We start from the raw sequence: 57,671 nt of genomic DNA on the forward strand, positions 1-57,671 counted from the left end.
TCAGCATTTTGTTGAAGACCCGTTGTCAGCCAATTATATAGTTGTTCCTTTCTGTTCATTGTTTACATAGGTGTAGTCCTAAAATTGGCTATAACTTATATATAGGAGCTATAAACATTCCGTAATAAACCCAAAGTTGCGATATTACGGGTGTTTTACCTCTCATTAATTGCGTAAATATAGCAAACTTCATAAATCATCAAACGGGCTTTTTATATTTTGTAAACTCTTGGTGCTTACATGTGTATATATTTCGGTGGTCTTGCTGCTCTTATGTCCTAAAATTTCTTGTATATATCTCAAATCGGTTCCTTGTTCTAACAAATGTGTAGCAAAACTATGCCGTCGGTTAATTGATGGGATGTTTAATAGTTTAACCAACGGGATTTTTATAAATTTAGTTGGCGAGGTGTTTGGTTGTTCAGTTTGAGAAAGGTTTTACAGATTAAAACGGTTTTGAGTTACTTGGTGGTGGCTACTTCGAGATGGCACGCGGCCTGGATGGTAAGGGCCGAATGCAATGAGGGTTAAGTTTTTTCTTTCAGAAAAAAAACTTAACGGAACCCCTGCACAGCCAGAAATTGCCGCCCAAAAAAAAAAGGAACAAAGAGCAAGGAACAAAGAAGAAAGAGAAAAAAAATGAGAAGACCAAAGCGTTGATGAGGTCGAGGTTAAGGTTGAGGTTAAGATTAAGGCCTGCCACGAAAAACAACCAATGGCTAAACAAGCGAAAGAAGGTTGAGGCCAAGCTTGAGGTCGAGGTTGAGCAAAAGAAAGACGCCTACCTATGTTGCATTTTAAAAAATATTAATACCTTTGTTTCCTCAAGCAAATGGCAACAGACATTTCGATGAATTCTTAACCTTCCCTCGTGTTGGTTATTTCATAATTCGTGTTGCAGGTTAAGGTTTCCATTTTTTTTCAATCATAACAATCATGAAATTCGATTATAATACTACGCGCAGTCATCTGATTTTGTCAGAATATGGCCGCAATGTCCAAAATATGGTGAAGTACATTTGTGGTTTGCCAACCAGAGAAGAACGCAACAAATATGCCCAGGCGGTAATAGACCTAATGGGTTTTCTACAGCCGCATTTAAGAGACGTTGCCGATTTTAAACATAAGCTTTGGGACCACCTGCACATCATCTCTAATTATCAGATCGATGTAGACAGCCCATATCCAAAACCGCTAATAGAAAATGCCTACATTAAACCAGAACCCTTAAAATATCCGCAGCAGCGCATTACCTATAAGCATTATGGCAAAACGGTAGAAAAATTGATTGAAAAGGCCATGCGCGAAGAGGATGAAAACGTAAAAAAGGAAATGGTGCAAGGCATAGCTAATTTTATGAAGATGGCTTACGTTAGTTTTAACAAAGACAACGTATCTGATGAGACCATTTTAAAAGATTTGCATGATTTATCGGGAGGTTTGTTGCGCTTAGACGATAACGTTAACCTAGCAAAAGTAGAGGTTCGCCAGACCAACCCACGCCAAAACAACAACAACAATCGTGGTAGAAGCAATGGTGGAAAAAAACATCAAAATAATAATAATAACAACAACAACCGAGGTAGAAGTAAACCAAAATATTAATAGACTATTTAAATTTGCAACCGTAAAATCGCAAGTTGTCGTGCTGAGCCTGTCGAAGCACATTTAACAAAAGGTCTTCGATAAACTTAGACTGACAGACAAATAAGAGGGTAAAACTTATCAGTTTCTAAACAATAAAAACTTATTTAGAGCTAGGCTTTTCTTCGTAGCTATAAGATGAAAATTTAATCAACAAATTCTAAAATTATGAGTGCATTTGAAATAACCGGTGCTATAAAATTAAAAGGCGAAATAACCCCTCAGGGTGCAAAAAATGAAGCGTTGCAAATTTTGGCTGCTGTTTTACTCACTGAAGAAAAAATTACCATTAGCAACATCCCGGATATTAAAGATGTGAATAAGCTGATAGAATTGCTTAGTGATTTAGGTGTTGATGTAGAAAGGTTAAGTAAGGACACTTATACGTTCGAGGCAAAAAACATAAACCTAGATCATTTCGAATCTGCCGAATTTAAAACCAAGGGCGGTGGCCTACGTGGCTCGATAATGATTGTGGGGCCGTTGTTGGCTCGATTTGGGAAAGCGGCGATACCAAAACCTGGGGGCGATAAGATTGGCCGCCGTAGGTTAGACACCCATTTTATTGGCTTCGAAAAACTGGGTGCTAAGTTTGTGTACGATAGCAAAAAGTCTTTTTTTAATGTAGATGCCAGCAATTTGCAAGGCGCCTATATTTTATTAGATGAAGCATCGGTTACGGGAACAGCCAATATTGTAATGGCTGCAGTTTTAGCGAAGGGCATTACAACAGTTTACAACGCCGCCTGCGAACCTTATTTACAACAGCTTTGCAAAATGCTGAACAGGATGGGTGCTAAAATATCGGGCATCGGTTCTAATTTGTTAACCATAGAGGGCGTAAAAAAACTTGGCGGAACCGAGCATAGAATGCTGCCCGATATGATAGAAATCGGTTCTTTTATTGGTATGGCGGCCATGACAGAATCTGAAATTACCATTAAAAATGTATGCTATGATGAGCTTGGCGTAATCCCTGAGGTGTTTAAAAAACTCGGGATCAAATTAGAGCGTCGTGGCGATGATATTTACGTGCCTTCGCAAAAACACTACGAAATTGATACTTTTATTGATGGCTCTATCCTTACCATTGCAGATTCGCCCTGGCCGGGATTTACGCCAGATTTATTAAGCATTGTGTTGGTGGTTGCCACACAGGCAAAAGGCAACGTGCTTATCCACCAAAAAATGTTCGAAAGTCGCTTGTTCTTTGTAGATAAGTTGATAGATATGGGCGCTCAGATCATTCTCTGCGATCCGCATAGGGCTACCGTTAACGGAATTGACAAGAAGTATCAATTGCGTGGCATCAGCATGACATCACCCGACATTAGGGCTGGCGTTTCCCTGCTCATTGCGGCTTTATCTGCAGAAGGTACTTCTACCATTTACAACATAGAGCAAATTGAACGCGGCTATCAAGATATTGATACGCGACTAAGAAGTTTGGGCGCGCAGATTAAAAGGATTGAAGGAGAAGCAGCGGCACATTAAGAAGGGTTAGAAGTTAGGAGAGGATTAAGGATCAAGGAATAAACAATAAAGACTGGGCATCCCGAAGTATTGATAGAGCAAATTTCCCAATTCTAAAAATGGTCTTTCATTTTTTTGGGATTTTAAATCCCTTTTTACTAGAAGTTCGACATCGCCGTACGGAAGATGTCGAACAGCGATACATAAACAACCTGCATCCTTAAATCATCTGAATCAAGATTTTCAGGATTAATAGACGAACAAGATTATGGCGTAAAAAACCCTCTAATCCTTAAATCCTCCAAATCCTGATTCAGACAAAAAAAGATACTGAAACGAGTTCAGTATGGCGGTAAGACAGATACCATCAGTAACGATAAACGATTTACCCAAAACCTAACTCCTATTTTCTATCAGGGATCAAAACTGATTTCTGACTTCCGATTTCTGATTTCCCCCTCACCCGCTTATCGCTTCTATAATATCGTACTGCGTAATGATGTCGATTTTTCCATTGGCATTTTCTACAAGCACTGCCGAGTTTTCTTTGTTGATCATCGCCGAGATCTTATCGATAGAAGTATTCAAGTCTACAAAAGGAAAAGTAGAAGTCATAATTTCGGCAACCGATGCAGATCTTAATCCCGGATTTTCAAGCAAAGCAGAGAGAATTTCTGTTTCTGCAATCTTACCCACGATCATTCCCTGCTGGGTAACGGGAATCTGAGAAATATTTAAAGATTTTATCGTATTAATGGCCTCTAAAACCGTCTGCTTAGCATCTAAAGTAACAATCTCTACGTGATCTTTCTTCGCCAAAATGGCTTTTGCGGTTAGCTTTTCATCTTTTAAGAAACCACGCTCCCGCAACCAGTCTTCGTTGTACATTTTACCCATGTACCTGCTGCCATGATCATGAAAAATAACTACCACCACATCTTCCTGCTTCAATTTATCTTTCAACTGCAACAAACCCGCTACCGCAGCGCCAGCAGAGTTACCTATAAAGATACCTTCCTTTCGGGCAATTTCTCGGGTCATTAGGGCGGCGTCTTTATCAGTCACTTTTTCAAAAAGATCAATCACTTCAAAATCTACATTCTTTGGCAAGAAATCTTCTCCAATACCTTCGGTGATGTAGGGATAGATCTCATTTTTATCTAAAATACCCGTTTCTTTGTATTTTTTAAAAACCGATCCATAGGTATCTATTCCCCACACTTTAATATTTGGATTTTTTTCTTTAAGGAATTTGCCCGCGCCAGAAATGGTTCCACCGGTACCAACTCCAACAACCAAATGCGTAATCTTTCCTTCGGTTTGTTCCCAAATCTCTGGACCAGTCTGCTCATAATGTGCTTGGCTGTTTGCAGGGTTATCATATTGGTTTGGTTTCCACGCGTTGGGCGTTTCTCTTTCTAAACGAGAAGAAACAGAATAATAAGACCGTGGATCTTCTGGCTCTACGTTGGTTGGGCAAACAATAACTTCTGCTCCAAAAGCGCGCAACGCATCTACTTTTTCTTTAGATTGTTTATCTGTTGTGGTAAAAATACATTTGTAGCCCTTAATAATGGCAGCCATGGCCAAGCCCATACCAGTGTTGCCAGAAGTACCCTCTATAATAGTGCCACCAGGTTTTAGGCTTCCGTTCTGCTCTGCAACCTCTATCATCTTTATTGCCATTCTATCTTTTATAGAATTGCCCGGATTTGTAGTTTCTATTTTAGCCAAAACTGTAGCCTCAATTCCTTTGGTGATAGAATTTAAACGCACCAAAGGTGTATTGCCGATTGTTTCTAATATGTTATTGTACCACATGTTACAAAAATAGCTAAAACAGATTACTTAAATAGGTATTAGAGGTCTAACGAAATATTATAAGGAAAATACTCCATTAACAAAACATTATTGCTTTTAGGCTTAAGAAAAAACTATCAAACAACTAAAATTCTGTAAAAAGCACTTCGTCGCCTTTGTAAATAACCGTTAAGTTAACTTATAAATTTTTCCTGGCAACGAAACAATAATTCCTTGCATCTCTAGCGTAAGCAATACAATAGCCAACTTGCTTTGCTGCGTAGTTAGTTGTATGGCAAGCTCATCTACCGCTAATTGCCCAGATTTTAAACAATCAACCACCTTTTGCTCATTAACGGTTAAATTTAAATGTAGCGCAGTTTGAATTTGCTGTTTCTTCTTCAGCACTTCGGTATCCCAACCTAAATAATAAACCAAATCGTTAACGTCGTTTATAAGTGCTGCGCGATTGGTTTTAATTAAAAAATTACAACCTTCAGAAAACACATCTGTTGTCCTACCGGGATAAGCAAACACGTCTCTGTTGTAAGAATTTGCAATATGTGCAGTAATTAACGCGCCACCTTTTATCGATGCTTCTACCACAATAGTTGCGTCGGCTATGCCAGCAATAATTCTGTTGCGTTGAGGAAAATTTTGTCTATCGGGATTGGTGAGCGTTGGGAATTCGGTGAGCAACCCACCATTTAAAACCATTTGTTGGGCCACACTTCTATGTAATTGCGGATAAAGCCGATCTAGACCATGCCCCAAAACGCCAACTGTAGGGATTTGGTTGTTTACACATTCTTTGTGCGCCGCAACATCTATTCCATAAGCTAAGCCGCTAACCACCATTACATTATATGGGGCTAGTTGTTCTGCAAGTTGTTTACAGAGATTTTTGCCATATTCTGTAGCGTTCCTTGTACCAACTATACTAATAATGCGAGGATGATTTAAATCTGCTTTGCCTTTAAAATACAACAACAGCGGCCCGTCTGCACAGTGCTTTAACCGATGAGGAAAGTTATCATCAGAAAAAAACATCGTTTCTATGCCATGCTTTTCTACAAATTTTAACTCTTCTTCTGCCCGTTGCAAAGCCCCCGTATTTTGTACAGCTTCTATTGTTTTAGCGCCAATACCTGGAATTTGTGCCAACTGTTTTTTGCTGGCCGAAAAAACATTTTCTGCGCTTCCACAATAAGCCAACAAGCTCTTGGCCGTTGCGGGTCCTACAAGCTTTATAAACGTTAAGGCAATTTTGTGGAGCGTGCTCAAGAGAAGGTTATGGGTTATGGGTTATAGGTTATGGGTTATGGGTTATAGGTTATGGGTTATAGGTTATGGGTTATAGGTTATGGGTTATGGGTTATGGTATTTAAGTTTTAGGCTTTAGACTTTAAGCTTTGAACTTTTCGCTTTAGTCTTTAGCTTTAAGCTTTCCGCTTTGAACTTTTCGCTTTAGTCTTTAGCTTTAAGCTTTTAGCTTTGAGCTTTCCGCTTTGGTCTTTCAGCTTTGGTCTTTAAGGTTTAGTCTTTACTCTACAATCCGGTTTTTATGCCTCAATAATCTATATCTATCAAACTTGCCAGCGGAATGTGTATGTTATTTTTTAGTTGAATGTACTTTTCTGTTACAGACCAAACGGTTGTGTAAACCCGCTTAGGGCCTATGGTAGTGTTAAATGTAATGTTTGCCTTGGATTTGAACTCGTTTCCCAAGCGCTGTGCATCTTCTAATTTACTCTTAAATTCATGTAGGTTAATGTTTTTTGAGTCAATTATATTTAGGTACTTAATGTGGTCTTTCTCCACCAACTCTATCGATATCATTCTTAATTTGAAATATTTACGCAAGGGTATTACAAATTTGCCTTAAATGCAAACGTCCACCCCATTTAAGTTAAAAAAAAGCCAGATGCCATGCACCAGCTTTTATAAAAAATTTGATACTACTTTTTAAATTTCGGATGCCTATCGTCTACCATGCCTTTAAAAGAGTGATCTAACTTTCCTGTAAGATCGGCCATTTTAGATCGAGACATTGGCGAAGTGCTGCTAATGCCATTGTCATTTACGTAAGAGGTAAACCGTCCGTTTTGAGAATAGTAAAGCGCTTGTGAAAGCATTCCCTCTGTTGGATCTCCAAACTCTTTGGTTACATCGTCGTTAACTATTTTATCTGGTGTAAATCCATCAAAATAATCACCTTGATCTAACTGGTTTTTAGTCTGGAATTGCGGAATATAAAGGTCGTTTTTATCAATTTGTACAGAGAAAAAACCAACTGGTTTACCATAAGTTTGTCTACCTATTAATTTAACATCTACTACGGGTTTTAAATTATTGATTAACAATTCGCTTGCAGAGGCAGTGCCGCCGGTTACAAGGAAATATACTCTAGTAATTCCCTCTAAAGTTCCTCGCTTTGTAAAAGTTTCTTTGTTGAACGAAGTTGAATAATCGAATGAATCAAAATAATTACCTATTGAACCATCTGAATTTCGGAATTGCTGATTTTTCAATATAGTGGCCTTTTTATCTTGCATGGTTTTATTGAAAAAATAAGTAAACATCACCTTTCCGTTTTGAGAAGCAGGTGCTATCAAATTGGTAAATTGTGCTGAAGTAGACACCGCACCGCCGCCATTATACCTCAAATCTACAATCAGTTCCTTCACACCATTTGAGGCAAAAGTAGCAAAAGCGGCATCTAACTGAGGAACAGAATTATCTGTAAAACTGTTAAAAACGATGTAACCTACTTTTTTTGCACCAACTGTGTAGGTATGGGTGTACAATACTGGGTTGATGTTATACGTGGCTTTATTAACAACAACATTTTGGCTTGTTCCATCAGGTTTTTTTACGGTAAGCGTAACTTTAGCCGCACTACCAAAAATTGCATCTACTACTTTTTTAATGCTAGCATCACTGGTATTTATATCTGTAAAATCGTTAATCTGGGTAATTTGATATCCGCGTTTTAAATCTTGACCAGCGGCAGGAGATGATGCGTACACATACTTTATTCTCAAATCGTTATCGCTCGCATAAAAAACAGAAAAGCCAAAATCACCTGCAACTCCACCAATTTCTGAAGCAACAGTTCCATCATCTATAAAAGAGTATTTTGGACGTGCCTCATTAGGCACATACTCATAAGACCTTCCTGTTTGGGGATTTATCGGGATTTGAGTGAGTGCATATAATAAGGCATCGTTAGACGGATACTTTCTTGGATTAAAAGAAGCAAATGAAGGCAAACTAGAATTCCAAAGGTAAATTTGCTGGGCATACAGATAAATAGAATCTTTTGTAAGTTGGTCTCTTGTTGAAGGTTGATCAACATTATTATTTTTCTTACAAGCAGTTGAGAAGGCTACAATAACCAACAAAATTCCTAGAGCGGAATTTTGTATTATTCTTTTTTTATTGGTCATATTCGGTTATAATTTCTGTTATTGAAACATACGTTAAATTTAGCGAATTAGATCGCGAATAAACTAATTTATTTTTAGAGACCGATAACGCTTCCGAAGCCAATAAATTATTATCTTCCAATAGGTTAGCCAGCACTTTGTAAATGGGCTGTTCGAGTCCATCAGCAAAAAAAATCCTAACATTCTTCTCCAGCCCAAGCCAGTTTATTTGTTTTATTTTATTCAGTTGGGTTTCTGGATCGCCGTCGGTAACCAAAAAAATAGGTATTCCTCGCTCAACTGCAAGCGATAAAAAATCGCACATCTTTTGGTATAAAAAGAGCTTTAGCGGCAACCTCGCTGTTTTATAAAGCCGATCAAAGTTAGCTTTGTACTTTTTAACAAAATCAAACTTTTGGGCCAATCTATCAAAAATAGAATTTTCATCGTCCCAATTGTCTTGCTCTTTTATAAACTCGACTATTTCACCAGCCGAATGTTCTCCGGCCATCTCCAAAAACTGCGCAAAAAGGTAGTAAATCTGTAGATCATAATCTTTTTTCGGAAACAACACGTCGTCTAGCTCAACAATAATTGCTTTTTTGTCGGTTAATAAGGAAGTAATATCCATCATTAAACCAAAAATAGCTTTAATTTCTGCGTTTCCGCTTCCACTTCAAAAACTCCACTTAAATTATTTTGTAGTTTTTGAGCAGTATTTCCTGTTGAAGAAAATAGCCACTCTCCTTTTTTAACAACTATAAACGCCGGATTTATAAAATTTGTCTCTCGCAGATAAATCTCTAATTCATCCATGGCAGGAAGTAAAACCTCAATATTGTACTCGGCAAAAAGCTGTACTGCCTTTGCCATTTGTTCAATTTCGAAATTATAGGTTGGGATAAGCACATCAATCGATTCAGAAAGGCAAAAGTTTAACAGCACGTGCGCTATACTTTGCGTATTTTTTTTTCCCAGATTTGCAAAGCAGTAACTCGCTGTTGAGATTGCTGGCATTTCATCATAGTCGCCAAAAACCACAAAACTGTGATTAAAAGCTTTTAACAGCTTAAAAACTTTGGCATTTTTTCCTCCAGTAATGAGAATATTCAAATTAGTTTTTGTTTGTTGTGTTTGCACTGATTAATTGAGAAAGAGCTAAACAATCAAACCGTCTTTCATAGACACTACCCTATCGCTGGCGGTAGCCAAATGTTCGTTATGCGTAACAATTACAAAGGTTTGGCCAAACTCATCTCGTAAGCGCCCAAACAAACTATGTAAAGCTTCTGCATTTTCCGAATCTAAATTCCCGGAAGGTTCATCGGCCAAAATAATCGAAGGATTGTTAATAAGCGACCTTGCTACCGCCACGCGCTGCTGCTCGCCACCAGAAAGCTGATTGGGTTTGTGATGGGCTCTGGCTTCGAGGCCAAACATCGTTAGCAGTTCGGTAGCCCTTGCCTCTGCCTGTTTTTTGCTTTTCTTGGCGATAAAAGCAGGAATACAGATGTTTTCTAACGCACTAAACTCTGGCAATAAATGATGAAATTGAAATACGAAACCAATGTTTTGGTTCCTAAAACTACTCAAACTTTTACCGCTTAACTTGCTCGTTATGGTATCTTTAAGAGACACCGTTCCCAAGTCTGGTTTATCTAAAGTTCCTAAAATATGCAGCAACGTGCTTTTTCCGGCACCAGATGGACCAATGATGCTTACAATTTCGCCTTTTTTTATTTCGAGGTTCACACCTTTTAATATCTGTAGTTTTCCGTACGATTTGGTAACATCGGTGGCTTTTAGCATAACGCAAAAATAGCAAAAAAGGATTTAGAATTTGATGCAAACAGAGGGTAAAAAAAATGCTTTTTAAAGAATTTATAAAACACCTTGTTTTTTCTACGGCTACTATTCTTTTGCGTTAGGGATTGAAGGAAATACATTTATCCGCCCCAACTTTTAAAGCCCTGGGGTTAAATTTTTCTATTTTGGCGTTGTCCAAAAAGATGCAGTGGGTTGAAACCCACTACTATTAATTCGTCCGCTCCGATGGAGCTGTTTAAAGATTGATTTCTGAGCTTGCAAACCGTTTGTATAATTTAAATACTTTTTATTTACGCCATGCCGCGTTAGGGATTGAAGTAGAAATCCTTTTTTGGCTTTTTCTGCCAAAAAAGATTGAAACGGAAAGCCCGCCCGCAGGGAACGCCCAAATTAAAATTAATAATTTAGTTATCTACCAACTAAACACTAGCTACTTGATACTTATTTAAAGCCCACTCACGCCCCCACTAACCACCAATTTCATGGCATCCGCAGCGCTCATTTTTAAATCTTGTACTTTATCTTTATCAACAATGCAAAGTTGCCCTGCAAAAGAATAAGAAAGCGGAAAGTAAACCGCCACTTGATCGGGCAAATTAAATTTCTCTAAATGGCTCTGCGTTAAAAAGCCAATTTTTTTTAAGCCGCCTTCTACTTCTACCAAAACTGGGTGGTTAAATTTTTTCTCTTCACCAACAAATGCTTCGGTAAGGTCTTTTATAGAAGTGTAGATAAAATTAAATAACGGTAAACGATGTTTAAGGCGCCTAAAAAAATTATACATCGGCTCGGTAACCAAATTGGTTACAAAAAAACCAGTAAGCAACACCACAGTAAGCACAGACAATAGCCCGAGGCCCGGAATATTTCTACTTGCGCCAGTAGCCGGATTTACACCCAATATATTATTTACATTGATCCAGCTATCTACCGTAGATACAGCCCAGACCAACAACATTACGCTAACGGCAATCGGCAGTACCACTAACAGGCCTTTAATCAAATAATTAAGCAACGCTTTGCCGAGTTTGTTCATACGGTAAATTTACACAAAAAAAGACTTAAAAAATTTGTTTGAGGTTTAGTGATCCAATTGTTTTATTCGTAAAAATAAACTCGTTTTACACGTTGAGATACATTTGTAAGAACCTCGTAGGTAATGGTGTTAAGTTGATCTGCTAAATCACCAATCTTCGGGTTTTCACCAAAAACAATCACCTCATCCCCGGGTTTTACATCTAGGCCGGTTACATCAAGTATGGTCATATCCATGCAAATAGAACCCAATGTAGGCACAAGTTTGTTAGCAATCATCATGTGGCCAACGCCATTTCCAAGCCCCCGATTGTACCCATCGGCAAAACCGATTTTTACCGTGGCAACCTTTCCTCCGTTTGGCATTTTTCCAATGCGGTGGTATCCAACTGTTTCACCGGGCAGCAACTCTTTTACCTGCGTAACGGTAGTTTTTAACGTCGCTACCCTTTGGAAAGCTTCCTTACAAGCACCATCGAAACCGTATAATCCTATGCCCAGCCTAACCATATCTAATTGAGCTTCTGGAAACCTGCTAATGCCCGAGGTGTTCGCCAAATGCAATATAGGTCTGTAACCAAGTTTACTAATCAAAAATTGCGATTCTCTTGTAAATTGCTCAATCTGTTGGCGACTAAATTCATCGAATACCTCTGCATCGCTAGCCACAAAATGCGAAAAAATACTTTTTACTTTTATTTTTTTAGATGATGTTAGAATTTTGCCTAACTCCTCTATTTCATCGGCATTAAAACCTAAGCGATGCATGCCTGTGTCTAATTTAATATGGATGGGAAATTGGGTTTCAGCATCTGGCAATAGATCCATAAAACTTTTTAAAATTTCGAGGCTAAATATTTCAGGCTCCAAATTTCTCTCAATCATTGCCTCTAAAGCATATTCTTCTGGGCTCATAACCATAATAGGTAAGGAAATACCAGCATCTCTTAATGCAACGCCCTCATCTGCGTAAGCCACCGCTAAATAATCTACCCCATGAAACTGGAGCAAATTTGCAATTTCGAAACTTCCACTTCCGTAAGAAAAAGCCTTAACTACCGCCATAATTTTCACTCCTGGCCTCAACATCGCTCTGTACTGTTGTAAGTTTGCCAGCATAGCATTTAAGTTAACCTCTAAAACAGTATCATGCACTTTTCTAGTAAGCACTTTACTTATTTTTTCGAACTGGTAGGTTCTTGCCCCTTTAACCAAAATGGTTTCGTTGTTAAACGAAAGCTTACGCGATTGCGCTAAAAAAGACGCTGTGTCTGGAAAAAACAGCGAGGTTGCTGGAAATAAATAACTATTCTTGGTAATATTGGGGCCAATGCCAATTAACCTTTGCACATTTCTTTTTTGAAGCAAGTTTGAGATTACGCCGTACAATTGCTCGTTGCTGTGTCCGGTTTCGGCAAAATCAGATAAAATAGCCGTTTTTTGGGTATGTTGGTTTTGTTGATTTAAAAAATCTAGTGCAATAATAAGCGATGATATGTCGGCACTGTAAGAATCGTCTATAATGGTGCAATTATTTATGCCATCTTTTAGTGCTAAACGCATAGAAATTGGGCTCAATAAAGTCAACCTCGAAACTATATCTTGCTGCTTATATCCTAGTGATAATAATGTTGCCCAACAAATTAACCCATTTTCTATATGCGCCGTGTCTATAAATGGAAACCGACAAGTGGCTTCCTCCCCTTTATAAACAGCTTTTAGAAAACAACAATTTCCATCTATTATTTTTTCAATAACTTGGAGGTCTGCTGGCTCTTTTCCGCTCCAACTAAACTGAGTCTTGCCGGGCAGCGTTACTTCTGGAAACTTTGCAGCCAAATGTTTAGGATAAATAAACACCTCTACGTCTTTAAAGAGCTTTAGCTTTTCCTCCAGCTTATCGGTTTCGCTTGCAAAGCCTTCGGCATGCGCTTGGCCAATGTTGGTTAAAATACCTATTTGAGGCTGGATAATTTCCTCCAATTGTTGCATTTCGTTTACCGTAGAAATCCCAGCTTCGAAAATACCGAGGTTATTTTCTTCACTTATCTGCCAAACTGACAAGGGTACGCCAATTTGAGAATTGTAGCTTTTTGGACTTTTAACAATGTTAAAATCTGAAGCCAACAATTGGCAAAGCCATTCTTTTACGATGGTTTTACCATTGCTCCCAGTAATCGCGATCGTTTTTAAATCGAATTGTTTGCGGTGAAATTTGGCTAGTTTTTGTAAGCTTTTAAGCACATCATTGACTACTAAAAAATTTGCGTCTGCATATTTTATTAAATACTTTCTTTCGCTAATTAAAAAATTCCTAATTCCCTTTTTGTACGCATCCTCAATAAACAAATGGCCATCTCTGTGCCCATCCAACGCTAAAAACAACGCACTTTCGGGCTGCAGAATTAATCTGGTGTCTATTAACAGTTGCGTTATTACATAGTCTTCGTTTTTTATGCTCGCTTCCGCGGATAAAATTTCGGCAATTTTATTAATTGTGTATATTGGTTTTTCCATCAACAAAAATCTAAATAGCTTCTGCGCTTTTTATCTTACGAAGTTGGGCAAATATTTATGAAAACCGATAAAAAACCAAACATATATTTAGATAAAAAACAGGCATTGGCAAAGGCAGAAAATTTCTGTGCCTATCAAGAACGCAGTCAAAATGAAGTGCGTTACAAATTGGTAGAATGGGGAATGAGAGGTGATGAGTTGGAAGAAATTTTAACAGAATTGATTTTAAACAATTTTTTAAATGAAGAGCGCTTTGCAAAAGCATATACCTCGGGCAAACTCAGAATAAACCATTGGGGCCGACAAAAGATAAAACAAGGGTTAAAGTTAAAAGGTGTTCCAGATCGGATTTTGAACAAAGCGCTGTATAGCGTTGATGAGGAAGAATATTTAGAAATTCTTAAAAAACTACTCGCAAAAAAGGAAAAGGTTAATACCGAAAAAAATCCACAGAAAAGAAAATATAAGCTCGTCTCCTACTTGCAAGGTCGAGGTTTTGAGCGGGAGTTGATTTTGGAATGTTTGGATGAGGAATAAGTTATCACCAGGTATCGTCGACGTCAGGAGACATCTCACATGTCTGGTTTAAAGTTGTCTGAATCGAGATTTGCGAGATTTTAGGATTAAGTAGATTTAGGTATCTAAATCCATTTAATCGTCCTACTGAACTCGTTTCAGTATCTTTTTATATTGTCTGAATCAGGATTTTGAGGATTAGAGGATTTTTTACGCCATAATCTTGTTCATCTATTAATCCTGAAAATCTTGATTCAGATGATTTTAGAATTTGCAGGATGTCAGGCGGCTAAAACCGTCTTCTTATCATACTGAACTTGTTTCAGCATGGTTTTATTCCCCAAACATACGAAACCACCCCCAACCCCTCCTTGGAAATAAGGAGGGGAGCTTAAGCGCCATAACCTTACCGTCAAGCTTTTGCTCCTCATTCCTTGTTCTCCTCCTACCCCAATAATCCCTTTCTCAGCCCAAGTTCCAATCCGCGCAATTCTGCCAAGCCCTTCATCCTACCCGTTACAGAATATCCTGGATAAGCATGTTGGTTTACATCGGCCAAAATTTTATGCCCGTGATCTGGACGCACAGGTATCGCTACATCATCTCTACCCTGTTCTTGTCTCGATTGTTGTTCGCGGATAACAGCTTCCATAATATTAGCCATATCATTATCGCCGTTTAGGTGATCGGCTTCATAAAAACTACCGTTTGCCTCTTTGGTAACATTTCTTAAATGTAAAAAATGAATATGCGGACCAAAACGTTTAAGCATTTCTGGTAGATTATTTGCAGGATTTGCACCTAATGAACCCGTACAAAATGTAATTCCATTGGCTGGGGATGGCGCTGAAGAAACAATATACTCTAAATCATCTGCATTGCAAACAACCCTTGGCAAACCTAAAATTGGAAAAGGTGGATCATCTGGATGAATACACATTTTAATGCCCATTTTCTCGGCATCTGGAACAATGGCTCTTAAAAAATAAGCTAAATTTTCGCGCAGCACGCTTGCATCTACCTGTTCATATTTCTTTAAATGCCTTTTAAACTCCTCAGGAGTAAACACCTCATCTGTACCGGGCAACCCTGCCATAATTGTATTTTGCAAGGTTTCCTTTTCTTCTTTAGAAAGGCCGTCAAAATAAGCCTTTGCGTCAACAATGCGTTCTGTAGAAAAATCTTTTTCAGCGCCTTCTCTTTCCAAAATAAAAAGGTCAAAAGCGGCAAGCGCTACAGCATCGTATTTTAAAGCACTTGCCCTATTTGGCAAAATAAAATCGAGGTTGGTTCTAGTCCAGTCTAACACAGGCATAAAGTTGTAGCAAACAATGCTTAAACCCATTTCTGAAACATGTTTTAAGGACTGAATATATTTCTCAATCCATTCATCCCGGTCTGCCGAACCAATCTTAATAGATTCATGTATGTTTATGCTTTCTATCACAGACCAAGTTAAACCTGCATTTTCTATCTCGTCCTTGCGTTTGGCCACTTCTTCAATCGACCAAACATGGCCACAGGGAATATGATGCAAAGCGGTAACCACGCCCGTGGCACCAGTTTGTCTAATATCTGCCAATGTTACTTCATCATTCGGACCAAACCAACGAAAGGTTTGCTCCAATTTTTTTATCTCAGTCATTGTATTTTCTCAAATTCATTGCGCGCACGCAGCATAATCGCAGACACAAAACTACTATTTTTATGTTTCGATATGTTGGTAAAGTTTAAAAGCGATGCCCATGTTAAAAAAATGTTGTTCAGGTCATATAATTCTATGAAAATAAAACAGGCGGGGTATGGGCGCATACCCGAATTTGAAGAATGAGATTTCTATTTACGCTAGTGTCTATGGCACTAAAATCTCTGGCCGAGGCAGAAGTGCAAGTTTTCCAATCGCCTTCAACATCCGCCAAAGGCGATAAAGAACTAGCCGTTTTCACCTTAAACAACCTAATGTTATCATTATCGGCATTTAAAATAATCTGGTTGGCGTTTAAAATGGGTGATGAATTACCGCGCATGGCCATCTCCATGTTAGATTGCCCGGAACAAATCCATACCTCGCCAATCAAAACATCGTGTAATGTTATTGCGTTTCCATCACTTATTTTAATATCGAAAGGACCACCAGCAGAAGGCGTTTGCACATTTAATTGCCATTGGCCATTCTTTTCTGCTTTGGTTTGGTAAGGTTTTTTATCCCAGGAAGTGGTAACCGTAACAGTCGAATTTGGATTAGCGCTTCCCCAAAAGTTTACTTTGGCTTGTTGTTGTAAAACCATGTGATCGCCAACCAAAGCAGGTAATTTAATCTCTGCAGATGCTTTTAACGTAAAGAGCGCAAAAACCAATAAAAAAATATTTTTCATGGATGTAGGAATTGTATTGATAATTTATCGCATAAAAAGCCTGATGAATTACAGACGCTTTATACAATCTTAATTTAACTAAACGCCGCTAAAAATAGAGAAACCGCCATCTACCGTTAAAACGGTTCCGCTTACAAATTTAGAGGCATCGCTTAACAAATAAACCAATGCGCCGCTCAGCTCATCGGGCCTACCGAAACGTTTAAACGGTGTATTTTGTACCACTAATTTTCCGCGTTCTTTAAAAGAACCATCGGGGTTGGTTAGCAGATCTCTATTCTGTTCTGTAAGGAAAAACCCTGGCGCAATGGCGTTCATCCTTATTTGATCTCCGTACCGATTGGCCAATTCTACAGAGAACCATTTGGTGTAAATTTCTATTCCGGCTTTAGCCAAACTATAGCCTAAAACCTTGGTAATAGCTTGTTGCGAAGCCATAGACGATATGTTTACAATGCTGCCGCTACCATGTTTTGCAATTTCTTCTCCAAAAATTTGGGTAGGCAAAATAGTACCGATTAAATTTAGGTCGAGTACTTGTTTTAACCCATCTATATTTAAACTAAAAACCGATTCTTTAGGGATCTAATACGCCGCCTGGCATATTGCCTCCAGCTGCATTTACCAAACCGTGGATGGCGCCATATTTATTTACGATTTCGGCTTTTGCATGCTCTAAACTTTTCGCATCCAACACATCACAAATTGCCGCATAAGCCTTGCCACCTGTGGCAATGATGGTTTTTACCCGTTCATCGGCCACTTTTTTGTTTCTGCCAAGTATAATAACTGTTGCGCCGTGATGGGCAAGTATGTTTACAAAGGATTCTCCAAGTATTCCAGTACCGCCCGTAACCACAATTACTTTCCCATTTAAAGAAAAAAGATCTTGTTTGTTATTATTTTCCATGCTATTATCTAAAATTTTTATCGTTAACGTCTATTGTTGTTATTTTTCTGTCTTCTGTAATTCCAGCATCTTTTCGGCATACCTTTGGCCTAGTTTTATGGCAGAATTTGCTTCGAAATGTGTTTTATCTCCTCGATCAACTAAGCCTTCTGTATTGACTAATGCGGTGTGGGGTACTTCGGCAGGGAGTGATAGAATCATTTTATTAAAAGCAGTATAATATTCGCTAAACTGTCCCAACTGACCCGCAACAAAAGGCAAATTTTCGTTTCCTGTTAATTTTCTAACCCTTTCTATTAAGGCTTTCAACTTGGGCATATAACTTTCTACTCCCTTTTCATTGCTATCAGATTCTCCCTGATGCCAAATAATTCCTTTTATCGTGCCGTATTTCATGGCGGCTTTTATCCTCTTCTCCGCATCATCATACGGATATTTGCCAGTACTTTTATCTTTTGCTCCCGGCACCCAAGAATTGATAGACGTACCACCCACAGCAGTTGGTACCAACCCTATTTCTACTTTCGAATTCGCATCGGCCATAGCCATACCGAAAGATAATCCTGGCCCAACACCAACTGCTTTTGGCTTATCGAAATGAAGCGGATTATGCGCCTCTTTCCAAGATAAGTCTTCTGTAAATACCTGTACTTTCGGATTACCCAATGCTTGGTTTTCGGGAGTTAAATAACCTCGCCCAGACATGTTAGACTGTCCCATTAAAATATAAATGTCTTTGTTGTTGTTTTTCATCGCGTTTCGGGTAACGTTACAAGAAAAAAGAGTTGTTGCCAATGCTAAAGATAAGCCTAAATACCTGGTCGATTTTTTATTCATGGTGATGTATAGATTAAAACATTGCGCGGCCAGAAAAATGCTTCATGAGATGGAGAATACAATTGTCGGCAACGATTACGATTTCAAATGTACAGCATCATCTTTAAAATTAACAGATAAATGTTGCAGATATAGCAGACATTTAGGTCAGTTTGATCAACAACAATTTTTTTACTCCAAATATTTCACTTCGTTCATTATTTCAGCACCTATTTAACATATCACCTGCTTATTTGAACTAATACTATGGTATTTTGGCGTAACGAAGTCTCTAAATTGCAGCTCGATCAAAACTAATCAAATGATGGTAACTATCCGGATGAAGCAACTCCTCTTCTTTAGTGTTTCTTGGCTTTTTTGTTTAAGCGTTTGGGCGCAAAATCCTAAAATAACTAAAATCGACCAAGGCTGGAAGTTTTATCCTGGTGGTTTAGAGTTTGCCGAAACACCAGCGATGAGTGATAGTTTATGGCAAAAAATATCGATTCCGCACACTTGGAATGCGACAGACCCTTTTACCGACAACCATACCTAACGTGAAGGTAAGTTTGGTATAGAATTAATAGCGTTTCGCAATTTCGATCAACACATGGTTTTAGCTTTGATGGCTCCACGACCTTTATATGTGGGCAGTGCAGAAGAGGATTTAAACGAAGATCCAAAGGGAGAATTTTTAGCACTAAAGGCAACTGAACCTGTTTATAAACTTTATCATTTTGCAGGTTTGCCAACCGATAAGATGCCCGCTGTGAACCAACCGATACATGGTGCTCAATTGGGCTATCATTTAAGAGAAGGAAAACATGGCATTACCGCCTTTGATTGGGCCAACTATTTCCACTTCATTAAACACCACCTTAAACACCACCTTGCGGAACAAAACGGCAACAGGGAGGAAATACATTAAAGTTAGATAGCAAAACACCAAATTATGTACATGATAAACAGCATTTTAAACATATCGGCTAAATTTTTATAAAAAATAACTTGCTAGGTTTATAAAACTCGCTATATTTGCATCACCAAAAACAAACGGTAAAACGTTATGCGAAAGTAGCTCAGTTGGTAGAGCACGACCTTGCCAAGGTCGGGGTCGCGAGTTCGAATCTCGTCTTTCGCTCTAAATGCCTTCCTACCAGGAGGCATTTATTTTAAAAGCTCATTGCTTTTAAGCTCGGATGGTGGAACTGGTAGACACGCAGGACTTAAAATCCTGTGCCCTCAACAGGCGTGCGGGTTCGATTCCCGCTCCGAGTACTGAACCCTCTTACTTATGTGTAAGAAGGTTTTTTATTTTAAAAATGAAAGTGGCTCAGCTGGTAGAGCCAAGTCTTTAAAACGGCTTTTGAGCAGGTTCGAGGCTTGTTTTTCATTCATAAGAGCGCGTCAAACCCCTTTTATTTCACACAGCAGAATATCATTTCCCGTTCCGACATGAGTAATTACGAAGAAAATATGTTCAGATTTTCATCAAAACTTAATGGAAATTTGGCACGTTTTCAGAAAAACGATGATGTTCTAAGCTACCGGTGATATTTCTATAATACACAATTTGGATCATAAATGACCCCGAAGTAGAGCTATCGGGTATTGGTGGCAGAGAGTCTATTTTTAGCCTTATGAAAACTCTTCTTTTTCAAACTTTCCGCTCTAACCGTAGAAGCAGAGCTTCGGGGTATTATCTGAATAAATAAATTTAGGAATGGATATTGAAAGGTGTGCCGCTCTTGCCTCAATTTTTGGCTGAATGTGTATAGCACCAGCAACCTTTGAATTTTATACTCTAGCTCTTAAAGCAACGACCTATTTTCTGCGAGCTTTTCAATATTAGATTGAATTTTCTGCTGAAATAGTTTTTTTGCTGATTCTAAATTTTTGTTGTTCAATTTGCTTATTGCGGTCCATATTAAATAAAGGGTCAGTTGTGATTTTTTATTAGCACCAATGAAAACCACTCTAATAAGTTGTATTTCCATCCACATTGTTTGTTTGGTCGTATCTGTTTAAGAATGAGAAACTCAGAAAACAAATATAGATGCGCGATTATAGATGATGATACCATTTCGGTTGGAATTTTAACTAAATATATCTCGATGATACCGAAGCTAACCTTGGTTAAAAGTTATACAAATCCTTTGCTGGCTATTGACGAGATTCAAAAACAACAAAAATTAGACTTCCTCTTTTTAGATATAAATATGGAAATTTCTGGATTGGATATCGCTTCTTTTCTTAGTGAAGAGGTAGAGTACATAATCTTCGTAACTGGCCATCCCGAACATGCATTGGCTGCCTTTGAGGTTTACGCCGATAATTTCTTGGTAAAGCCAGTTGATTTTCAAAAACTCCTCTTTTCGGTCAACAGGGCAGTTGTTACCTCTCTATCCTATCAGTAGTTTAGCAAGTTAAATGCTGTTAAGTAAAGATATTTTTTTATAATTTACAATTTCTTTACCTTATAGAAATCAGTTCTTGCATGCTATCGTTGTGCTGTGTACAATGTATAAAACACTTTCAATCTCCTAAAACGATGGCTAAAAAAGAACGTGCATTCGTAATATCCTGACAACTGACTTTACAAACTCCCTGCACTATTGGTAGAAAGTGCCTCAAATTGATTTTGCGCTGTAAGTTAACAAACAGTGATAACTCATTATACTTTGTGAAAAAATTTTTAGACCCTGGAACTCTTGCATTAAAGTGGATAGCTTCAACTAACGATTGTGACCAATGAAAATTGCTGAATGATAGCTCGACCCTCTATCATTGGCCTTTTTGTCTATTGTTGATGGATTATGAATTCGATAAAAATAAGCGAGGATTTCTCTAAAGTCTTTTTTCAGGGTCATAGGTTATTTCAATTCCTTTAACATGACAGAATTGATTTCGATAAGTTGGATTTTCTTTTCACCACCTATATATCCTACGTCCGTATCAATCATCCCAAGTAGTACCCTGAATAAATCTTATTGCTTTTCCGTCATTAAGGTCTGTTCACGCCATCTCCCATACACGAATAATTCACTTCTGAATTAACAGTTCGTAATGTTTTATTTTTGTGTCCAATCCATTAAAATATATAAAAAAAGATGTAAAATGTGTTTTATTTTCAGAGAAGTTTACGATAAATGTCGTGTTTTGCTTCTATAATTTATAAGTTGGCGAAATAAACCAAAAAACAGTAGCTTTAAACGGATGGATAGGCACATAGGTATCATCTCAAAAAATGAAAGTTATTATACAAAAACAAAATAGACATTTTAGTTTTTAAAATTAGGCAATAACGAATCGTATTCTGAAGTGATCAAATTTTTATTAATTGTGTTCACAACCAACTGAATATCAAACGGCTTTTGAATAAATCCATCTGGATGATAGTGTTGGTTTGCGGTCGTTTCCCTATGGCCTGCCGATACCATGATGACAGGCAATTTTTCGGTCAACACATTTGATTTGACCATCCTGCAAAGGTCGCGTCCATCAACATGCCCCAACATAATGTCTAACATTACCAAATCAGGATTGAACCCAGAAAGTGTTTTGTAGAACTTGGAGGCGTCTAAGATGCCGATTGCAGAAAAACCCTCCATTTCCATCAGCATTACAAGTACGTCAAGAATGTCTTGATCATCATCTACTATCAATATTCGTTTTCTGTTTTCCACTTCCTCTAATTTTCCCCCGAGCACCTTTACACAGGCCATTTCTGTAACACTAACATCGATTAAAATTAAAAGTTTCACTTATAACTGTTTGGAGTGTGTATTCTTCTATTTTTCCTCTAGCAACATTTTTTGTGGATTAAATTCGCATTTGAACATGATTTTTATAAATTTAAAGTTTGAAAAGTAACCTTGAAACTCTTTTATATCGTGAGCTGAATGATTCACAATGTGCACTTGGCCAAATTCCAACATAATTTTTAAAGAAGATGGTAGAAAATCCAGAGCGTATTGAACACAGAAGGCTCGAAGCGCTCAAGACATATCATATCCTAGACACTGCTGAGGAGAAAGACTTTGATGACCTTACCAAATTGGCTTCGCAAATTTGTGGAACTACAATAGCGTTGATAAGTTTTGTAGATAAAGATCGGCAGTGGTTTAAATCTCATAAGGGGCTTGGTGTTTCACAGACACCTAGAAGTCAGTCGTTTTGCGCTCATGCTATTAATTCTCCAGATGAGATTATGGTTGTACACGATGCCAAAGCCGACCTTCGTTTTCAAGATAATCCGCTAGTAACCGGAGACCCGAACATTTCCTTTTATGCCGGTGTTCCGCTTACCAATGAAGATGGTTTTAAGCTGGGAACACTATGTGTTATCGATCCAGAAAAAAGAACCTTGACCGAAGAGCAGGTATCTTCCCTAAAAATTATAGCTGGCCAAGTTATGGACACTTTAGAACTAAGGAGAAAAGTGCTGATGCTCGAAGAACTAAATGCCGAACTAAGATCATCAGAAGCAAAAGAACTCTTACTAAACAGCCAGTTAAAGGATGCGGCTGTAAATCAAAAGCTGCTAATTGAGCGCGAGAAAAAGGCTAATACAGAACTGCTATCAACCAACAAGGAGCTAAAAGAACTGCAGAACGGTTTGGCAAAAATTTTGGCAAACCTAGCAGAAAGTGAGGAAATTAAAGCTTTAGCCATAGAGCAAGCTGAACTCGGCACCTGGCATATTGATACGAAAACCAAAGAGTTTAGACCCTCTGAGCGGATGAAGGCTTTCTTTGGATATGGCAGAGATGAAACTATGCCGTACAGTGCGGCGATTGAGCAGATTGAACCACAATTTAGAGATTTAGTGGTCGATGCTATCAATGAGTCTATTAAGAAAGGTATTCCTTGTAATATGGAATACCCAATTATTGAGCGCTTTACCAATAAGCAAAGATGGATAAGGGCAACGGGTAAGCTTAATGTAATTAATGACCCCAAAAGACCCGAACACTTCTCTGGGACAATGATAGACATAACCGAACGAAAGCAGAACGAGCAGCGTAAGAACGATTTTATAGCCATGGTAAGCCATGAACTTAAAACACCCCTAACTTCTATGGGCGCTTTTATACAAATGTTGGAGCTGAGGGCAAAAAAACAGGAAGATGATTTTGCGATAAATGCCCTGGAAAGGGTTACGCGTCAGGTAAAAAAAATGAACGCCATGATCAGTGGCTTCCTTGACGTATCTAGACTTGAAGTTGGCAAAATCTATGTAGACAAGCAACATTTTGACCTCTCGCAACTGGTAAAGGAAGTAGAAGAAGAATCAACTGCAATGATAACCTCGCACGAAATTATCTTCGCCCCAATAGCGTATATTTTAGTGGAGGCTGATCGAGATAAAATTGGTCAGGTTATCAACAACCTGATAAGCAATGCGGTAAAATACTCTCCAAAAGGTTCTAGAATAGATGTTGCATGTGTGGCCGAAGCTAAAAACGCATTGATGAGCGTAAAAGATCAGGGCATGGGGATTACCGAGCTTGATCAAAAAAAACTTTTTGATCGTTTTTATAGAGTTGAGGGTAAAGAATCAGCAACTATTGCTGGCTTTGGAATTGGGTTATATCTTTGCTCAGAAATCATACTCAGACACGATGGAAAAATTTGGGTAAAAAGTAAGTTAGGCGCTGGATCCAATTTCCATTTCAGTTTGCCTTTGGTAGAGGCGTAATTGTTTGGAAATTGGTTTTGAAAATAATTTTTTACATGGATTGGGGAAAGATATACTAATCTGACAGGAAACGAAACCCAATTCACGTGGCCAATTTTCCGTGTACCCAGTTGGCCAGTTACTTCGAAATACACCACCTCCCCTATCTCATAATACAGTTTTTAAATGATTGTAAATACTACTACACGTCTTTTATCGTTGGGATTTTTAGCCACAGTAAACCCACCCTATTCCTTAAACAATAGTTCCGAATCAATTAAATCTAAAATCTCGGCATCAGCTTCTTCATCAAATTTTCTGGCAAATAAGTCTTCCGACAACTTTATGCTTTTAAAATCTGAACTTTGAAGTATTTTTGGGTGAGGGCTCTGGGGGCTTTCCCAAATGATGAATCGTTTTTCTGAGTTTTGCATTCTTGCTAATAAGCCCTCATCTCTAGAGTTTCCCACTATCATGTGTATAAACACTTCGTCGGCTACAAAACTATTTCTATGAAATTTTAGGTATTCTGGATTTTTTTCATGAAAGTCTAAAATATAATTTAGGGCGTACATATCTAAATTTATCCAGGCAGAGCCAGTATAGGCAGCCATTTCCTTTGGTATTCTCCTGCGTAAAAATGCCATCGGTATAGAGAGCAGGTTTAGTGTTCTAGACGCAACTCGATTACACCATTTTTCGCCAAAGTAATATTTATCTATTCTATACAGCCCTCCTCTGTCTTTGCCTGGCCACTTTTCTAAGTTTGGAATAGGGAAAAAATTGATAAAAACTGAATAAGGTGAACTCTGGAAAAATTCATTTATTTCCTTATTACTTTTTATTGGATAATCCTGCCCACTCAATAAAATTATTCTGTCGAAAGAAAACAGGCTATGTTTTATAGTTTTTAAACCAGCCAAAAGTGGCAAAGTTGTTCCGTATCTTCCCCATTGACCATCAAATCTGTCAATAAAAACCACCTTATCGCCAAAAACCTTTAGCGAATCAAACTGAGAAATATCTACTTTTTTATCAATATGAATAAAGAAATGTGACAGTCCATCATTTAGCCTATCTACAAGGCGGCAAAGTTGGCTTGGATACTTGTGAGCCATAATCAGGTACGCTTTTTTCATAAATAAGAACTAGTTACGCTTGCGTTTTAAAGAATAAAAAATTAAAGAATTATGTTTCACAGCGTGTATTATAGGTTATAAAAAAATTGTGGCCTGTATGTCTTGCTATAAACAAGCAACAAATTAAATTTTTAGGCAGAACACGTTAGGTTTAAATTGGTTTTTAAAATCGAACTCCTAAAAAATCTATCGAGGTTCGGAAGCTTACTTTTAAATTCTCCTTGCGCTTAACTAAAATAAGTTCTCAACTTTTTTAATAAAACCCTAATTCTTGGGAACATGTTGTGCGAAATAATTGGTTGTTTTTTAAGTTTTTGCAGGATATTTTCGCATAATTTATTTGCTTATCTGGCGCTGCCGAAATAAGCTTAAAACTTTTAGCTCTTTTTATCGAGGTTTACTCTAAATGGTTGTCGATGTAGCCTCAACAACGATAAAATTGATTATTATTTCAATAATTAAAAACTGTAAACTCAAAAAAATCGTATAATACTTTTACAAAAACAGTAGTCTTAGTATTATTTATTAGTAAGATTTATGAAAAACATGTTAAATCTTAAAAGAATCGGTTTAAATTATAATCTGTACCTCAAAAAATTGGATGAACTGCCCTTCGATAGCAAGATTGTAATCAATACAATCAACCAGTATTCTTATTGCATTGCGCAAAAAGATCCAGTTTTTAGAAATGCGTTGAAAAGCTGCGACATACTTTTACCAGACGGCGATGGTGTTGTATTGGCAGAGCGCCTGCTAACTGGAAAAAAGATAAATAAGATTTCTGGTACAGATTTACATCTATATTTTTTATCCTCATTAAATAAGAAAAATGGAAAATGCTTTTATTTAGGTTCTTCTGAAGAGACGCTGAACAAGATAAGGATTAAGCTTTCCAAGGAATATCCCAACTTGAAGGTTGGCACTTATGCGCCTCCCTTTAAGCCCTCATTTTCTGCAGATGATGACGAACAAATGATCAATGCCGTAAATGAATTTAAGCCAGATGCATTGTTTATCGGCTTAACGGCTCCTAAGCAAGAGAAATGGTCTCAACAGTTTAAAGATCGAGTAGACGCAAAATATATTTGTTCTATAGGTGCTGTTTTCGATTTTTATGCCGAAACCGTTAAAAGGCCGGGTAAATTCTTCCTCAAATATAAATTAGAGTGGATGGGTCGCTTGCTAAGCAATCCATCAAGAATGTGGAAAAGATACCTTTACTACGGTCCCATTTACATTTTTTACATTCTGAAAATTAGATTTTTAGCTCATTCAAGAGAAACCGCTTAGCTCTTCTTCAAACAGTCCAGTTTTATGATACAAAAATACACCAATTTTCATCGGATTTTCTTCCTCATTGTAGATTTGGTCTTACTGAATGCGCTTTATCTTATACCCTTATTATTCTTCGAGAAAACTCCGCAGTCAGATTTGCGAGATTTGATAATTCTAAACCTAAGCTCTAACATTGTCTGGCTGGTAAGTTCTTATCTATTAACTGTTTATGTTATATATAAACAGGTTAATCTTCGAATTTTGATAAGAAGAACAATTTTATCCTATCTAATTTTCGCCGCTCTGCTCTCTACTGTCATTTATTTTGCAAATTTTGAGTATACAACATACCTTATCGCGGCCATTGTTTTGGGCTTCGGCTTAGTTCTCTTAGTATCTAGACTGATTTTGATAAGCTACGTGCTCTATACAAGATCCAACAGCAAATTTTTTAGGAAAATAATTATTATCGGCTATAACGAAACAGCCGACACATTAATTAAGTCGTTTGCCTCTTCTGAAAGTAGTTTAAGGTGTCTAGGTTGCTTTGATGATATAGACCACAGTTCTGGAAGTATGAGGCTGCATTATTTGGGTACGATTGATAAAAGCTTCGATTTTGCAAGGCAAAATGAAGTTGCTGAGATTTACTGCACGCTATCGCCAGAAAAATTTCCGTACTTGTACGATTTGGCAGAGCAGGCAGAAAAAGAATTTATTAGGTTTAGGTTTGTTCCAGACCTATATCAATTTCTTAACAGGAAAGCACATTTAGATTTCATCGATGAACTACCTGTATTTTCTTTAAGATCCGAACCCATGAATTATGCAACGGCACAGTTGAAGAAGAGATTTTTCGACATTATAATTAGTTCACTTATTACTGTTTTTCTGCTCTCATGGCTGCTTCCAATACTGGCAGTAATTATAAAAATTGATTCCAAAGGGCCAGTTTTTTTCAAGCAAAAACGTGGTGGACAGAACAATAAAGACTTTTTATGCATAAAGCTGCGTACTTTAAAGCAAGCCCCTACTGCTGTCGGAACGGAAATACAGGTAAAAAAGGGCGATAACCGACTGACAAAGGTTGGAAGAGTTCTAAGAAAAACCAATTTAGATGAGCTGCCACAGTTTTTTAACGTCTTGATGGGGAATATGTCTGTAGTTGGCGCCAGGCCGCACATGCTCAAACACGACATTAGTTTTGCAACCATTGAAGAAAGGTATACCATCCGTATGTTATCAAAACCTGGGGTTACCGGTTGGGCGCAAATAAATGGTTTACGAGGAGAAATAAAAGAGAATATACAGTTAAAGAGGCGGGTAGAATTTGATATTTGGTATATTGAGAACTGGAATACTTGGCTAGATTTGAAGATTATCTGGCTAACCGTTCATAAAATGATCATCGGCGATAAGAACGCTTACTAATCGCATCAGCATAAATCTTTATGAGCTGTAGATAATTAACAGCTGGAGTGTATTTTTCTAGATACGATGCTTGGGCCTCGTATTTGAACTTGGCTTTTGTTTGACTGGAAAGGTGCTTAAAATACAATAGTTTCGCCCGCAAGTCTTCATAATTTCCAGGTTCAAAAGTCAAGCCGTTTATCTCGTTTTTTACAATGGTGCTAATATTGCCCAAGTTTGAGGCGACTACAGGTATCGATTTTGAAAACGCTTCTGTTAAAACCATCCCAAAAGTTTCGTACCATTCAGAAGGGAAAACAAGGGCCTCGGCGCTGTTTAAAAGTTCGTCTATTCTGTACGAGGGTTGTTGCTTTAAGAACTCAATATTTGAATTGCCTGCACAAACGGAGGCTACCAAATTTTCTAAAGGTCCAGAGCCAACAATTTTTAACGGAATATCCGTTCCCGATACTGCTTTAAGCAAAGTTTTTATTCCTTTCTCTTCAGTCAACCTTCCAATAAACAAAAAATAACTCTTTTCTGATGGTATACTCGCTAGTCTTTCTGGCGAAAAATTTGCTTTGACAACAATTTTTTCAACATAGCTTTTTAGATGCGATTCTGAAAACAATTTATAAGAATGGTCACCAAGAACAATAAAGGTATCTACTTTATTAAGCGTCTTTAGTTTTTGGTGCATGTAATTAGAAAAAGCCAACCAAAAGGTTAAAATTTTAGAGTTTTTATATACCCCTTTCTTAACCGCTAACCATGGAAAACCCGGCTTTAATGAATCTAGAAAAATCTTCCCTTCAAAATACAAACTGCCAGACGGGCACAAAAACCTAAAATTATGCAGGGTAATTACTATTGGAATTTCTGTAGCATCTGCAGCATAAATAATAGATGGAGAGCCAGCAAAATGCATGTTGTGAATATGTATAACATCTGGACGGAATCTTCTAATTTGTTTTTTTGTTTTTAGGTAGGAACCGATGTTAAATGGCATTGTAAGAAGTTTTGCCAAGCTAAATGGGCTATTATCAAACCGAAGCAGTTCGACCTCGTGGCCGTTCTGTTGCAGCAAGTCTATTTCATTTTGCACAACAGTATCTTCCCCCCCTGCAAGTTTGTAAAAGGTATGAATAAACAAGATTTTCATTATTCAGCTTTTTTTATGCTATTCGTTAGCTTAATGAACTCGTTTCTAAGTTTCCTGATAACAAGTGTTTTATAGGAATAGGGGGCTTTGATTTGAGCTTGTAAATTGGGTAGCACATTTGTAGATGGACTAAAGCGGAATGATCTTTTTTTACCATCATCAACCGGGGTAATCAAATAATTTACGCCCGATGTATTTGTAGATTCTTCATCAAACCCAATATTGCTAACTTTAGATAATACAGGGTAGATAACTTTTAACCGGTTTTCTGCAACATGGGTCTGCATTTGGATATCCCAAGTAGAAATTTTTCCACCAATCTGCTTTTTTAACATTCTAACCAAGTCATATCCTTCTGCGTTAAGCCGTTTTTTAAACCCTGGAGAAGTGTTCATTAACTGCTCTAGCTCTCTTTCATCCCAAATAACAGAATCGAAACGATTGCCCCAACCAGCCCATCCGTAAGAGCAAAATCTTTTGTAAACAATGGTATCATAATTATACCCTTTTGTTTCTATCGGAAAAACATAAGCCGTAACGCAGAAAACAGATTTATCATCTTTATAAAATGCAAGTGCATCCAAAAGATACTTTACATAATTCGAACTAACAATTAAATCATCTTCTACAATTATAAACTGTTCGTAGTTATCAGCTAAAAAGGTTAGGCCCGTTCTAAAATTTGGACCTGTACTGAGATTTTCTTCTCGATAGTGTTTAATTACCGACTTAAACCCTTTTAAATTGTCGATATAATTTCTAACTTCTTTTATCGGCGTATGGTCGTCCCCTTTTTTCGGTCCATCGCTAAAAAAAACTATGTCCATTTCGGCACATTCTGGATTAGTCAAAAGTGCATTGATACAACGTTTTAACTTGCTTACCCTGTTGTAACAAAAAACGCCAATTACGATTGATCTTTCCATTAATTGTTGGTTTTTTTAATTTTTTGCCATAGCACTGGAAACAGCGTTTTCGCCCATATTTTAATAAATACTATTGGTTTGTGCGATGGAAAATGGTTTGTTATAAAGCCCATGTATTCTTTATAAGCTAACCCTTTAGGACTTTTTAAATGAGCTATGCGCTGTTTTAAATTTCTTTTTATTTTAAATTCGTCGTTTAAATTATCATCTACACAACTGCCCAATACACCAGGAACAACAGTAGTTTTAAATCCTGCTTTTTTAGCTCTTAATGTATAATCAAAATCGGCAATGCTGTGCGTAAATTCAGAAGACAAGATGCCAATTTCTTTTACAACGTTCTTTGGAACCATCATAATATTTGCATTTGCCATGTCGCATTCCAAATACTCTGTTTCGCTAAAAACGCTAAAACAGGGCACTTTATCAGCGTAAAACAATTTGTGTCCGCCGTAAGATATTTTGTTTTTTTCTACATCGATGGTGCTTCCAATTGCAATTCCTCCAGCCTTATCTGTCTCGTAATATTTTAATAATTTGCTCACACAATCTGGCTTAAGTAATGTATCGTCGTTTATTAGCAAAAAGTAATCTGGTTTGCTTTTTATCGCGTTTGTCCAAGAATTTCTCATTCCGCCTGCCCAAAATAAACTGCCTGTTCCTTTCAGCACATTAACAAATGGATAACATCTCTTAACTGCTGCTTGGGTACCATCAGAAGAATTATCATCTGTAAGGAAAACGTTTAAATTAATGTGGTTATTAATGTTTTGTTTAAAAAGACTTTCTAAACACGAAAGTGTTTTCTCCTTCCTATTAAATGTTGCTAAAAGTACCGCTATTTCCATGTTTTAATTATTAAAAAAATTCTTAGTCCTTTTACTTAGCGCCCTGTAATAACTTAACATATAATATTTGGTATAACCTCTTAAATTTAAAAAGGGGACACCCAAAAGCTGCTTGAGTTTTGCCATATAAATATTATGAGGAATTTTTAATCCAAAATGTTCTTTATTAACTATCAACTCTTGGTATAATGAAGCCAGCCCATACGTTTTTTCTGCAGGAAGGTGCCATATTGCCACATTAACATCTGTATTTTCTACGTTTCTGTAGAAAACAGGATTTGTCCAAATTCTTTTCAAAAAAGTTTTGCTCTTGCTCGATTCGAAATTATTCTTATAATAAATAAAGCTCAGCGTCTGTGCTTCTTCATTAAATTTAGGCTGCTTATTTTCAAATCTTGTTAACATTTTTGGCCATAACAATTTAAAATCCGCATAAATTACACCAATGTTTTTAACGCTTGCCATAAAGAACTCGCCTAAATGATATCCTGGAATATCATCTATATTTCTACCTAATAACTCCTCGTAGAGCATCTTCATGTCTTTCCTACTTAGCCCGTGGATAACCAAATCGGTTGTACAATCATCTTCGAGTGATATAAAACCTTTTGGAGCAGCCGCGCGAAAAAGCGGCTGAACAGACTGCGTAAAAATGCAGTCTGAATCTAAGATGAGGTACTGATCTTCCAAATGTTTATTGTTATTAACTATGTACTCCAAAATTGAAAATTCGAAGAACTGATTTTGAAATAGGTTGAAATAACCTTTTGGTGTTTTGTAATTAAAATCGGTAAAAATAATTTCTACGTCCAGTTCAGCTAAGCTTTCTGCAACCCAACGTCCATTTAGCAATGGCATTGATTTGGTATTGCTAAAAAGCACATGTTTTTGGGTTTTGTTAAACCTTTTGCTGGTCGCAAAAAATAATAGGATACACCTCCAATATATATTCTGATGTTTTTGTCCAGATGATTTCTCTCCAGTTTGAGGGTAAATACTTTCCTCTCCAACGGCATCTGTGCATATCCAAGTGCATATATAATCCATACTTAATTTAGTTTTATATTTTCTTTTACGGGATTGTTAAAAATGGTAACGTGTTCTGGTTCTATAAAAACCTCATTGTCTTCATCCCAATTTTTCTCGAGGTAATAAAGGCACAATCCAACAACGCCCCAAAAAATTAACGGAAGCACATAGCTGAAAGAGAATATTAATCCTGCCAAAGAGAATGCTATCAATACGATAGATTTTTGATTTAGCTTTTTGCTAAAAGATTTAAAGGCCAGGTAAATCAAATAAAAATACTTCAATACCAAGCCAAAAAAACCATGGTAGAAAATCGTCTCCATATACGCTTCATGAAAATGTTGCCCGGTTTTTGCCGGCCACCAGTCTACCAAAGGATTTTTCATTTCAAATCCCTCAAATGTCCATCCAAAAAACGGCCGTTTTAAAGCCATGGGGAAGTAAACGTCGAATTGGTCAGCTCTAAATTTGCCAGTACCGTCTTCTCTGGTCGGATCAAGGATTTCACTAAATCTGTCTGAAAAGAATTGGAGAAAACCAGGGAATGCCTGTGAAATTACAAATGTAAGAAGCGCCAAAAAAATAATGCCACTTAAAAATGTTTTCATTACTCGAGATATAGGTAGGCTATTGTTGCGTAAACTCATAAACAGGTAAACGCCCAATGCAAAAATAGCGCTCGCCCAAACAGATCTGTGCTGATGTACTACAATTACAGTCGCACAGAAAATGAACAATAAAAGCGCAGAAATTTTACCCTTCCGCAAAAATTGGTTAAGGTACCAAAGTAGTGGAACAATCATCATAAAGATAGATCTTGCGTGTATGATCCGGCTATCGCCAGAAAATGGCCCGTAATCTACCATTTGTACGCTTGCTAAACTGAATGAAAATCCCCTGCCGTAAATTAGCATAAAAACAATATACACCCATAAATAAAACTGGGCGACTAGCTCTAAAATATCGAAATCGTAGGTTCTGCAAATAAACTTGATAAAAATAGTATAGGCAACAGAAAACAAAATGGTAAAAAGCGTTAGCTGTTGAAATATGCTTCCATAAAAAAGCATAGATTCGAAAATGAGCTTTATTACTACAAAGCCCAATAAGGCAATGTATATTTTTTCGTTTTTTTGAAGATGGTTAAATTTAAAAATGATGTAAGCAAAAATCACCAGACTCAGCAACTTCTCATACATCAATATAATTACTGAATTTGGTAAGACTAGCCAGGAAAATATATTTTCCATCAAGAAAAAAGTGAAGAACAGCAACAAAATCTCCCCTATCGAAAATTCATACTTGGAAATTTTGATGATATAATTCATTTAAAATACTCTTTTTACTCTTCTTATAACTTTTGGAACAATATGCGTAAGCTGTAAAAAATTAAGAAACTGATTGAGCATAATCGTATTTAAACTCTTTCGGTTGTCGTTAAATTTTATGGGTCGTTCTCCGTCTAGATACATGCTTTGGAAAATATCCTCTTTTTCGGGAATGATTGCTCTGTATATTTCTGCCTTTTTATCAACGAGTTCTTTACTAATGTAGCCTAAGTGTTTTAGCCTAAAGTTGGTGTTGCTTTTTAACCCCTTAATGCCCTTTACATTAGGAGAATCTATTATTAGGTTCTGAAAATAGCCAGATGGGTTTTCACGCCACATTAACCTATCATGACCTGCCGAATAATTTAAGCGATAGAGAGACCCTGCAAAATGAGTCCTATCAATAAAGTGAAATCTCCTAAAAGCAAACTTGTTTACAAATCTGCTTGCCATAAGCTTATCAAAATGAGCCCTTGTTAATTGTGGTTCAAATGTTTCATCGATATCTACCCACAAACACCAATCTGGTTTTCGCAACCTTACCCGCTCGTAAAGCATATTTTTGTCTCTTCCTTCGTTGTAACCTTCCGTTTGAATAACTTCTACAACTTTAGGATGCTTCTTTAACATTTCGAAGGTGCCATCTGTAGAACCGTTATCAAGTACCACGATCTCGTCTGCCAATTTCTCAAAACAGCGCAACCATTCCTCGGCGAAGAAAATACCATCTTTAACACGTAGCATAATAACGAATTTTGCCATATTTCTTTTTATTTAAGAGTTTCTTCGGTTTTATAGCCCTTGGAAAAAATAGATGAAAGTTTAAGGCGCAGTGTTTCTTTCAATTCTTTATCAATTGTTAGTACGGTGGTTGCAAACAAGACAGAAAAAAGTGCACCGTTTAACATTATACTAATAATTTTCATACTCGACGGAACTATCAAATTTGCGCCATACGCTATGGCCCAGCTTAGCCCGGCTGCCAGCGGAATTATAACAACCCATCTTTTAAGTATAGATGTAACGAATTTGCCATCTAGAAAACCAACTTTATGCAGTCTTAAACTAAAAAGAGTAAAATCTACCCCAATACTTATCGCTACCATCACAATAAGCAAACCGACTAAACCGTAATATTTGCTAGAGAAATAATATAACAAACCAGATATAATTCCTTTCATTATAGTAATGAAACTGTTTACTTTAATATCTCCGAGCGCATAACCCATGTTAGAAGAAAAATAGCCGATTAATGTAAAAAAGAAACTGGCAACCAAAAGGTGTACAACGGTATTGCCAGCATATTTTCCATTTCCAGTCCATAAAGTAATTAAATTCTCATAGTTATAAATGAAAACAAAAACCAAAAAGATAGCCGCATAAGAATAATATTTGAACTGAGTATAAATCAACGATTTGATCTCTGCGTAATCTCCTTTTCCTTGTGCGTGAGAGATTAACGGCATAAGCGCAACGGAATGCCGCCCAACAAGCGACTGTGTCATTTGGATTGGGCGCTTATTAATTTCAAAAATCGTTATCATTGACGGAGCGATAAACCTCGCCAGAAAAATCATATCCAAACTTGCAGAAAAACCTCCTATTATTCTCGACAGAGAAGTGAATGAAAATATTTTAATAAACTTTTTTAAATGTGCCGTACTATAAATTATTTTTAGTTTATCTCGTTGCAATTGCTTTCTTAGAGCACTATAATTATATATATTGATGTAAAAAGCACGGCAAAGGTTTGCAAAGGCGATAGCTACAACTCCAAAACCCGAAAAAAGTAAAATAATGTTAATAATTAAAAAAACAAAGTTGCCCGATAATGAACTGATTGCGACCTGTGCAGAATTTTGTAAGCCCTGATTAATTCCTGACAAGCTGAAAGAAACCAATGACATGCCTGTTGCTATTATGGAAATTAACAACGCAGTTTGCAAGCCCTTATATTGCGAAACATCTTTATTAATAATTGTTCCGATGAGGAAATAAAAAGTAACCCCTGCAATAATGGCGATAATTAAGATAAAAATTGCAGTTAAAATACCAGATCCAATGGTTAAATTAATTTCTTCTACCTCATTTTTACCTCTAAGCTGCGCTATCTTCTGTTGCAGCACGTCTCCCACTCCCGGGTCGGCCAAAGTCATCCACGCAAGAATATTCCCCGTGGCAAGCCAAAGCCCCAAAGTAGAGGCGTCTATCTTGTGAAGATAAAACGGTAAAAGAATTAGCGAATTAAAAATGTTGGTTATAACATAACCGTACTGAAAAATAAAATTCCATTTTAGAATATTTTTATCCATTAAATCAAATTTTACTCGATTAATTTTTGGTCGTACGCCCCGCCATAAACCATACCCGCTCCATAACCATAGCCATAATTATTTTTCCAAAATCCTCTTTGTGCCACGGCATTAAATATTATTGCAGGATTTGGAAGTTTGTTCAACTTTATGTTCTCATCTATTCTTTCTACAAAGACTTTGGGCGTGTAGGCATGCCTTACAACAAATAGTGTGGCATCACAAAAAGGTGCTAAAATATATGCGTCAGACACTGGGCCAACCGGTGGCACGTCTACAATGATAAAGTCAAAGCGTTCATCAAGATATTTAAAAAGTTCATTTGCCCTACCATTTAAAATCAATTCGGCAGGATAAAGCGGAAGTTTGCCCGTTAACAGTAAAGATAAGTTTTCATTGGCGTCTGACTGCTGAATAATATCAGATTCTGTAGCAGTTCCTTCAAGATATTCTGAAATGCCTACAGATTGTTTCATGTTAAACTTATGATGTAATGTTGGGTGATTCAAATCAAAATCTAGCAGAGCAACTTTTTTGCCCGTCATGGCCAAACTAACAGCCAAATTCGAAGCAACGAAACTTTTACCTTCTCCAGCAATGGCAGAAGTTACCATAACTCTTTTATCTTCTTTGCCAACACCCAAAAAATGTAATGTGGTCCGCAAGCTTCTAAACTGTTCAGCAATAAGTGTTCTTTGTTGAGAGCCTATAACAATATAATTTTTCGACGAGTGCGCACTAATCTCTGCTATTACCGGCAAAGAAGTTAGCGAATTGATTTCGCTTTGAAACATTACATTTCTTCTAACACCTTCCTTAACCGTTACGAACCCAATGCCGAGAATACCAGAAGCAAAAAGTGCTGACAGCAATATCATTTTACGATTTGGACTAACTGGGTATTCTGACGATTCTGCGTTACTTATTATCTTGTTATCAGATCCGTTGGTAATATAAGAAAGAGCTGTTTCCTCTTTTTTCTGAAGCAAAAAAGTGTAGATGCCACTTTGAATTTGTTGTTGACGATTTATATCAACCAAATTTCTTTCGGTCTCTGGAATAGATTGCAAAACAGAAGAATAATTATTTGTTGTACTTGCCAGATCATTCCGACTCGCCGAAAGACTATTTCTCTGGTTTCTTAAATTCTGAAGTATTTGAGGCTTAATTTTCTTTATTTGGTCTTCATAAGAAATTACCATCGGGTTGTTCGCTCCAGTAGTCTTGCGCAAGCTTTCTGCAGTAAGCTGAAGTTCATAAATGTCTTTTACCATCTGCGATAGGCCCGGATCGTTAATTCCGGCCGTAGATGGAACAAGACCGCCTCTTAAATCTTTAGACTGTACATATTTCTCTACTTGATCTAAAACAGACAACTTCATATTGATCTCACCAACCTTTTGGTCGTTTACACTTACGTTCTCCAAGTATAACTTGCCTTGCGTCCCAACGTCAACAGCATTTTTTTCTGATTTGTACTTTTGGAGCTTTTTCTCAATATTCAATAGATTTTTTTCGACCGAACCCAGCCTTGTATCTATAAATGCCTGTGTGTTTTCTGCCAGCAAATTGTGCTGATCTATAGTCGATTGGCTGTACAAATGTACAATATCGTTTAAAACGTCCTCAGCTCGTCGCTGATCTCTATCTAGCAAGGAAACGTTTAAAATTGTTGATAATTTATTGGCCTCCTCTACTTTGATGTTTTGGGTGATTGATGCCACCACCTTTTTAGGTGCCGTAAGTTCAAAGCTGAAATCATCCTTATCAGAAGCACGATATGAGGGATTTAACCTGAACATAACCGTTGCATAGGGCATTTTTACCCACCTATCAAAAGGATATTTTTTATTATCGATGACAACGTGCCCACCTTCAATTTTAAAATTGGTTTTTTTTACAGAAGGAACAGTCTTTGGGTTTTGCGCGATTATATTTATGGGCGCTTTTTTATATAAAAGTACGCTTGCTAGGCCTTCTTGGTTAAAAACAGAACTATAGATTCCAAGCTGCTCTACAACCTTGTACAAAATGGGATTTGATACAATAATCTCGCGCTCATTATCAACAGTTTGCTTTGTTGAAAGATTTGAGCCCATCGGGTCATCAGACTTTATCTCATTATCACCCTTTCTCTCATTAATTAAAATTCTTGCGTTGGCCTCGTAAATAGAAGGTGTAATCTTTAAATATAAAAAGCTACCGATTACGGCTACTATAAACAATCCCAAAAAAAGCGGCCAGTAAGGCAAAAGCCTAAATAAAAGATGTCCGTTTGATCCACCTGAATTTTTTTGTTCTGCTGGTTTCCTTATTATATTCATAATTATCTTACAAGACGGTCAATAATAATCGCTCCAAAAGAAAGCGCACTGAGAAGTATTGGAATTAGAGTGGCACTTCTTTTAGAACTGGCAACTTTTGCTTTGTTGGCCTCTACATAAACAATATCGTTAGATTTTAAATAATAATAGTCTGATGCAAATATATCGCTTGTGTTAAGGTTAACTCTCTTAATCTTTTTCTCACCATCTTCTTCTCTAATAATCATCACATTATCTTTTCTTCCATAAATAGTAATGTCTCCCGCCAAGCCTAATGCTTCTAACAAAGATATTTTTTCGCTTGGAACATTTACCACAGATGGACGCCCTACTTCACCCAAAACAGATACTTTAAAGTTTAACTGCCTAATAATTACAATAGGATCTACAAGTAATTTCTTATTAAGTAGCTCAGTGGTAATTTTTTCTCTCAATTGGTTGGTAGTCATTCCGGTAATTTTCATCATTCCCAGAACAGGGAATTGGATATTTCCCTCATTGCTTACCAAATAACCGGGAGATTGTAAATTCGCCCCCGTTACACTACTCGTACTAACGTAAGAACTATTTGGCTTGTTAAATATTTCTGTCGCGGCAGGATTTAAACTGGTAACTGCGATACTTAAAATATCGTTTGGTTGAATTACGTTTTTGGATGACAGGTTGCTGGCCTTAATAATTGCATCTTGCTGATTATTAAAATATACCGTATCTCTAGTACTAGCACAAGAAAAAAGCGTTACCGAGATAAAAAACGTCGCGATAATGAATAAACATTTGCGGCTTGAGATGCCTTTGTAGGTGTTAAACATAGTTGTTATTTCAGTTAATTTATAGTTAAAAATTTACGTTTTATTTTATCTTTGGCTAATTATTGGCCCCCACAAATATAATTCTTCTTCTTTAGTTAGACTATACGTTTTTTTTTACATATTAGATTTTATCCAAGGCTCAAATAATTACATTATTACCAAAAAAGAAAATAGCCCACCCTAGGCCCGAATTTGATTTTAATACAATGAATAAGCTATCTGTCATTGCATGCTCAATAATAACGCTGCTGTCTTGCACAAAATCATCGTCTGTTGTAATTTACTCCGAAAATAATTTTGAGGAAATTTCTGGTCACGCTTTTTGTGCCTATAATTTAAAAGGAGATGGGACATCTGATGATACGCAACGGTTACAAAAATTACTTAACGATTCTTCGACCATCTATCTTAGAGCTGGTGTTTATCTTATAAATCAAACCCTCAACTTTAAACCAAACACCAAGCTAATTGGCCAAAAAGGTACTATAATTAAAGCGGGTAAAAGCATGGGCGGAACATTATTAGCGCATGGAAGGTATATTTTCGCAAAACAAGCCAACAATTCGCTCATTGAAAATATAAAGTTTATCCAATCTGAAAACCCATACAGTTTCAAAGAATGGGCAAACGCCTGTATCTTCATCCTCGATACTCAAAATTTTGAAGTAAGACATTGTAATTTCGATTTCCATTTGAACTATGGGAAGGTGGGAATGGAAGCCGTTTGGGTTTCTGGCACAGATTCTAAGAAAAACATTATAAATGGCAACGAAATAAATACTTTAGGAATTAGATATGCAGAAAACGGGGCTGATTCTACTGTAGTTGATGCCAATATATTAACAAAAGCCTACTCTAACGCCCTTACTGCAACTGGCAATCACCCATCAAATTTTATTTTGGGATGTAAGGTCTTAAACAACAAAGTTCTAAACGCAGGCAGAATGGGAATAGAGGACTGGGGCAATACCGATGGCACATTGATTCGGGGCAACAGTATTGATGGAACAGGAAAAGACCCAAACCAAGCAATTGATGGCATTGCACTATCAGCAGTTGGGACAAATACATCTGTGGTTAACAATGTAATAAAACATGGCAAAGTTTATGGTGTCGAGGTGCGGGGCAACTATGGGGTAAGGGTTAGTGGAAATAAAATATATGGCGGCCCGGCATTTACGGGCATTATTCTTAATTATACATTTCCTGCGCCTGCCGATAAGTTGCCTATTTCCATTGTTGAAAAAAATACCGTCTCTGGAGCACTTATAGGTATGCATGTTTTTGGAAATTATGAATCGAATGCCATCGTTCGTTCTAATTCATTTACAAACAATTTAAGTAAGGGCGTGAGTATTGAATCTGGCGCAAAAAACTACCTTATCCAATTTAAAGACAATCATTTTAAATTTTCAGTCCCAAATACTCAAGACCGATTTGCAATCTTCAGCTACACAAAATACCCAACAGGAACGGCTAATCAACAATTGATCTTAATTGCCGATACCATCAGTTTTTTACCTTCTGCTGCAGCTGGCAAAGGTGTAGATTTTGGCGTAGTGATAAGAACTGATAATGCAAAGGTGGAAAACCTACAGGTTCGGGCAAACAATAACAAAAACGCTGCAAATGTGCCGGTAAATGCCATTACTGCTTTTGGGGCTAAGCCAGCAAACGTTATTTTTAAAAACAACCATGTTTTTGGTGGCCTGGTAGATTTAAAAGGTTTTAAAAACCTTGTGCTCAGTGGAAATAATTTTGTACAGTAAATAAAGAAAGCTACGGTTTATTCATCAACAAAAATCCATAAATAGGGGTTTGTAATCTTAAAGCTTTCGCGACGGCTTAATGGCTAAAAAAAATCGCATCTATATAATCTTTTAAAGCGGAAGAAACTGCCGACAGTAACAAAGGAGTTAAATTAAGAAATAGCAAATATCTAAAGGACGAATTGTTTAGCAAGTTTACCATTGCTTCCAAAAAGCTATTTTAAAGGAGAACCTTTGAAGATTGCCAAGCCGAGCGAGAGTTTACTTACCATGTAAAACTTCTCAGCTTGGCCTTTAATCTTAGGTATCACCCTTCTACCTTTTATCGCTCAACGTTCTTCCTTCTCTCTTTCCTAAGCCAAAATTCTACTCAAAATAATTCAAGGTGTTAAAGCCGCCTTGTTTGAGGTATTCGTCTTTTTTCATCAACTCAAAATCAGAAAGTATCATCTCCTTTACCAAAGCAGCAAGATCATACTTCGGCTCCCAACCCAATTGTGTTTTTGATTTTGTAGGATCGCCCAAAAGTAAATCTACTTCTGTTGGTCTAAAATATTTCGAATCTACCTTTACCACTGTTGTACCCAAAAAAAGCTTTTCTTTATCGATACCAAGCTCACCTAAGAGGTCATCATCCAATCCGATGATCACGCCTTTTTCATTTGCATCTTTCCCAGAAAACTCTATTTCGATGCCGAGCTCGGCAAAACTCATCCGCACAAAATCTCTAACGGTAGTGGTTACTCCAGTTGCAATAACAAAATCCTCAGGCTTCTCTTGTTGTAGAATAAGCCACATGGCTTCTATATAATCTTTTGCATGCCCCCAATCTCTCTGTGCAGATAGATTGCCCAGATACAGGCATGTCTGTAAACCGAGCGCTATTTTTGCCGCGGCTCGGGTAATCTTTCTCGTTACAAAGGTTTCTCCCCGTAATGGGCTTTCGTGATTAAATAAGATACCGTTGCAAGCAAACATGTTATAGGCCTCGCGGTAGTTAACGGTGATCCAATAAGCGTACATTTTCGCCACAGCGTATGGAGAACGTGGATAAAACGGTGTTGTTTCGCTCTGCGGCACGGCTTGCACCAAGCCGTATAATTCTGAAGTACTCGCTTGGTAAATTCTCGTTTTCTTCTCCAGACCTAAAATTCTAACGGCCTCTAGCAGTCTGAGCGTGCCTATTCCATCTGCATTTGCTGTATACTCTGGCATTTCAAAACTTACCTGCACATGGCTCATGGCTGCCAAATTGTAAATCTCGTCTGGCTGCGTTTCCTGAATAATCCTGATGAGGTTGGTAGAGTCTGTCAAATCACCATAATGAAGCTTGAAATGAACATTATTTTCGTGCGGATCTTGATACAGGTGATCGATTCGATCTGTATTGAACAGGGAAGAACGTCTTTTCAGTCCGTGCACAAAATAACCTTTTTTCAGAAGAAATTCCGCTAGATATGCACCGTCTTGCCCGGTTACGCCTGTAATTAATGCTACTTTCATAAAGATTTACGGTATTTAAGGTTGCAAAGATAGTTATTAATTTTATTGGTTATAGTGCATTTCTACTCAGATTCCAAGACGCCAAAAATGTGTTCAAGGAATTCATCATTCACAGCACAAAACCCACCTAGTCGTGTGTAGGAGAGTTTTTATCTCAAGAAAGAAAATAGCTCAGCTTGTATAAAATTTAGAAATGGATTATCGAAGTTGTGTCCTTATCATAATTTTCAATCATTAATAGCTTCCGCACCCTTACAAATTAGTATTTTACAAAAAATAGATTCCTATTTTATCTAATTTGCCACAACCAAATTACCACTTCCTATTAACAGATGGTGGTTAAACCAAAAGCTCAACGGCCTCCGCATTTCCTTGCATGCCAGCGTGATCCACTGCCATTAAACCATTGTTGTCCATTAACATTTTATCTGCGCCAAAATCTGTTAAAAGTTTGATCAGATTGTTGCGCCCGAACATACAGGCAAACATAAGTGCGGTGCCACCGTTCCCATGCCGGGCGTTAATATCAGCGCCCTTGTTAAGCAAAAGCACAGCAATTGGCCAATATCCTTTAAAACACACGCCCATTAATGCAGTGTTGCCACCATTATCACTTGCATTTACATCGGCCTTCGCTGCCAACAATATTTCAGCGGCTTCCAACTGATTATTATAACTTGCAATAATTAAAGGGGTATATCCCTTTTCGTCTTTAAAATTCACATCAGCTCCATCTCTAAGAAGCGTTGCCATTCTGTCTAAGTCGCCAATTCTCGATGCATCAATAAGTTTCATATATAGAAATTAAAAGAAGAGAAGTTGACTAGTTTCCCTTCTTTGTTTTTTTTAAGCGGGAATTTTACTGACTTTTTCTCGTTCAAAAAAACGATGTTTACCGATAGCCTCGATAAACGACTTAGAAAACTCCTTCTCCGAGCCATTATCAATTAGCACGCCCATATCTTTTAGTTGCGTAGCGTCTTTCTTTAGATAAGTAGACACATAACTCATTTTAATTAAATCTGCCCCCAATCTATCTGCCGCTATCGCCTTGCAATGTAAAAAAGCTTCGTCTATAAAATGCACTGCTTTTGGGGTTGCTTTTAGCTTTTCTAGACTTTTATCTCCTGAAGGGATATAAATAGCGTCTACCAATACAGAAGAAAATGTTAAGAAGCTGTGGTCTACTTTGATATCCTTTCCGTTGTTGTCTTTTATAGATCCAGAGTGTGGCGCGATAATCTTCACTACAGCACCCTTAGCTTCTAAAGCAGCTTTCATTTTGGCAATCGAATTTCCGTCTACGCCATCAGCCGTTAAGAAGGCGATTTGCCTAGTGGCGATGTTACCAAAAATAGTATTCGCCATACTTAATGCGGCTGATTTTTTAAGCTTTGGATTTACTTTGATGGGTTGATAATCCTTTGGGTTTGCATCGGCACCATATTGATGGTTGATTGGTCTTTCTGGTTCTGCAACTTCCAGTCCCAAACCATCGGAAACCTTTTTAGCTAAGTCATCATCAATCTGCGTAAGTAGCCCCACTACCCTTTTTCGGATTTCTGGCATATCTACCTTGCCCAATTCAAAGCAAAATGCATCGATCACATGGCTCTGCTCAGGTTCTGACAAACTGTTATAGAATAAAGTCGGCTGACTGAAAAAATCCATAAAACTTTTGCTCCTCGCCCTTACTTTATTCGCATCTACACGCTCCTGATAACTCGCAAAGCCCCCATCGGCTACTTTTGCCTGTTCGGGATAGCCTTGGGATATAGAATTAGGGTGATAACTGGTTTTGGCTTTATTAATTTCCATCCTAGCAATGCCATCTCGTTGATTGTTATGGATTGGCACTACTGGCCGATTTATAGGGATTTCGTGAAAATTAGGGCCACCCAAACGGCTTAATTGGGTGTCGGTGTAAGAAAATAATCTACCCTGTAACAACGGATCATTTGTAAAATCTATTCCGGGAACTAAATGACCTGGATGAAAAGCAACCTGCTCTGTCTCCGCAAAGAAATTATCGGGATTACGATTTAGCGTCATCTTTCCAATCTTTTGCACAGGTACAATTTCTTCTGGGATAAGCTTTGTTGGATCCAATAAATCAAAATCAAACTTATGTTCGTCCTCCTCTGGTACTATTTGCACCCCAAATTCCCATTCTGGAAACGCACCAGTTTCAATAGCGTCATGTAAATCTCTTCTATGAAAATCGGGATCTTGACCATTTATCTTCAATGCCTCATCCCACACAACAGAATGCACACCCAATAATGGCTTCCAATGAAATTTGACAAAATTTGCTTTTCCTTCGGCGTTGATCAAACGAAAGGTGTGGATACCAAACCCTTCCATCATCCTTAAGCTTCGAGGAATTGCCCTATCACTCATTAACCACATAATGTTATGCATGGTCTCTGGCGATAGTGAAACAAAATCCCAAAAGGTATTGTGAGCAGAGGCCGCCTGAGGAATTTCGGTAGCTGGCTCCGGCTTTACCGCATGGATTAGGTCTGGAAATTTAATTGCATCTTGGATAAAAAAGACTGGCATATTATTGCCTACCAAGTCATAGTTACCTTCTTCTGTGTAAAATTTTACAGAAAACCCCCTCACATCTCTTGGAACATCCGCTGATCCACGAAATCCGGCGACGGTAGAGAAACGCACGAAAACTGGAGTTTCGCGCTGGGGCTCAATTAAGAACCCAGCCTTTGTATATTGCGTTAAAGAATCATCATAAACTTTAAACACGCCATGCGCACCCGATCCCCGCGCATGCACAATTCTTTCTGGAATGCGTTCATGATCAAAGTGTGTGATTTTTTCTCTTAAAATAAAATCCTCTAGCAATGTCGCGCCGCGATCGCCTGCTTTTAAAGAATTATTGTCATCATTGACCTTCAAACCTTGGTTGGTGGTCATCTTTTTATTTTGACTGTTTTCCACGTTACTGGCAAGGTCATCTATTTTCTTACTTGATTTGCCTTTATTGTTTGAATTTGAGCTGTTCATGGTTTATTTTTTATGGCTTTAAACCAGAAATGGTTAGAGCTAAACAAACAACCCATTTTTTATTGTGTTAGTTTCCTTTTTTTAAAAAAAATATTGGCGGTAACCATTTGTAAAAGCCCAGACCTTAAAATAAGGGCCATTTAAGGTATTGAGTAAATATGACAACTACGATTTGGTCATGCCCGTGATATTTTCGAGCTTTTTACGAACAACCAAACTGCATCATTAAATGGGAAAAGCATTTACCTTTCCTTTGCGGGATAATTTCACATCCTGTAAAAGCCCATTAAATAGGTATATTTAACGTTGAGTGAGTTGTTTAATATCGTTCTTTCAACACCTAAAATTTACTCCAAATAGACAAATAATTAAGGGACGGCTTTATATTGAGTTGAAGGAATTCGTTTAATTTCAGGGCTTTGGTTGAGTTCTGCCGTTTTACGCCTAAACCTATTTCTCTAAAAAGTCAATCAACGCCTTTGCCGTGGGTCTAGCCGACATAGGATTCTGTCCTGTTATCAACAAGCCATCAACTTCGATATGGGAAAGAAAAGGTACAATTCCTTTTTTGTAATCTGCGCCCATGCTCTTTAATTGGTCTTCTAATTTATACGGTATATTATCTGCTCGCAACGCCAATGTTTCTTCTGTATTGCTAAAACCCGTTACTTGTTTGCCTTTCAATATTGATGGATCTAATTCAGCAGCTTTTATTAAAGCCGCCGGGCCATGGCATACTGATGCCACAGGTTTTCCGTTTGATAAAAAATCTAGAATCAATTTTCCGCTAACGTTATTTGTTGCTAAGTCAAATAATGGTCCGTGGCCGCCAGGGTAAAATACGGCATCGAAATCAGTAGTAGAAATCTCTTCGAGTTTTAATGTATTGCTCAATGCGTTTTGAGCAACATCATCATCGTTAAATCTCCTATTCGAACCCGTAATGTTTTCGGTCAATTGACTCATCTCGTCAATGGGCGGCTTGCCACCTTTTGGACTTGCAAGCGTAACCTGATAACCCTTGTCGATAAACTCATAATAAGGATCGGTAAACTCTCCAATCCATAATCCTGTAGTGCTTTCTGTATCTATCAACTCCTTATGCGAAGTAACTATCATTACTATTTTTTTCATGGCATTATTATATGTTATAAAATTCTAATGCACTTAACCCCAAAACAGTCTATTTGTTCAGCAAGGATTAAACCATTATTTTTCAGAACAAAACTTGATGTATCGTGTTCTTGAAACCTAAATGAAAACATGATGTCAGATTATAATCCGGAACACAAAGAGGGCGAAGTAGCCAAAAAAATTGAAGAACAGACTGCAAAAATTCCTTCAGACGTATTTTTATGGGCTGCGTTTGCATCAATGGGAATTTCACTAGCGCTCAAATTCTCGAAGCAAAAACACACAGCGTTGTTTGTTGGCCAATGGGCAGCACCTATACTTTTATTGGGCATTTACAATAAAATTGTTAAAACCCAGGGGAGCGATTGAAACCCTAACCGATTATCCTTGAATAATTAAGTTTGAATGCAAAAAAGCCATACCATTAGCAAAATTGATATGGCTTTTCCATTAGTTAATAATTGCGAAATAGCAACGTTTTCTGCTGGCTGACGTCAAGTTACTTCTAATGGAGAAATACATTCCAACGAATTTAGACCAACCTAAAATTTAATAACTTGATTGGAAACGGGCAACCATAACTACTATGGGTTTCCAACAAGACACATGTGTTTTCGCACAAAATCTTCTTATTATGGAACATCAAACAAAAAATAAGAGAATAATGAGGAGAAAAAAGTTGGCGTGATCCTTAAATCCAAATTGAAAGGAAACGATGCAGATAACGCTAACGCAAATGAATCACCAAAAACTGAGGACGATTGCAACCAGACAAAGAACTCGGATGCCGATGCAACAAGTAACCTATTAGATACCAAACCCTTATGTACTAAAAGTAGGTAAATTTGGGGAAAGAAAAATAAAATTATTTCCGTAAAGCATAAAAGTGAAGGAAGTGAGCACCGCTCTTAGATAATTTAAGTGCACTGCTGAAAATTGAATTAATATTTTTAAAAAATGAAAGTCTTGCAATAAAGTGCATAGATTCTACTAACGAATGAGACCAATGAATGATTTTAAGATAAAAACAATAGGAAACACTATTCCATCGGCACTTATTGGAACCTCAATGATGACATTGTTTAGTTATCTTTACTCTTTGATAGAAAGTGACAATTTTAGTGAGCCAGAACATTTGGCTACTCTTTTTCACCGTCTGGTTCCCGGTAGTTCAAAGAAAAAATCTCAATTAGAAGGATGGATAGCGCATTATGTAGTCGGGGTAATGTTTTTCGCTATTTACCAAGAATTATGGAAAGCTGATAAGATTAAAAAAAGCGTCTCAAATGCTTTTATATTGGGTACACTAAATGGGGTATTTGGTGCATTGGTTTGGAGAACAATCTTAAAAAATCATCCAACCCCGCCAAATATTAATTTCAAAAAATATTTACTTCAACTTATACCCGCTCATATTATTTTCTCAATTTCCGCAACGTTAACTTCCATACTACTCAATCAGAAAGTCAAAAAATTGGATAAGTAATCAACCGCTACCAAACGCACTCTTATTATGGGAATACCTTTTAACAACTACTATTCTGGAACTAGCGGGTTACTATTACCGGTACCGAATAAATCACATTATCCAGAAGAATTTAAAAATAAAAGCAGGTTGTGCTATTATGCTTCTTTGATGAATTCGATAGAGATAAATAGTTCGTTCTATAAAATTCCTCTGGCTTCTACCATAACAAAATGGGCAGAAGATGTACCAGAAGAATTTAGATTTACTTTTAAGCTTTTTAAAGAGATAACCCACAGCAAAAATTTAACCTTCGATTCCGATATAGTGTCTCGATTTTTTAACGTCATATCGCAGGTAAAAGAAAAAAAAGGCTGTCTGTTAATCCAGTTTCCGCCGAGTGTACGTATCAGCCATTTTATTAATTTAAAGTTTTTGATGTCTTCACTCAAAGACAATGACCCACATAATCAATGGAATATTGCTTTAGAATTTCGCCATCCTAGTTTGTACGTAGATGAGGTTTACGAACTTTTGGACACCTTTAAATTAGGAATTGTTATCCACGACAAGTCTCCGGCGAATAGTCCGATGATAGAAACTAGCCGAAATTCTGTCTATTTACGATTTCATGGTCCTGGTGGAAATTATCGTGGCAGTTATTCAGATGATGTGTTAAGTGAGTATGCAACTTATGTTAAAGAGTGGCTTGCAGAAGATAAAAAGGTTTTTGCGTATTTCAATAACACCATGGGAGCAGCACATGCCAATTTAAATCTGTTGCGTAAATTTGTGATGGAAAATATTTAAGGAGCAAAAGTTGAAATTGATTTTTTCTTTTGTTCCTCAAATTTAAATCGTGTAAGAGCAGGCTTGGGTTTATAAAAATTCATTCAAATTCTCAAATCTTGTATTTATTACTTGAATCCACCTATTTAAAAAAAACAAGCACTTTAAAATGGTGTTTTCCAGTATATAATTAAGAAGCTAAGCTTAGAAAATTTGAAAATAGCAACCTATAATGTTAATGGGATAAAGGGAAGACTCCCTGTACTTTTACGCTGGCTTGCAGAAGCCAAACCTGATGTGGTTTGCTTACAGGAATTAAAATGTCCTAGTGGGCTTTTCCCCGAAAAAGAGCTTTTGGAAGCTGGTTACTATGCCGTTTGGCAAGGCCAGAAAAGCTGGAATGGAGTAGCGATTTTGGCTACCGAGAAAATTAAAGAGACCCGCCACGGACTAGATGGAGATGCTTCTGACGAACAAAGCCGCTATATTGAAGGATTTGTTTTTGGATTGGTGATCGGATGTATTTATCTGCCAAATGGTAACCCAGCGCCTGGACCCAAGCTTGATTATAAATTGAAATGGTTTGAGCGTTTAAATCTGCACGCAAAAAAACTGTTAACTTTCAATCGGCCAGTACTCCTAATTGGAGATTATAATGTAATACCTACAGAAATAGATACCTACAAACCAGAAAAATATTTAACAAATGCACTCTTTCTTCCGGAGTCTAAGCTGGCTTATCAGCAGCTGCTAAAACTTGGATGGACCGATGCCATACGACACCTCTACCCCACCGAGCGGATTTATACTTTTTATGATTACATGCGCCGAGCATATGACCGAGATGCGGGTTTGAGAATAGACCATTTTTTGTTAAATGATAAAGTTTTGAAAAGGCTTTTATCTGCTAAGGTGGATAAGCATGTAAGAGGCTGGGAAAAATCTAGCGACCATTGCCCAGTTTGGATAGAAATTTCTGTAGAGGATAGCAATTAGCCAATTACATGGCAAGTGATTAACTTTTTATTTATTGCAGCTTTTTATCTTTCATCTACATTTCGACGCCCATTTTTTAGACCGCTCTTTAATACGGAGCCAAAAACTTTTTGCTATACTAAATCGGTTAAAAGGAAAACCCCAGTTGCTAAAAAATGATTATAGAGCCTTGCCACCTGCACAATTTCATTATATGTAATTCAAACTGATTAATTCTCTTCCCGAAAATATTCTTCAAAAAAAATTCGCTATTATTACAAAAGTGAATCGAAGGGTATTACTGTCACAAAAAAAGAGGATATGAAAATTACTGTATTAATGTTACTATTGGCAGCTACCTTAGGCCTAAAGGCCCAGCCAAGACTAAATCTCAAAAATTTTAATTCATCAACAGGTGTATCTGCCAAAGTAAACGGCAACTATTTAGAATTGACCTGGCCTGTAGGAAATAAAGAATTCGGCAAGATGCTTTTAGACACTAGAAACAACTATCCTTTATTTAAAAGCATCCAAATGGGGCCGAAGAACAAAGCTGTAGAAATTGCAAAAAACCTTTCTCCGGCGTTTATTCTTAGTATTGGAAAACGAACTTTAGACCCAAAAAGTGGTGGCTGGGATGTTTTTTTTGATAGAGTGCCGACAAAGCCACATCAAAGTTATAGGGTTATTTTAGAAAAGCAAAATGCTGCGACTATAAAAACAATTGGCCAACATACGGTAATTAGCCTTGGAGCGCTGAAAGCTGCAAACTTTAAAGGACACCTAGAAATTACCTTGTACAACGGTAGCCCTTTGTTTAATATAGCAGGCGTTGTAGCAACACAGGCTGATTCTACGGCCATTTTGTACGATGCAGGCTTAGTGAGTAAAACCCAACCGTGGAGCAATATTGCTTGGTCTGACGTGAATAAACAAATGCAGGAGGTTAAAGCCGTGCAGGCAGATGAGAGTAAAAACCTTAAAGTAAAATATAGAACCGTTATTGGCCAAACGGCTAATGGAAGCCTGGCGGTTTTCCCTGCTCCCCATCAATACTTTTACCCGTTAGATGAGGCCTTTAACTTAAACTTTACTTGGTACGGCAGTAATTACCGTAACATGATCCCTGAATTTGGAATAGGAATTAGGCAAGAACTTGAAGGAGATAAACGGTTTGTTCCATGGTTTAATGCGCCACCCAAAACTCAACAACGCTTAAACTTCTTTTGTTTATTGAGTAAAGATAATCCTGAGCATGCGTTGCAGGCCGTTAAAAAATTTACCCACGATGACAAATACGTAAGCCTACCGGGATACAAAACTATGCAAAGCCATTTCCATAATGAGTTCATATCTAAAGTGGTATTGGCGGGCAAACCTATACCAGAAGAGCCAAATTTTGTAAAGGTATTTAAAGAGCTGGGGGTTAACATCGTTCATTTGGCAGAATTTCATGGCGAGGGACATCCAAAAGGACCAGACAGCCTTCGGTTGATGGAGCTAGATGCGCTTTTTAAGCAATGTAACCGACTGTCTGGTAAAAATTTCTTATTACTTCCTGGCGAAGAAGCTAATAATTTTTACGGCGGACACTGGCTTGCGTTTTTTCCAAAACCTGTTTACTGGGTAATGAGCAAAGGAAAAAATGTGCCCTTCGTAACCACCGATCCTCAACGTGGTAAAGTCTATCATGTTGGCAACAAGGAAGAGATGCTAAAGTTACTGGAAGTAGAAAACGGATTGGCCTGGACGGCACATGCGCGTACAAAAGGTTCTACAGGCTATCCAGATGCTTACAAAGATGAGAAATTTTTCAGGTCGAATACATTTCTTGGCGCCGCATGGAAAAATATCCCGGCAGATCTTTCTATAGAAACATTAAGCAAGCGTGTACTTAATTTAATGGACGACATGAACAATTGGGGCTTAAAAAAGAAGATAATCGCCGAATGCGACTTATTTACCATTGAGCCCGAAAATGAAATGTATGCCCATTTAAACGTGAATTATTTAAAGATGGACAAAATACCAGATTTTAGCGGCGGTTGGCAGCCTGTTTTAGATGTTATGAAAAAGGGTAATTTCTTTTCTACAACAGGCGAAGTGCTTATTCCAAAGTTCACGGTAAATGGCAAAAGCTCTGGAGAAACCATCAGGCTCGAGCCAAGCAAACTGGCAAAAATCTCCTTTGATGTAAATTGGACATTTCCGCTTAACTATGCCGAATTGGTTTCTGGCGATGGCGAGAGAGTTTACCGAAATAGAATAGACCTTAGCAATACTAAGGCTTTTGAGTCGAAAACCATTAAGCAGGAAATTAATTTAAAAGGCAGAAAATGGGTGCGGTTAGAGGTTTGGGACATTGCCACAAATGGCGCCTTTACACAAACGATTTGGTTAGAGTAGTTTGCAACACTAAAATTTAAAATCGACACAAGACAAAGTTTAATAAACCACTATGTACTAATTTCAAAGGCTTGGCTAAACATTAGAAAAAAAAATTGTAGAGCGGAAATGACAAAGGTATTATGCGTTAGGTTTTGGGCAAATCGCTTAACCAGTCTTTCATTTGCACATGTTATCGACTGCACGCGTAAGTGGATATAAAAAATGTTCAGGTTACAGTCTTCCGGTCTATTGTGCAACTATCAGTAAGCAACCAACTTAGGCAAACCAATCAAATCATGAAAAAAAACTTAAACGCTTATCTCTTAGCGCTTACAAAAATCGAAAAAAAAGAGAGATTGCTAGACAGCAATCCCTCTTTCATTTAAAACGGCTCAAAACTTGGTTTAAATTAAAGGTTATTCAAAACTCAAGAGAAACTTACTGAAGGTTAAAATTAACTGCGATGTTATACTTAACCCTTACCGGAACTCCGTTTTGAATACCTGGATGCCACCGAGGGCTCTCCTTTAGCACACGGATGGCTTCTTCGTTTGTACCGCTACCCGGTCCTTTTACCACTTGTATATCGGTAAGACTACCGTCTTTTTCTACCACAAAGGTTAAGAAAACTTTGCCCTGCACCCCATTTTCTTGTGCCATAGATGGATATTTAATTGCACCGCCAAGGTATTTGTAAAACTTATCTAGCCCGCCAGGAAATTCAGGTTGTCTTTCTATGCCAATTTGGTCGTATATTCTGTCTCCATCACCTACCGCGGCCGCAACATCTCTTTTCGGGCCATCTCCAACAGGATCGGCTATTTGAATCTCTGCAGTTGGATCTCCCGTAATGTTTCGTGGACCCGGATTTGCCAGCTTTAACTTTTCTATGGTAGGTGGTTCTCCCTTAACCAATATATCTGGCTTAACAATTGGAGGTGTCATTTTTAACTGATCTACCTTTGGTTTAGGCGGTTCTATAGGCGGTGGTGTTTTAGGATTTAAGGGTTTAGGCGGCATTACGACTGCCGTTTCGATTATTACCGAATGATCGCTTTGGTGGGTATTTCCACTAATTAAGCTGTATATTTTTGGCGCAAAAAACAACAGAATGAAGGCTATTGAGCCTATAATAAGTGCATGCGCAGCATTTGCCGAACTATTTTTACGCAACTGGTAAGCGCCATACGTTTTGTTCTTGTCAGCAAAAACAACTTCGAGCCATTCTTTGCTATAAATATTTGATTTTGACATGATTATTGGTTTAGGGTTTAAGATTTATAAAATATTTTGACTTCATTGCTTCTTTTTCGGATAGGATAATATTTTCATCATCAATCTGTCGTACCTTAATTTTTAGCACCACCAGCTCATCCATAATGTCTACAAAATTCTTAAAGACCGCACCAGACGTTGGCTTAACCAATACTACAAAGTCGCCCGGAATAGCAGAAGCGTCTGCAACTTTCCTGTTGTCTGTAATTGCCATTTTAACTTGCGAAAGACGTTCAAAATTTGGAGCTTTCTCTCCTGTAACCCCCGTGTACCAAGCCACTTTATTGTTTTTGCCCAACAAAATAATCTCGGTTTTAGATGCCTTTAGATCCAAGGCTACATCTGGGTGTTTGATGTTTTTATTTGGCTTTGCAATATCCATCGCCCGTGGCTTAGAGATAGAGGTGGTTAAAATAAAGAAGGTAACCAGTAAAAATATTAAATCTACCATTGGAGTCATATCAACTCTTGGTGCGGCTTTCCCTCTGCATTTGTTTAATTCTGCCATTTTCTTATCGATTTTTAATAATGATGGCGTTTCCCGCTCCTTTCCATAAAGCGGATGCAAAATTTTAGAAATTAATTTCATTTGAAGAGAGGTAGGTTTGCAAAAGGTAGGGACCAGATACTGCTTTACAAATCTACTGGCTTTCTGTTTTCTCAAAATGGGTATCTTGGCGCAGTTTATGCTATTGCTAATTGACCAAAGACGATGCAGCTTTAAACGTTACCTATTTTGGCTACGAGCCGGTTTTAAACAAGTCTTTAACATTAAGCTCATGAAAATTAAGCGCTTTCTCATTTTTATTTTTCTTGCAGTTAGTTCCCTTGCAAGCGCACAGGACTACAGCATTTCTAAATCAGTGAATATATTTGGAGATACTGTGATAATTTGCAAAGACGGTAGTGGAAACGAAATCTCTAAAACTACTTATTCGACCGATATTTCCGGAGATTAGAAAGTGGAGACAATTAATCGGACCAATAAATTCTCTACAACCATTAAAAGTTCGAAGGATATTTTCGGCGCAGACTTAAAAAGCATCACAATTTCTGCAAATGGCAAAGAAAGAACCATAATCCTAAAAAAATCAAACGATATTTTTGGAAATCGAATAATATCCCTCCTTAATGATAAAGGACAACTTATTGCATCGGTAAAAAAATCAAACGATATATTTGGCGCTGAGATAACCGAACTGAAAGATGCAAAAGATAAGCTGCTGTTTTCTATAAAAAAAATGAGGATATATTTAATGATGAAAAAATAGAGGTGGTTACTAATTTACCACAAAACAACTCCTTAGTGTTAGACGATTTGAACGCCAATTCAGGTTCAACAACAAATCATAGAACGCTTTATACAAGCGTATTGAGTTTTCTGGGAGGAGAAGACAATCTATCAAAAAAGCTGCTCGTTAATTTTTTGATCAATTATTCAGAGTAATTCTATTATACTGAAGATATTATTTAGAAAAGCTATCGTGTACATTTCTTTTAACCTCAACTAACCCAGTCCAAAGATGCAAGAAACATATACTATGATGCAGTCTAGTGTGCTTTTCTATAAGATTTGGCCCAATCCATCGCTTTCGCGTTATCTTGTAAGTCAAAATATCTCACTTCAGCTGTTTTAAATGGTTTCATAAACGAAGTCATCCGGTCTTGACATTTTTTTTCGCCAACCTAAGTCTCCTTTAGTTTCTTCTAATATTGTTAACATGATATTTAATTGTTTAATAAAAAATTGTCTCGACCTGATTGGCTTAAACCCAAAAAGTAAAGATGTTTATAATTAAACAGTACTTTAAAAAGGCTGTTTTAGAATAACCTTTTAAATTTTGGTTTATTAGAACTGACAACTTGAAACGCGCAATAATTTAATCCGAACGAGATTGTACGGCTCTAGCAAAACAATATTTAATGCTCTTCAATCACGAAGGGAGAAACCAAATAACTAGAAATGAATTTTCATCTTAAATCCTAAATATAATGAGCTTAAGGCGTGCAGCCTACTAGTCCAACATTGGGTCTTAAGCTTTTTTGTTGAAATTGCTGCGAGACCCGCCCCACCGATTTGGCTATAGTGCATGCACATGCAAAACCGGTTGATTTATTCCCCCAAATCTAATTCCCAACGCCTAATACCTTTCTTGTAATTATTCTCCTTTAAAAACAAACCTAAGTTTATCTCTTAAATTATAATTGGTAGACATTACTTCGCCATAAGCGCCAGCACTTCTAATGGCCAACACGTCGCCACGAAAAGTTTCTGGCAGTTCTACCTCTTTGCCGAAACAATCGGTACTCTCGCAAATCGGCCCAACCACATCATACTTAATTGTAGATTTGAGATGTGGGGTGTGAGATGTAAATTCGTTACCTTCCGACCTCCGACTTCCGACCTCCGACTTCTGACCTCCAACTTCTGTCTTCCGACTTCCGTCTTCAGACCTACTCAAATTCTCTATCTTATGATAAGCTTGATACAAAGCAGGGCGCATTAATTCCGTCATTCCGGCATCTAATACCACAAAGTTCTTCTTTTTGCCATTTTTAATGTAGAGCGCGCGGGTAATCAAACTTGCCGATTGCCCAACTAGTGCCCTACCCAATTCGAAGTGTACTTCTTGATGAGGTTTAATGTCTAGAAAATCGTTGAATATTTTAAAATAAGCAGCGAAATCTGGAATTTGTTGCTCTGGTTGTTGATAGTTGATGCCCAAACCACCGCCAACATTTAAAACTTTAACAGCAAGACCTCTATCGGCAAACCAATTGCTAAATTCGTTAACCCGCACACAAAGATTTTTATACACATCTAAATTGGTAATTTGAGAGCCAATGTGAAAATGAATGCCAACAAACTGAACGTTTTTAGAAGCTTTTAACACCTCTACACAAGCTGGTAAATCCCAAGAGTTTACGCCAAATTTATTTTCATCTAAGCCCGTGGTAATGTTGTGGTGTGTGTGCGCATCTACATTTGGATTAATGCGGATAGCAACCTGGGCAATCTTGTCTTTTTTTTCGGCGAGTTCGTTTATCACTTCCAACTCTTGGATAGATTCTACATTGAAACAAAAAACATCAACATCTAACGCCTCGTTTATCTCTCTATCTGATTTTCCTACCCCTGCAAAAACAATTTTATTTGCATCAAAACCGGTTTCTATCGCTTTTCGAACCTCGCCCGCACTTACACAATCTGCACCAAAACCTAAATCCTTAATTTTTGAAAGCACTCTTGGATTTACATTTGCTTTTAACGCATAATGCACATGATAGTTATATGGTGAAGCGGCATTTGCACAGTGTTGCAAGGTTTTCTGCAACAATTCTAAATCATAATAGTAGAAAGGAGTTTCTTCGTTGTTAAACTTTGCTATATCTTTATCGCCAAACATGCTTAAATTCTTAATAATTATTGTAATTCTGTTTTTTGCTATGGTTTATCTAGGCAACTATTTAGATCTAAAAAATGGTAGGATTACCCAAAAACAGTACAATGGCAAACTGAGGTTCTTTATTGTACTTATTCTTATCATCGTATTCTTTTTATCTTTTAAAAAATGGTTATAGTCGCCACCATATTTGTTTGTATTGTTATTTGTTTTGGGTTGCTAAATTCTTACCGAAAATATAAAAATGGACTGCTTCCGCTAAACTTCTTCTTTGGGCACTTACTTTTAGGTACTTTGGTATTGTTACTTGCTTTGTATGTGCTTTATGTGTAAAAACTTTTAAAGTAACCAGCTGAAATCACAACCCCAAAGTGCTAATCAAATAACCTATTGTGTAAACTTCTTAATGCTTCGGTTTTATACTCGCTAGCAATAAGAATAGAAACATTATAGTTGCTTCCTCCATAAGAAATCATCCGTATAGGCACATGTTTAAGCGCCTCGAAAACCCGGCTTGCAAACCCATGCATTTCTGCACTGAAATCGCCAACAACACATATTATAGTATGATCTGTATCAACTTCTACTTTCCCAAAATCTTCTAATTCTTTGGTAATCTCAGTCAATCTAGTTATATCATCTATTGTAACTGTTATCGCAACCTCAGAGGTTGTAATCATGTCTATCGGGGTTTTGTATCGCTCAAAAACCTCGAAAACTTTACGTAAAAAACCGTAAGCCAACAACATACGGCTAGATTTTATTTTTATGGCGGTAATGCCATCCTTTGCTGCGATAGATTTTATCTTTCCTTTTTCGCTATCGGCACTTATTAAAGTTCCATGCGCGGTAGGATCCATGGTATTGAGCAACCTAACAGGAATTTTGTAGCGTTGTGCTGGAAAAACCGATTGTGGGTGCAATATTTTTGCGCCAAAGTAAGCCAACTCGGCAGCTTCGTCAAAAGAAAGTTGAGCGATGGGCTTTGTACCTTTAACAATTCGTGGATCGTTGTTGTGCATGCCGTCAATATCGGTCCAAATTTGCACCTCGTCTGCGGTAATGGCTGCCCCTAATAAAGACGCTGTATAATCACTTCCTCCACGGCGTAAATTATCTACCTCGCCAAAAACATTTCTACAAATGTAACCCTGCGTAATAAACAACATATTCTCTTTATTGGCTTCTAAAACCGGCATCAAATGTTTGGTGATGTAAGAGATATCTGGCTCGTTGTCTTGATCGGTCTTCATAAAATCTAGCGCAGCCAACAACACAGATGGAACGCCAATAGATTTTAAATAAATATGATACAAACTGGTAGACAGCAGTTCGCCTTGCGCCAAAACCACTTTCTCC

At 37.5% G+C, this 57,671-nt stretch carries 52 protein-coding genes, 2 tRNA genes and 1 pseudogene (1 of these 55 running past the window's edge); 19 read left to right on the plus strand and 36 right to left on the minus strand.

Features of this window, described 5'->3' with window-relative positions:
* Positions 1-189: 189 nt before the first annotated feature.
* The gene (locus ABIB40_RS12175; protein ID WP_502931060.1) at positions 190-381 is read right to left on the minus strand and encodes a tyrosine-type recombinase/integrase; all 192 of its coding nucleotides are present in this window, start codon (positions 379-381) and stop codon (positions 190-192) included.
* A gap of 555 nt (positions 382-936) precedes the next feature.
* Here ABIB40_RS12175 and ABIB40_RS12180 point away from each other — a divergent pair.
* Positions 937-1,605, plus strand: a complete 669-nt coding sequence (locus tag ABIB40_RS12180; protein ID WP_354359423.1) for a DUF4290 domain-containing protein — start codon at positions 937-939, stop codon at positions 1,603-1,605.
* A gap of 207 nt (positions 1,606-1,812) precedes the next feature.
* A complete protein-coding gene (gene murA, locus ABIB40_RS12185; RefSeq protein WP_354359425.1) occupies positions 1,813-3,138 on the plus strand; it encodes a UDP-N-acetylglucosamine 1-carboxyvinyltransferase in 1,326 nt (441 codons plus the stop codon).
* Between the two features lie 438 nt (positions 3,139-3,576).
* On the opposite strand, the gene ABIB40_RS12190 is transcribed toward murA, so the two are convergent.
* The 9 genes from ABIB40_RS12190 to ABIB40_RS12230 all read right to left on the minus strand — a co-directional run bounded on the left by ABIB40_RS12190 (position 3,577) and on the right by ABIB40_RS12230 (position 13,724).
* Positions 3,577-4,938 (minus strand): pyridoxal-phosphate dependent enzyme, encoded by a 1,362-nt coding sequence (locus ABIB40_RS12190; RefSeq protein ID WP_354359427.1) that lies wholly within the window; start codon positions 4,936-4,938, stop codon positions 3,577-3,579.
* A gap of 168 nt (positions 4,939-5,106) precedes the next feature.
* Positions 5,107-6,201, minus strand: coding sequence for a DNA-processing protein DprA (dprA, locus tag ABIB40_RS12195; protein ID WP_354359429.1), 1,095 nt, complete (start codon positions 6,199-6,201; stop codon positions 5,107-5,109).
* Between the two features lie 285 nt (positions 6,202-6,486).
* Positions 6,487-6,756 carry a hypothetical protein gene (locus tag ABIB40_RS12200; RefSeq protein ID WP_354359431.1) on the minus strand — a complete coding sequence of 90 codons (270 nt, stop codon included), beginning with the start codon at positions 6,754-6,756 and terminating at the stop codon, positions 6,487-6,489.
* Between the two features lie 119 nt (positions 6,757-6,875).
* Positions 6,876-8,366 carry a S41 family peptidase gene (locus tag ABIB40_RS12205; protein WP_354359433.1) on the minus strand — a complete coding sequence of 497 codons (1,491 nt, stop codon included), beginning with the start codon at positions 8,364-8,366 and terminating at the stop codon, positions 6,876-6,878.
* On the minus strand, positions 8,356-8,979 hold the full coding sequence (locus tag ABIB40_RS12210) for an HAD family hydrolase (protein ID WP_354359435.1): 624 nt from the start codon (positions 8,977-8,979) through the stop codon (positions 8,356-8,358). Before ABIB40_RS12210 ends, ABIB40_RS12205 begins: the two co-directional genes overlap by 11 nt.
* Positions 8,979-9,458, minus strand: a complete 480-nt coding sequence (locus ABIB40_RS12215; RefSeq protein WP_354359437.1) for an ATP-grasp domain-containing protein — start codon at positions 9,456-9,458, stop codon at positions 8,979-8,981. The genes ABIB40_RS12210 and ABIB40_RS12215 overlap by 1 nt, the downstream gene beginning before the upstream one ends.
* Positions 9,459-9,503: 45 nt before the next feature.
* On the minus strand, positions 9,504-10,154 hold the full coding sequence (locus ABIB40_RS12220) for an ABC transporter ATP-binding protein (RefSeq protein ID WP_354359439.1): 651 nt from the start codon (positions 10,152-10,154) through the stop codon (positions 9,504-9,506).
* A gap of 463 nt (positions 10,155-10,617) precedes the next feature.
* A complete protein-coding gene (locus ABIB40_RS12225; protein WP_354359441.1) occupies positions 10,618-11,208 on the minus strand; it encodes a DUF502 domain-containing protein in 591 nt (196 codons plus the stop codon).
* A gap of 62 nt (positions 11,209-11,270) precedes the next feature.
* Entirely contained in the window at positions 11,271-13,724 is a 2,454-nt protein-coding gene (locus ABIB40_RS12230) for a bifunctional UDP-N-acetylmuramoyl-tripeptide:D-alanyl-D-alanine ligase/alanine racemase (RefSeq protein WP_354359443.1), read from the minus strand.
* A gap of 57 nt (positions 13,725-13,781) precedes the next feature.
* Here ABIB40_RS12230 and ABIB40_RS12235 point away from each other — a divergent pair, with 57 nt between their 5' ends.
* Positions 13,782-14,261, plus strand: coding sequence for a regulatory protein RecX (locus ABIB40_RS12235; protein ID WP_354359445.1), 480 nt, complete (start codon positions 13,782-13,784; stop codon positions 14,259-14,261).
* A gap of 424 nt (positions 14,262-14,685) precedes the next feature.
* On the opposite strand, the gene uxuA is transcribed toward ABIB40_RS12235, so the two are convergent.
* From uxuA to ABIB40_RS12260, 5 genes are all read right to left on the minus strand, one after another.
* Complete coding sequence (gene uxuA / locus ABIB40_RS12240; protein ID WP_354359447.1) at positions 14,686-15,885, minus strand: mannonate dehydratase; 1,200 nt, start codon at positions 15,883-15,885, stop codon at positions 14,686-14,688.
* A gap of 133 nt (positions 15,886-16,018) precedes the next feature.
* Positions 16,019-16,615, minus strand: a complete 597-nt coding sequence (locus ABIB40_RS12245; protein ID WP_354359449.1) for a hypothetical protein — start codon at positions 16,613-16,615, stop codon at positions 16,019-16,021.
* A gap of 78 nt (positions 16,616-16,693) precedes the next feature.
* Positions 16,694-17,200: an SDR family oxidoreductase gene (locus tag ABIB40_RS12250; protein WP_354359718.1), complete on the minus strand. Its 507-nt coding sequence runs from the start codon at positions 17,198-17,200 to the stop codon at positions 16,694-16,696.
* Entirely contained in the window at positions 17,193-17,525 is a 333-nt protein-coding gene (locus ABIB40_RS12255; RefSeq protein WP_354359451.1) for an SDR family NAD(P)-dependent oxidoreductase, read from the minus strand. The genes ABIB40_RS12250 and ABIB40_RS12255 overlap by 8 nt, the downstream gene beginning before the upstream one ends.
* A gap of 39 nt (positions 17,526-17,564) precedes the next feature.
* The gene (locus tag ABIB40_RS12260; RefSeq protein ID WP_354359453.1) at positions 17,565-18,362 is read right to left on the minus strand and encodes a sialate O-acetylesterase; all 798 of its coding nucleotides are present in this window, start codon (positions 18,360-18,362) and stop codon (positions 17,565-17,567) included.
* A gap of 301 nt (positions 18,363-18,663) precedes the next feature.
* On the opposite strand from ABIB40_RS12260, the gene ABIB40_RS12265 reads away from it, so the two are divergent.
* From ABIB40_RS12265 to ABIB40_RS12285, 5 genes are all read left to right on the plus strand, one after another.
* Entirely contained in the window at positions 18,664-18,897 is a 234-nt protein-coding gene (locus ABIB40_RS12265; RefSeq protein ID WP_354359454.1) for a hypothetical protein, read from the plus strand.
* Between the two features lie 54 nt (positions 18,898-18,951).
* Positions 18,952-19,269: a hypothetical protein gene (locus ABIB40_RS12270; RefSeq protein ID WP_354359456.1), complete on the plus strand. Its 318-nt coding sequence runs from the start codon at positions 18,952-18,954 to the stop codon at positions 19,267-19,269.
* Between the two features lie 140 nt (positions 19,270-19,409).
* Positions 19,410-19,482: transfer RNA gene (locus ABIB40_RS12275), tRNA-Gly, on the plus strand.
* Between the two features lie 52 nt (positions 19,483-19,534).
* Positions 19,535-19,619, plus strand: a tRNA-Leu gene (locus ABIB40_RS12280).
* Between the two features lie 752 nt (positions 19,620-20,371).
* Entirely contained in the window at positions 20,372-20,758 is a 387-nt protein-coding gene (locus ABIB40_RS12285; RefSeq protein ID WP_354359458.1) for a LytR/AlgR family response regulator transcription factor, read from the plus strand.
* Between the two features lie 318 nt (positions 20,759-21,076).
* On the opposite strand, the gene ABIB40_RS12290 is transcribed toward ABIB40_RS12285, so the two are convergent.
* Together ABIB40_RS12290 and ABIB40_RS12295 are read right to left on the minus strand one after the other, a co-directional pair.
* On the minus strand, positions 21,077-21,211 hold the full coding sequence (locus ABIB40_RS12290; RefSeq protein WP_354359460.1) for a peptide-methionine (S)-S-oxide reductase: 135 nt from the start codon (positions 21,209-21,211) through the stop codon (positions 21,077-21,079).
* 411 nt (positions 21,212-21,622) lie between these two features.
* Complete coding sequence (locus ABIB40_RS12295; protein ID WP_354359462.1) at positions 21,623-22,105, minus strand: response regulator; 483 nt, start codon at positions 22,103-22,105, stop codon at positions 21,623-21,625.
* Positions 22,106-22,293: 188 nt separating this feature from the next.
* Between ABIB40_RS12295 and ABIB40_RS12300 the strand changes: the two genes are divergently transcribed.
* Entirely contained in the window at positions 22,294-24,042 is a 1,749-nt protein-coding gene (locus ABIB40_RS12300) for an ATP-binding protein (protein WP_354359464.1), read from the plus strand.
* A gap of 227 nt (positions 24,043-24,269) precedes the next feature.
* Here ABIB40_RS12300 and ABIB40_RS12305 read toward each other — a convergent pair whose 3' ends face one another.
* The gene (locus ABIB40_RS12305) at positions 24,270-25,160 is read right to left on the minus strand and encodes a beta-1,6-N-acetylglucosaminyltransferase (protein WP_354359466.1); all 891 of its coding nucleotides are present in this window, start codon (positions 25,158-25,160) and stop codon (positions 24,270-24,272) included.
* Positions 25,161-25,697: 537 nt separating this feature from the next.
* Between ABIB40_RS12305 and ABIB40_RS12310 the strand changes: the two genes are divergently transcribed.
* Together ABIB40_RS12310 and ABIB40_RS12315 are read left to right on the plus strand one after the other, a co-directional pair.
* Positions 25,698-26,450 carry a WecB/TagA/CpsF family glycosyltransferase gene (locus tag ABIB40_RS12310; protein WP_354359468.1) on the plus strand — a complete coding sequence of 251 codons (753 nt, stop codon included), beginning with the start codon at positions 25,698-25,700 and terminating at the stop codon, positions 26,448-26,450.
* 24 nt (positions 26,451-26,474) lie between these two features.
* Positions 26,475-27,866, plus strand: a complete 1,392-nt coding sequence (locus ABIB40_RS12315; protein ID WP_354359470.1) for an exopolysaccharide biosynthesis polyprenyl glycosylphosphotransferase — start codon at positions 26,475-26,477, stop codon at positions 27,864-27,866.
* On the opposite strand, the gene ABIB40_RS12320 is transcribed toward ABIB40_RS12315, so the two are convergent.
* The 9 genes from ABIB40_RS12320 to ABIB40_RS12360 are packed head-to-tail and all read right to left on the minus strand — an operon-like array spanning position 27,841 to position 38,586.
* Positions 27,841-29,007: a glycosyltransferase family 4 protein gene (locus ABIB40_RS12320; RefSeq protein ID WP_354359472.1), complete on the minus strand. Its 1,167-nt coding sequence runs from the start codon at positions 29,005-29,007 to the stop codon at positions 27,841-27,843. The two genes, ABIB40_RS12315 and ABIB40_RS12320, sit on opposite strands and share 26 nt — an antisense overlap.
* The gene (locus tag ABIB40_RS12325) at positions 29,007-29,933 is read right to left on the minus strand and encodes a glycosyltransferase (RefSeq protein WP_354359474.1); all 927 of its coding nucleotides are present in this window, start codon (positions 29,931-29,933) and stop codon (positions 29,007-29,009) included. The genes ABIB40_RS12320 and ABIB40_RS12325 overlap by 1 nt, the downstream gene beginning before the upstream one ends.
* Positions 29,933-30,781, minus strand: coding sequence for a glycosyltransferase family 2 protein (locus ABIB40_RS12330; RefSeq protein WP_354359476.1), 849 nt, complete (start codon positions 30,779-30,781; stop codon positions 29,933-29,935). Before ABIB40_RS12330 ends, ABIB40_RS12325 begins: the two co-directional genes overlap by 1 nt.
* 3 nt (positions 30,782-30,784) lie before the next feature.
* The gene (locus tag ABIB40_RS12335; RefSeq protein WP_354359478.1) at positions 30,785-31,828 is read right to left on the minus strand and encodes a hypothetical protein; all 1,044 of its coding nucleotides are present in this window, start codon (positions 31,826-31,828) and stop codon (positions 30,785-30,787) included.
* Between the two features lie 2 nt (positions 31,829-31,830).
* The gene (locus ABIB40_RS12340; RefSeq protein WP_354359480.1) at positions 31,831-33,138 is read right to left on the minus strand and encodes an O-antigen ligase family protein; all 1,308 of its coding nucleotides are present in this window, start codon (positions 33,136-33,138) and stop codon (positions 31,831-31,833) included.
* A complete protein-coding gene (locus tag ABIB40_RS12345) occupies positions 33,139-33,900 on the minus strand; it encodes a glycosyltransferase (protein WP_354359482.1) in 762 nt (253 codons plus the stop codon).
* Positions 33,901-33,908: 8 nt separating this feature from the next.
* Entirely contained in the window at positions 33,909-35,450 is a 1,542-nt protein-coding gene (locus ABIB40_RS12350; protein WP_354359484.1) for an MATE family efflux transporter, read from the minus strand.
* Positions 35,451-35,461: 11 nt separating this feature from the next.
* On the minus strand, positions 35,462-37,774 hold the full coding sequence (locus tag ABIB40_RS12355) for a GumC family protein (RefSeq protein WP_354359486.1): 2,313 nt from the start codon (positions 37,772-37,774) through the stop codon (positions 35,462-35,464).
* A 2-nt stretch (positions 37,775-37,776) separates the two neighbouring features.
* The gene (locus tag ABIB40_RS12360; protein WP_354359488.1) at positions 37,777-38,586 is read right to left on the minus strand and encodes a polysaccharide biosynthesis/export family protein; all 810 of its coding nucleotides are present in this window, start codon (positions 38,584-38,586) and stop codon (positions 37,777-37,779) included.
* A gap of 206 nt (positions 38,587-38,792) precedes the next feature.
* Here ABIB40_RS12360 and ABIB40_RS12365 point away from each other — a divergent pair, with 206 nt between their 5' ends.
* Positions 38,793-40,355, plus strand: coding sequence for a right-handed parallel beta-helix repeat-containing protein (locus ABIB40_RS12365; RefSeq protein WP_354359490.1), 1,563 nt, complete (start codon positions 38,793-38,795; stop codon positions 40,353-40,355).
* 366 nt (positions 40,356-40,721) lie between these two features.
* Here ABIB40_RS12365 and gmd read toward each other — a convergent pair whose 3' ends face one another.
* The 4 genes from gmd to ABIB40_RS12385 all read right to left on the minus strand — a co-directional run bounded on the left by gmd (position 40,722) and on the right by ABIB40_RS12385 (position 46,016).
* A complete protein-coding gene (gene gmd / locus ABIB40_RS12370) occupies positions 40,722-41,858 on the minus strand; it encodes a GDP-mannose 4,6-dehydratase (RefSeq protein ID WP_354359492.1) in 1,137 nt (378 codons plus the stop codon).
* 339 nt (positions 41,859-42,197) lie between these two features.
* Complete coding sequence (locus ABIB40_RS12375) at positions 42,198-42,653, minus strand: ankyrin repeat domain-containing protein (RefSeq protein ID WP_354359494.1); 456 nt, start codon at positions 42,651-42,653, stop codon at positions 42,198-42,200.
* 51 nt (positions 42,654-42,704) lie between these two features.
* A complete protein-coding gene (locus ABIB40_RS12380) occupies positions 42,705-44,882 on the minus strand; it encodes a catalase (RefSeq protein WP_354359495.1) in 2,178 nt (725 codons plus the stop codon).
* 450 nt (positions 44,883-45,332) lie between these two features.
* A complete protein-coding gene (locus ABIB40_RS12385; RefSeq protein ID WP_354359497.1) occupies positions 45,333-46,016 on the minus strand; it encodes a type 1 glutamine amidotransferase domain-containing protein in 684 nt (227 codons plus the stop codon).
* Positions 46,017-46,145: 129 nt separating this feature from the next.
* On the opposite strand from ABIB40_RS12385, the gene ABIB40_RS12390 reads away from it, so the two are divergent.
* From ABIB40_RS12390 to ABIB40_RS12410, 5 genes are all read left to right on the plus strand, one after another.
* Positions 46,146-46,385: a hypothetical protein gene (locus ABIB40_RS12390; protein ID WP_354359499.1), complete on the plus strand. Its 240-nt coding sequence runs from the start codon at positions 46,146-46,148 to the stop codon at positions 46,383-46,385.
* A 637-nt stretch (positions 46,386-47,022) separates the two neighbouring features.
* Positions 47,023-47,502 (plus strand): hypothetical protein, encoded by a 480-nt coding sequence (locus ABIB40_RS12395; RefSeq protein WP_354359501.1) that lies wholly within the window; start codon positions 47,023-47,025, stop codon positions 47,500-47,502.
* Positions 47,503-47,529: 27 nt separating this feature from the next.
* Entirely contained in the window at positions 47,530-48,291 is a 762-nt protein-coding gene (locus ABIB40_RS12400; RefSeq protein ID WP_354359503.1) for a DUF72 domain-containing protein, read from the plus strand.
* A 192-nt stretch (positions 48,292-48,483) separates the two neighbouring features.
* Positions 48,484-49,266 (plus strand): exodeoxyribonuclease III, encoded by a 783-nt coding sequence (xth, locus tag ABIB40_RS12405; RefSeq protein ID WP_354359505.1) that lies wholly within the window; start codon positions 48,484-48,486, stop codon positions 49,264-49,266.
* Positions 49,267-49,566: 300 nt separating this feature from the next.
* Positions 49,567-51,651, plus strand: a complete 2,085-nt coding sequence (locus ABIB40_RS12410; RefSeq protein ID WP_354359507.1) for a CehA/McbA family metallohydrolase domain-containing protein — start codon at positions 49,567-49,569, stop codon at positions 51,649-51,651.
* 420 nt (positions 51,652-52,071) lie between these two features.
* On the opposite strand, the gene ABIB40_RS12415 is transcribed toward ABIB40_RS12410, so the two are convergent.
* Both ABIB40_RS12415 and ABIB40_RS12420 read right to left on the minus strand, forming a co-directional pair.
* A complete protein-coding gene (locus ABIB40_RS12415) occupies positions 52,072-52,887 on the minus strand; it encodes an energy transducer TonB (RefSeq protein WP_354359509.1) in 816 nt (271 codons plus the stop codon).
* A gap of 10 nt (positions 52,888-52,897) precedes the next feature.
* Positions 52,898-53,497 carry an ExbD/TolR family protein gene (locus tag ABIB40_RS12420; RefSeq protein WP_354359511.1) on the minus strand — a complete coding sequence of 200 codons (600 nt, stop codon included), beginning with the start codon at positions 53,495-53,497 and terminating at the stop codon, positions 52,898-52,900.
* Positions 53,498-53,687: 190 nt separating this feature from the next.
* Here ABIB40_RS12420 and ABIB40_RS12425 point away from each other — a divergent pair, with 190 nt between their 5' ends.
* A complete protein-coding gene (locus ABIB40_RS12425; RefSeq protein WP_354359513.1) occupies positions 53,688-53,867 on the plus strand; it encodes a hypothetical protein in 180 nt (59 codons plus the stop codon).
* A 3-nt stretch (positions 53,868-53,870) separates the two neighbouring features.
* A complete protein-coding gene (locus tag ABIB40_RS12430) occupies positions 53,871-54,179 on the plus strand; it encodes a hypothetical protein (protein ID WP_354359515.1) in 309 nt (102 codons plus the stop codon).
* A 280-nt stretch (positions 54,180-54,459) separates the two neighbouring features.
* Here ABIB40_RS12430 and ABIB40_RS12435 read toward each other — a convergent pair.
* The 3 genes and pseudogenes from ABIB40_RS12435 to ABIB40_RS12445 form a co-directional block, all read right to left on the minus strand.
* Positions 54,460-54,582: pseudogene (locus tag ABIB40_RS12435) on the minus strand (hypothetical protein); the annotation flags it as partial.
* A gap of 485 nt (positions 54,583-55,067) precedes the next feature.
* Complete coding sequence (gene lysA, locus ABIB40_RS12440) at positions 55,068-56,315, minus strand: diaminopimelate decarboxylase (RefSeq protein WP_354359517.1); 1,248 nt, start codon at positions 56,313-56,315, stop codon at positions 55,068-55,070.
* A gap of 371 nt (positions 56,316-56,686) precedes the next feature.
* Positions 56,687-57,671, minus strand: partial view of an aspartate kinase gene (locus ABIB40_RS12445; protein WP_354359519.1) — the 3' portion only. Its footprint extends 329 nt past the window's final position; the window shows 985 of its 1,314 coding nt (coding positions 330-1,314); its start codon lies off the right edge, out of view; its stop codon occupies positions 56,687-56,689.

It is taken from the genome of Pedobacter sp. UYP30 (assembly GCF_040547165.1).
Classification (GTDB): Bacteria; Bacteroidota; Bacteroidia; order Sphingobacteriales; family Sphingobacteriaceae; genus Pedobacter.

Bases quoted from the DNA above. Each gene is read 5' to 3' on its own strand.
- ABIB40_RS12180 (WP_354359423.1), top strand. From the start codon at position 937: ATGAAATTCGATTATAATACTACGCGCAGTCATCTGATTTTGTCAGAA.
- murA (WP_354359425.1), top strand. From the start codon at position 1,813: ATGAGTGCATTTGAAATAACCGGTGCTATAAAATTAAAAGGCGAAATA.
- ABIB40_RS12190 (WP_354359427.1), bottom strand. From the start codon at position 4,938: ATGTGGTACAATAACATATTAGAAACAATCGGCAATACACCTTTGGTG.
- ABIB40_RS12200 (WP_354359431.1), bottom strand. From the start codon at position 6,756: ATGATATCGATAGAGTTGGTGGAGAAAGACCACATTAAGTACCTAAAT.
- ABIB40_RS12205 (WP_354359433.1), bottom strand. From the start codon at position 8,366: ATGACCAATAAAAAAAGAATAATACAAAATTCCGCTCTAGGAATTTTG.
- ABIB40_RS12210 (WP_354359435.1), bottom strand. From the start codon at position 8,979: ATGATGGATATTACTTCCTTATTAACCGACAAAAAAGCAATTATTGTT.
- ABIB40_RS12220 (WP_354359439.1), bottom strand. From the start codon at position 10,154: ATGCTAAAAGCCACCGATGTTACCAAATCGTACGGAAAACTACAGATA.
- ABIB40_RS12225 (WP_354359441.1), bottom strand. From the start codon at position 11,208: ATGAACAAACTCGGCAAAGCGTTGCTTAATTATTTGATTAAAGGCCTG.
- ABIB40_RS12230 (WP_354359443.1), bottom strand. From the start codon at position 13,724: ATGGAAAAACCAATATACACAATTAATAAAATTGCCGAAATTTTATCC.
- ABIB40_RS12235 (WP_354359445.1), top strand. From the start codon at position 13,782: ATGAAAACCGATAAAAAACCAAACATATATTTAGATAAAAAACAGGCA.
- uxuA (WP_354359447.1), bottom strand. From the start codon at position 15,885: ATGACTGAGATAAAAAAATTGGAGCAAACCTTTCGTTGGTTTGGTCCG.
- ABIB40_RS12245 (WP_354359449.1), bottom strand. From the start codon at position 16,615: ATGAAAAATATTTTTTTATTGGTTTTTGCGCTCTTTACGTTAAAAGCA.
- ABIB40_RS12255 (WP_354359451.1), bottom strand. From the start codon at position 17,525: ATGGAAAATAATAACAAACAAGATCTTTTTTCTTTAAATGGGAAAGTA.
- ABIB40_RS12260 (WP_354359453.1), bottom strand. From the start codon at position 18,362: ATGAATAAAAAATCGACCAGGTATTTAGGCTTATCTTTAGCATTGGCA.
- ABIB40_RS12265 (WP_354359454.1), top strand. From the start codon at position 18,664: ATGATGGTAACTATCCGGATGAAGCAACTCCTCTTCTTTAGTGTTTCT.
- ABIB40_RS12270 (WP_354359456.1), top strand. From the start codon at position 18,952: ATGGTTTTAGCTTTGATGGCTCCACGACCTTTATATGTGGGCAGTGCA.
- ABIB40_RS12285 (WP_354359458.1), top strand. From the start codon at position 20,372: ATGAGAAACTCAGAAAACAAATATAGATGCGCGATTATAGATGATGAT.
- ABIB40_RS12290 (WP_354359460.1), bottom strand. From the start codon at position 21,211: ATGACCCTGAAAAAAGACTTTAGAGAAATCCTCGCTTATTTTTATCGA.
- ABIB40_RS12300 (WP_354359464.1), top strand. From the start codon at position 22,294: ATGGTAGAAAATCCAGAGCGTATTGAACACAGAAGGCTCGAAGCGCTC.
- ABIB40_RS12305 (WP_354359466.1), bottom strand. From the start codon at position 25,160: ATGAAAAAAGCGTACCTGATTATGGCTCACAAGTATCCAAGCCAACTT.
- ABIB40_RS12310 (WP_354359468.1), top strand. From the start codon at position 25,698: ATGAAAAACATGTTAAATCTTAAAAGAATCGGTTTAAATTATAATCTG.
- ABIB40_RS12315 (WP_354359470.1), top strand. From the start codon at position 26,475: ATGATACAAAAATACACCAATTTTCATCGGATTTTCTTCCTCATTGTA.
- ABIB40_RS12320 (WP_354359472.1), bottom strand. From the start codon at position 29,007: ATGAAAATCTTGTTTATTCATACCTTTTACAAACTTGCAGGGGGGGAA.
- ABIB40_RS12325 (WP_354359474.1), bottom strand. From the start codon at position 29,933: ATGGAAAGATCAATCGTAATTGGCGTTTTTTGTTACAACAGGGTAAGC.
- ABIB40_RS12330 (WP_354359476.1), bottom strand. From the start codon at position 30,781: ATGGAAATAGCGGTACTTTTAGCAACATTTAATAGGAAGGAGAAAACA.
- ABIB40_RS12335 (WP_354359478.1), bottom strand. From the start codon at position 31,828: ATGGATTATATATGCACTTGGATATGCACAGATGCCGTTGGAGAGGAA.
- ABIB40_RS12340 (WP_354359480.1), bottom strand. From the start codon at position 33,138: ATGAATTATATCATCAAAATTTCCAAGTATGAATTTTCGATAGGGGAG.
- ABIB40_RS12345 (WP_354359482.1), bottom strand. From the start codon at position 33,900: ATGGCAAAATTCGTTATTATGCTACGTGTTAAAGATGGTATTTTCTTC.
- ABIB40_RS12350 (WP_354359484.1), bottom strand. From the start codon at position 35,450: ATGGATAAAAATATTCTAAAATGGAATTTTATTTTTCAGTACGGTTAT.
- ABIB40_RS12355 (WP_354359486.1), bottom strand. From the start codon at position 37,774: ATGAATATAATAAGGAAACCAGCAGAACAAAAAAATTCAGGTGGATCA.
- ABIB40_RS12360 (WP_354359488.1), bottom strand. From the start codon at position 38,586: ATGTTTAACACCTACAAAGGCATCTCAAGCCGCAAATGTTTATTCATT.
- ABIB40_RS12365 (WP_354359490.1), top strand. From the start codon at position 38,793: ATGAATAAGCTATCTGTCATTGCATGCTCAATAATAACGCTGCTGTCT.
- gmd (WP_354359492.1), bottom strand. From the start codon at position 41,858: ATGAAAGTAGCATTAATTACAGGCGTAACCGGGCAAGACGGTGCATAT.
- ABIB40_RS12375 (WP_354359494.1), bottom strand. From the start codon at position 42,653: ATGAAACTTATTGATGCATCGAGAATTGGCGACTTAGACAGAATGGCA.
- ABIB40_RS12380 (WP_354359495.1), bottom strand. From the start codon at position 44,882: ATGAACAGCTCAAATTCAAACAATAAAGGCAAATCAAGTAAGAAAATA.
- ABIB40_RS12385 (WP_354359497.1), bottom strand. From the start codon at position 46,016: ATGAAAAAAATAGTAATGATAGTTACTTCGCATAAGGAGTTGATAGAT.
- ABIB40_RS12390 (WP_354359499.1), top strand. From the start codon at position 46,146: ATGATGTCAGATTATAATCCGGAACACAAAGAGGGCGAAGTAGCCAAA.
- ABIB40_RS12395 (WP_354359501.1), top strand. From the start codon at position 47,023: ATGAATGATTTTAAGATAAAAACAATAGGAAACACTATTCCATCGGCA.
- ABIB40_RS12400 (WP_354359503.1), top strand. From the start codon at position 47,530: ATGGGAATACCTTTTAACAACTACTATTCTGGAACTAGCGGGTTACTA.
- ABIB40_RS12410 (WP_354359507.1), top strand. From the start codon at position 49,567: ATGAAAATTACTGTATTAATGTTACTATTGGCAGCTACCTTAGGCCTA.
- ABIB40_RS12415 (WP_354359509.1), bottom strand. From the start codon at position 52,887: ATGTCAAAATCAAATATTTATAGCAAAGAATGGCTCGAAGTTGTTTTT.
- ABIB40_RS12420 (WP_354359511.1), bottom strand. From the start codon at position 53,497: ATGAAATTAATTTCTAAAATTTTGCATCCGCTTTATGGAAAGGAGCGG.
- ABIB40_RS12425 (WP_354359513.1), top strand. From the start codon at position 53,688: ATGAAAATTAAGCGCTTTCTCATTTTTATTTTTCTTGCAGTTAGTTCC.
- lysA (WP_354359517.1), bottom strand. From the start codon at position 56,315: ATGTTTGGCGATAAAGATATAGCAAAGTTTAACAACGAAGAAACTCCT.